56 protein-coding genes and 2 pseudogenes (1 of these 58 running past the window's edge) are annotated in these 56,797 nt (G+C 60.6%); 16 read left to right on the top strand and 42 right to left on the bottom strand.

All coding sequences use genetic code 11. The features are described from left to right. The 3 genes from JQ611_RS19575 to JQ611_RS19565 form a co-directional block, all read left to right on the top strand. Positions 1-1,012, top strand: the 3' portion of a protein-coding gene (locus JQ611_RS19575) for a CaiB/BaiF CoA-transferase family protein (RefSeq protein WP_212466320.1). Its footprint begins 215 nt before the window's first position; only the last 1,012 of its 1,227 coding nucleotides appear in the window; its start codon lies beyond the left edge, outside the window; it ends in the stop codon at positions 1,010-1,012. A gap of 83 nt (positions 1,013-1,095) precedes the next feature. Further along, positions 1,096-1,884, top strand: coding sequence for an enoyl-CoA hydratase (locus tag JQ611_RS19570; RefSeq protein WP_212466319.1), 789 nt, complete (start codon positions 1,096-1,098; stop codon positions 1,882-1,884). Positions 1,885-1,886: 2 nt separating this feature from the next. Further along, the gene (locus JQ611_RS19565) at positions 1,887-2,447 is read left to right on the top strand and encodes an NADPH-dependent FMN reductase (protein WP_212466337.1); all 561 of its coding nucleotides are present in this window, start codon (positions 1,887-1,889) and stop codon (positions 2,445-2,447) included. Positions 2,448-2,629: 182 nt separating this feature from the next. Here JQ611_RS19565 and JQ611_RS19560 read toward each other — a convergent pair whose 3' ends face one another. Together JQ611_RS19560 and JQ611_RS19555 are read right to left on the bottom strand one after the other, a co-directional pair. Further along, the gene (locus JQ611_RS19560; protein ID WP_212466318.1) at positions 2,630-3,079 is read right to left on the bottom strand and encodes a hypothetical protein; all 450 of its coding nucleotides are present in this window, start codon (positions 3,077-3,079) and stop codon (positions 2,630-2,632) included. Positions 3,080-3,139: 60 nt separating this feature from the next. After that, the gene (locus tag JQ611_RS19555) at positions 3,140-4,471 is read right to left on the bottom strand and encodes an NAD(P)/FAD-dependent oxidoreductase (protein WP_249133296.1); all 1,332 of its coding nucleotides are present in this window, start codon (positions 4,469-4,471) and stop codon (positions 3,140-3,142) included. Between the two features lie 1,031 nt (positions 4,472-5,502). On the opposite strand from JQ611_RS19555, the gene JQ611_RS19550 reads away from it, so the two are divergent. Next, the gene (locus JQ611_RS19550; RefSeq protein WP_212466317.1) at positions 5,503-5,676 is read left to right on the top strand and encodes a hypothetical protein; all 174 of its coding nucleotides are present in this window, start codon (positions 5,503-5,505) and stop codon (positions 5,674-5,676) included. A 55-nt stretch (positions 5,677-5,731) separates the two neighbouring features. Here JQ611_RS19550 and JQ611_RS19545 read toward each other — a convergent pair. The 10 genes and pseudogenes from JQ611_RS19545 to JQ611_RS19500 all read right to left on the bottom strand — a co-directional run bounded on the left by JQ611_RS19545 (position 5,732) and on the right by JQ611_RS19500 (position 17,633). Further along, positions 5,732-6,484 (bottom strand): annotated as a pseudogene (locus tag JQ611_RS19545) (IS5 family transposase). A 214-nt stretch (positions 6,485-6,698) separates the two neighbouring features. Beyond that, positions 6,699-7,529 (bottom strand): alpha/beta fold hydrolase, encoded by an 831-nt coding sequence (locus tag JQ611_RS19540; RefSeq protein WP_212466316.1) that lies wholly within the window; start codon positions 7,527-7,529, stop codon positions 6,699-6,701. Positions 7,530-8,067: 538 nt separating this feature from the next. After that, positions 8,068-10,917, bottom strand: a complete 2,850-nt coding sequence (locus tag JQ611_RS19535) for a winged helix-turn-helix domain-containing protein (RefSeq protein WP_212466315.1) — start codon at positions 10,915-10,917, stop codon at positions 8,068-8,070. 443 nt (positions 10,918-11,360) lie between these two features. Next, a complete protein-coding gene (locus JQ611_RS19530) occupies positions 11,361-11,906 on the bottom strand; it encodes a helix-turn-helix domain-containing protein (RefSeq protein ID WP_212466314.1) in 546 nt (181 codons plus the stop codon). Between the two features lie 180 nt (positions 11,907-12,086). Next, a complete protein-coding gene (locus JQ611_RS19525; RefSeq protein ID WP_212466313.1) occupies positions 12,087-12,290 on the bottom strand; it encodes a DUF1656 domain-containing protein in 204 nt (67 codons plus the stop codon). A 5-nt stretch (positions 12,291-12,295) separates the two neighbouring features. Next, positions 12,296-13,216: an HlyD family secretion protein gene (locus JQ611_RS19520; RefSeq protein WP_312012030.1), complete on the bottom strand. Its 921-nt coding sequence runs from the start codon at positions 13,214-13,216 to the stop codon at positions 12,296-12,298. Between the two features lie 23 nt (positions 13,217-13,239). Further along, on the bottom strand, positions 13,240-15,201 hold the full coding sequence (locus JQ611_RS19515) for an FUSC family protein (protein WP_212466311.1): 1,962 nt from the start codon (positions 15,199-15,201) through the stop codon (positions 13,240-13,242). Positions 15,202-15,238: 37 nt separating this feature from the next. Beyond that, complete coding sequence (locus JQ611_RS19510; protein ID WP_312012031.1) at positions 15,239-15,622, bottom strand: cytochrome d ubiquinol oxidase subunit II; 384 nt, start codon at positions 15,620-15,622, stop codon at positions 15,239-15,241. A gap of 257 nt (positions 15,623-15,879) precedes the next feature. Next, a complete protein-coding gene (locus JQ611_RS19505; RefSeq protein WP_212466309.1) occupies positions 15,880-16,683 on the bottom strand; it encodes an acetoacetate decarboxylase family protein in 804 nt (267 codons plus the stop codon). Positions 16,684-16,832: 149 nt separating this feature from the next. Then, a complete protein-coding gene (locus JQ611_RS19500) occupies positions 16,833-17,633 on the bottom strand; it encodes an acetoacetate decarboxylase family protein (protein ID WP_212466308.1) in 801 nt (266 codons plus the stop codon). A 290-nt stretch (positions 17,634-17,923) separates the two neighbouring features. On the opposite strand from JQ611_RS19500, the gene JQ611_RS19495 reads away from it, so the two are divergent. After that, a complete protein-coding gene (locus tag JQ611_RS19495) occupies positions 17,924-19,459 on the top strand; it encodes a sensor histidine kinase (RefSeq protein WP_212466307.1) in 1,536 nt (511 codons plus the stop codon). Here the strand turns inward: JQ611_RS19495 and JQ611_RS19490 are convergent. Next, the gene (locus JQ611_RS19490; protein WP_212466306.1) at positions 19,365-19,832 is read right to left on the bottom strand and encodes a helix-turn-helix domain-containing protein; all 468 of its coding nucleotides are present in this window, start codon (positions 19,830-19,832) and stop codon (positions 19,365-19,367) included. The two genes, JQ611_RS19495 and JQ611_RS19490, sit on opposite strands and share 95 nt — an antisense overlap. 285 nt (positions 19,833-20,117) lie before the next feature. Between JQ611_RS19490 and JQ611_RS19485 the strand changes: the two genes are divergently transcribed. From JQ611_RS19485 to wrbA, 4 genes are all read left to right on the top strand, one after another. Beyond that, complete coding sequence (locus JQ611_RS19485; RefSeq protein ID WP_212466335.1) at positions 20,118-20,747, top strand: response regulator transcription factor; 630 nt, start codon at positions 20,118-20,120, stop codon at positions 20,745-20,747. Continuing rightward, positions 20,741-21,187, top strand: coding sequence for a response regulator transcription factor (locus JQ611_RS19480; protein ID WP_249133295.1), 447 nt, complete (start codon positions 20,741-20,743; stop codon positions 21,185-21,187). The genes JQ611_RS19485 and JQ611_RS19480 overlap by 7 nt, the downstream gene beginning before the upstream one ends. 122 nt (positions 21,188-21,309) lie before the next feature. Further along, positions 21,310-21,672 carry a hypothetical protein gene (locus tag JQ611_RS19475; protein WP_249133294.1) on the top strand — a complete coding sequence of 121 codons (363 nt, stop codon included), beginning with the start codon at positions 21,310-21,312 and terminating at the stop codon, positions 21,670-21,672. A gap of 92 nt (positions 21,673-21,764) precedes the next feature. Next, on the top strand, positions 21,765-22,364 hold the full coding sequence (wrbA, locus tag JQ611_RS19470) for an NAD(P)H:quinone oxidoreductase (protein WP_212466304.1): 600 nt from the start codon (positions 21,765-21,767) through the stop codon (positions 22,362-22,364). Positions 22,365-22,932: 568 nt separating this feature from the next. Here the strand turns inward: wrbA and JQ611_RS19465 are convergent. The 10 genes and pseudogenes from JQ611_RS19465 to JQ611_RS19420 all read right to left on the bottom strand — a co-directional run. Further along, on the bottom strand, positions 22,933-23,580 hold the full coding sequence (locus JQ611_RS19465) for a glutathione S-transferase family protein (protein ID WP_212466303.1): 648 nt from the start codon (positions 23,578-23,580) through the stop codon (positions 22,933-22,935). Beyond that, the gene (locus JQ611_RS19460; RefSeq protein WP_212466302.1) at positions 23,580-24,323 is read right to left on the bottom strand and encodes an SDR family NAD(P)-dependent oxidoreductase; all 744 of its coding nucleotides are present in this window, start codon (positions 24,321-24,323) and stop codon (positions 23,580-23,582) included. The genes JQ611_RS19465 and JQ611_RS19460 overlap by 1 nt, the downstream gene beginning before the upstream one ends. A gap of 21 nt (positions 24,324-24,344) precedes the next feature. Beyond that, the gene (locus JQ611_RS19455) at positions 24,345-25,547 is read right to left on the bottom strand and encodes a CaiB/BaiF CoA-transferase family protein (protein ID WP_212466301.1); all 1,203 of its coding nucleotides are present in this window, start codon (positions 25,545-25,547) and stop codon (positions 24,345-24,347) included. 54 nt (positions 25,548-25,601) lie between these two features. Continuing rightward, positions 25,602-26,303: an ABC transporter ATP-binding protein gene (locus tag JQ611_RS19450; protein WP_212466300.1), complete on the bottom strand. Its 702-nt coding sequence runs from the start codon at positions 26,301-26,303 to the stop codon at positions 25,602-25,604. Further along, positions 26,296-27,042, bottom strand: coding sequence for an ABC transporter ATP-binding protein (locus JQ611_RS19445; protein WP_212466299.1), 747 nt, complete (start codon positions 27,040-27,042; stop codon positions 26,296-26,298). Before JQ611_RS19445 ends, JQ611_RS19450 begins: the two co-directional genes overlap by 8 nt. Continuing rightward, entirely contained in the window at positions 27,039-28,043 is a 1,005-nt protein-coding gene (locus tag JQ611_RS19440; RefSeq protein WP_212466298.1) for a branched-chain amino acid ABC transporter permease, read from the bottom strand. The genes JQ611_RS19445 and JQ611_RS19440 overlap by 4 nt, the downstream gene beginning before the upstream one ends. After that, positions 28,040-28,918, bottom strand: a complete 879-nt coding sequence (locus JQ611_RS19435; protein WP_212466297.1) for a branched-chain amino acid ABC transporter permease — start codon at positions 28,916-28,918, stop codon at positions 28,040-28,042. The genes JQ611_RS19440 and JQ611_RS19435 overlap by 4 nt, the downstream gene beginning before the upstream one ends. 55 nt (positions 28,919-28,973) lie before the next feature. After that, positions 28,974-30,185: an ABC transporter substrate-binding protein gene (locus tag JQ611_RS19430; protein WP_212466296.1), complete on the bottom strand. Its 1,212-nt coding sequence runs from the start codon at positions 30,183-30,185 to the stop codon at positions 28,974-28,976. A gap of 190 nt (positions 30,186-30,375) precedes the next feature. Then, entirely contained in the window at positions 30,376-31,245 is an 870-nt protein-coding gene (locus JQ611_RS19425) for an AraC family transcriptional regulator (RefSeq protein ID WP_212466295.1), read from the bottom strand. Between the two features lie 106 nt (positions 31,246-31,351). Next, positions 31,352-31,569: pseudogene (locus JQ611_RS19420) on the bottom strand (Ku protein); the annotation flags it as partial. A 674-nt stretch (positions 31,570-32,243) separates the two neighbouring features. Between JQ611_RS19420 and JQ611_RS19415 the strand changes: the two are divergent. Then, positions 32,244-32,444: a hypothetical protein gene (locus JQ611_RS19415; protein ID WP_212466294.1), complete on the top strand. Its 201-nt coding sequence runs from the start codon at positions 32,244-32,246 to the stop codon at positions 32,442-32,444. Between the two features lie 155 nt (positions 32,445-32,599). Here the strand turns inward: JQ611_RS19415 and JQ611_RS19410 are convergent, their stop codons facing one another. Both JQ611_RS19410 and JQ611_RS19405 read right to left on the bottom strand, forming a co-directional pair. Then, entirely contained in the window at positions 32,600-33,850 is a 1,251-nt protein-coding gene (locus JQ611_RS19410; RefSeq protein WP_212466293.1) for a site-specific integrase, read from the bottom strand. Positions 33,851-34,129: 279 nt separating this feature from the next. Continuing rightward, the gene (locus JQ611_RS19405; RefSeq protein WP_212466292.1) at positions 34,130-35,083 is read right to left on the bottom strand and encodes a hypothetical protein; all 954 of its coding nucleotides are present in this window, start codon (positions 35,081-35,083) and stop codon (positions 34,130-34,132) included. Between the two features lie 188 nt (positions 35,084-35,271). Here JQ611_RS19405 and JQ611_RS19400 point away from each other — a divergent pair, with 188 nt between their 5' ends. Continuing rightward, positions 35,272-36,318, top strand: a complete 1,047-nt coding sequence (locus tag JQ611_RS19400; RefSeq protein WP_212466291.1) for a low specificity L-threonine aldolase — start codon at positions 35,272-35,274, stop codon at positions 36,316-36,318. A 213-nt stretch (positions 36,319-36,531) separates the two neighbouring features. Here JQ611_RS19400 and JQ611_RS19395 read toward each other — a convergent pair whose 3' ends face one another. Further along, positions 36,532-37,338, bottom strand: a complete 807-nt coding sequence (locus tag JQ611_RS19395) for a response regulator (protein ID WP_192737177.1) — start codon at positions 37,336-37,338, stop codon at positions 36,532-36,534. A 283-nt stretch (positions 37,339-37,621) separates the two neighbouring features. Between JQ611_RS19395 and JQ611_RS19390 the strand changes: the two genes are divergently transcribed. Next, positions 37,622-37,825: a NepR family anti-sigma factor gene (locus tag JQ611_RS19390; RefSeq protein ID WP_212267284.1), complete on the top strand. Its 204-nt coding sequence runs from the start codon at positions 37,622-37,624 to the stop codon at positions 37,823-37,825. Then, positions 37,825-38,370 carry a sigma-70 family RNA polymerase sigma factor gene (locus JQ611_RS19385; RefSeq protein WP_211999750.1) on the top strand — a complete coding sequence of 182 codons (546 nt, stop codon included), beginning with the start codon at positions 37,825-37,827 and terminating at the stop codon, positions 38,368-38,370. Before JQ611_RS19390 ends, JQ611_RS19385 begins: the two co-directional genes overlap by 1 nt. Positions 38,371-38,750: 380 nt before the next feature. Here JQ611_RS19385 and JQ611_RS19380 read toward each other — a convergent pair whose 3' ends face one another. The 16 genes from JQ611_RS19380 to urtA form a co-directional block, all read right to left on the bottom strand. Then, positions 38,751-40,409 carry an HWE histidine kinase domain-containing protein gene (locus tag JQ611_RS19380; RefSeq protein WP_212267088.1) on the bottom strand — a complete coding sequence of 553 codons (1,659 nt, stop codon included), beginning with the start codon at positions 40,407-40,409 and terminating at the stop codon, positions 38,751-38,753. A 377-nt stretch (positions 40,410-40,786) separates the two neighbouring features. Beyond that, positions 40,787-41,425: an urease accessory protein UreG gene (ureG, locus tag JQ611_RS19375; RefSeq protein ID WP_212206340.1), complete on the bottom strand. Its 639-nt coding sequence runs from the start codon at positions 41,423-41,425 to the stop codon at positions 40,787-40,789. Positions 41,426-41,664: 239 nt separating this feature from the next. Continuing rightward, positions 41,665-42,393: an urease accessory protein UreF gene (locus JQ611_RS19370; protein WP_212267282.1), complete on the bottom strand. Its 729-nt coding sequence runs from the start codon at positions 42,391-42,393 to the stop codon at positions 41,665-41,667. Further along, entirely contained in the window at positions 42,374-42,958 is a 585-nt protein-coding gene (locus tag JQ611_RS19365) for an urease accessory protein UreE (RefSeq protein WP_212267085.1), read from the bottom strand. The genes JQ611_RS19370 and JQ611_RS19365 overlap by 20 nt, the downstream gene beginning before the upstream one ends. A 5-nt stretch (positions 42,959-42,963) precedes the next feature. After that, positions 42,964-43,263, bottom strand: coding sequence for a putative quinol monooxygenase (locus tag JQ611_RS19360; protein ID WP_212267081.1), 300 nt, complete (start codon positions 43,261-43,263; stop codon positions 42,964-42,966). 26 nt (positions 43,264-43,289) lie between these two features. After that, a complete protein-coding gene (locus JQ611_RS19355) occupies positions 43,290-43,589 on the bottom strand; it encodes a putative quinol monooxygenase (RefSeq protein ID WP_192737171.1) in 300 nt (99 codons plus the stop codon). A gap of 50 nt (positions 43,590-43,639) precedes the next feature. Continuing rightward, positions 43,640-45,352, bottom strand: a complete 1,713-nt coding sequence (gene ureC / locus JQ611_RS19350) for an urease subunit alpha (RefSeq protein ID WP_212466290.1) — start codon at positions 45,350-45,352, stop codon at positions 43,640-43,642. 13 nt (positions 45,353-45,365) lie between these two features. Continuing rightward, positions 45,366-46,493, bottom strand: coding sequence for a patatin-like phospholipase family protein (locus JQ611_RS19345; protein ID WP_212466289.1), 1,128 nt, complete (start codon positions 46,491-46,493; stop codon positions 45,366-45,368). Between the two features lie 11 nt (positions 46,494-46,504). Then, on the bottom strand, positions 46,505-46,810 hold the full coding sequence (locus tag JQ611_RS19340) for an urease subunit beta (RefSeq protein ID WP_212466288.1): 306 nt from the start codon (positions 46,808-46,810) through the stop codon (positions 46,505-46,507). A 130-nt stretch (positions 46,811-46,940) separates the two neighbouring features. After that, positions 46,941-47,243 (bottom strand): urease subunit gamma, encoded by a 303-nt coding sequence (locus tag JQ611_RS19335; RefSeq protein ID WP_192737167.1) that lies wholly within the window; start codon positions 47,241-47,243, stop codon positions 46,941-46,943. Between the two features lie 45 nt (positions 47,244-47,288). Beyond that, the gene (locus JQ611_RS19330) at positions 47,289-48,125 is read right to left on the bottom strand and encodes an urease accessory protein UreD (protein WP_212390159.1); all 837 of its coding nucleotides are present in this window, start codon (positions 48,123-48,125) and stop codon (positions 47,289-47,291) included. Between the two features lie 43 nt (positions 48,126-48,168). Continuing rightward, complete coding sequence (gene urtE / locus JQ611_RS19325; protein WP_192737165.1) at positions 48,169-48,864, bottom strand: urea ABC transporter ATP-binding subunit UrtE; 696 nt, start codon at positions 48,862-48,864, stop codon at positions 48,169-48,171. A gap of 4 nt (positions 48,865-48,868) precedes the next feature. Beyond that, positions 48,869-49,630: an urea ABC transporter ATP-binding protein UrtD gene (gene urtD / locus JQ611_RS19320; protein ID WP_192737164.1), complete on the bottom strand. Its 762-nt coding sequence runs from the start codon at positions 49,628-49,630 to the stop codon at positions 48,869-48,871. 4 nt (positions 49,631-49,634) lie between these two features. Then, on the bottom strand, positions 49,635-50,798 hold the full coding sequence (gene urtC, locus JQ611_RS19315; protein ID WP_212267069.1) for an urea ABC transporter permease subunit UrtC: 1,164 nt from the start codon (positions 50,796-50,798) through the stop codon (positions 49,635-49,637). After that, complete coding sequence (urtB, locus tag JQ611_RS19310) at positions 50,795-52,408, bottom strand: urea ABC transporter permease subunit UrtB (protein ID WP_212466287.1); 1,614 nt, start codon at positions 52,406-52,408, stop codon at positions 50,795-50,797. The genes urtC and urtB overlap by 4 nt, the downstream gene beginning before the upstream one ends. A gap of 166 nt (positions 52,409-52,574) precedes the next feature. Continuing rightward, entirely contained in the window at positions 52,575-53,894 is a 1,320-nt protein-coding gene (urtA, locus tag JQ611_RS19305) for an urea ABC transporter substrate-binding protein (RefSeq protein ID WP_212267066.1), read from the bottom strand. 573 nt (positions 53,895-54,467) lie between these two features. Between urtA and JQ611_RS19300 the strand changes: the two genes are divergently transcribed. The 3 genes from JQ611_RS19300 to JQ611_RS19290 all read left to right on the top strand — a co-directional run bounded on the left by JQ611_RS19300 (position 54,468) and on the right by JQ611_RS19290 (position 56,698). Beyond that, a complete protein-coding gene (locus tag JQ611_RS19300; RefSeq protein ID WP_212267063.1) occupies positions 54,468-55,910 on the top strand; it encodes a DEAD/DEAH box helicase in 1,443 nt (480 codons plus the stop codon). A gap of 23 nt (positions 55,911-55,933) precedes the next feature. After that, positions 55,934-56,218, top strand: coding sequence for a translation initiation factor IF-1 (gene infA / locus JQ611_RS19295; RefSeq protein ID WP_025588295.1), 285 nt, complete (start codon positions 55,934-55,936; stop codon positions 56,216-56,218). A gap of 267 nt (positions 56,219-56,485) precedes the next feature. Next, positions 56,486-56,698, top strand: coding sequence for a cold-shock protein (locus JQ611_RS19290; RefSeq protein ID WP_002714433.1), 213 nt, complete (start codon positions 56,486-56,488; stop codon positions 56,696-56,698). The last annotated feature ends 99 nt before the right edge of the window (positions 56,699-56,797 follow it).

The raw sequence follows: 56,797 nt of genomic DNA, 5'->3' as shown, positions 1-56,797 counted from the left end.
CGGCATCGCACTTGATCTGAAATCACCAAGCGCGCAGCAGGTTCTCGAAAAGCTCGTCAAATGGGCTGACGTGCTCATCGTCAATACCCCGCATCCCGCGCGCGCACGGTTGAAGCTCGAATATCAGGACGTGGTGCGGTGGAATCCGCGCCTGATCTACGCGGATATCTCAGGCTTCGGCGACAAGGGTCCGGATGCGAATCTCCCCGGTTTCGACATCACTTCGTACTGGGCGCGCAGCGGCTTGTTGTCGATGACGCGCGACGCCGGGGCCTCCCCAACCTGGCCGGTGGCCGGCAGCGGCGACAACGCCACCGCCGTCGGGCTCTATTCGGCGATCGTCACCGCGCTCTATCGTCGCGAGCGCACCGGCGAGGGAGCGCATGTCACGACCTCCCTGCTCGCCGAAGGCGTGTGGTCCGCCAGCGTCTCGATCCAGGCCGCACTTTGCGAGGCGAAGTTCTTTGGGCTGCATGATCGTATGCACCCCGCTAATGCGGCAATGAATGTGTATCGCGCAAAGGATGGCACCTGGTTCGTTCTGATCGTCACGCCCGACAAGCTGGCGGCCGTCGCGAAAGCCCTCGACCGCGCGGATCTCCTGACGGATCCACGGTTTGCGGACCCTGCGAAACTGATGGCGAACATGACGGAGCTTACAGCCATTTTCGACGAAATCTTCTGCTCGAAGCCGATGGCGCATTGGTACGAGGTCTTCAATGGCGTTCACGTGACATTCGGCGCAGTGCGTGAGCCGCAAGAGGTGATCAACGATCCCCAGCTCCGCGCTAACGACATCATCGTTCCGCTCGAAGGCGCCGGTGGCAAGCTAACGTCGACGATCAGCAGTCCGCTTCAGGTGCATGGCGTCGCCAAGGTGTCCGCGAAGCGGGCCCCAAAGATTGGAGAACACAATGAGGAAGTTCTCCGGCAGCTCGGATTCAGCGCGACCGAAATCGATGGTTTGCGTGCGAGCGGTACCGTTCCGAAGGCAAAGGAACCTGCGGTCTAGCCGACGAACTGTCGGAGGCAGCGGCAGCCGCCCCGGACGCTCGACTTGCAGTGAAATTCACCTAAGGGATCAGGAGTTCGACCATGGATGATATTGTTACCGAACACGCAGGAAGCATCCTGCGAGTCAAGTTTAACCGCCCGACAAAGCGGAATGCGATGACGTCAGCCATGTACGTGGCTCTCGCGGGTTTATTTAACGAGGCGGCGAAGAACGACAACACGCGTGTCGTCCTCTGGCATGGCGCGGGAGATTCGTTCTGCGCGGGCAACGATATCGAGGATTTTCTCAAGAATCCTCCCGGACCTGGAGAATCTCCGCAAGCCCGACTGATGGAAGCGCTGGTCAACTTCGACAAACCGATCGTCGTCGCGGTCCACGGCGCCGCGATCGGTGGCGGCACCACCATGCTGACGCACTGCGACTTCATCTACGCGGCCGAGAGCACAAAATTTCAGATGCCCTTCATCAATCTTGCTGTCGTGCCGGAATTCGGATCGAGTTGCTCCGTGCCGGCGCGGATCGGTCATGTCCATGCGGCGGATTTGATCTTGTTGGGAACTCCGATTGATGCAAGGCGCGCAGCTGAGTTGGGTTTGGTCACTGAAGTCGTTTCAGACAAGGATGTCCTGGCGAGAGCGACCGAAACGGCCCGGAAATTGGCAGCGAAGCCGGCCGCAGCGCTGCAGGCCAGCAAGCGGCTCATGAAGCAACCATTTCGCGAGCAGATCAAAGCGGCGATGAAGGCCGAGAACCAAGAGTTCAGTGCGCAGGTCCGCTCTGAAGACGCAAAGGAGGCGTTCTCGGCTTTCCTGGAAAAGCGCAAGCCTAATTTCACGAGGAACATCAAATCTCCAGCGAACGCAAAATGACCATGGATAAGCCGATGAATGTGTGTGTGTTGATTGGAAGCCTGCGGAAGGCGTCGCTCAACGGGATGCTGGCGAATGCGCTGATGTCGTTCGCGCCACCCTCGATGAAGCTCGAAATCGCTGAGATCGGGCAACTACCCTTTTTCAATCAGGATCTGGAGGCCGCAGCCACGCCCGCGCAATGGACCGCGTTCCGGCAGCGCGTCAAGACAGCTGGCGCGGTGCTGTTCGTCACGCCCGAATACAACCGCTCGGTGCCGGCCGCTCTCAAAAATGCGCTGGATGTCGGCTCCCGGCCGTATGGCGGCAGCGTCTGGGACCGCAAGCCTTGTGCGATTGTCAGCCGCTCACCGAGCGCGATCGGGGCTTTCGGCGCCAACCATCATCTGAGGCAGTCGCTCGTGTTTCTGAACGTGCCGACCATGCAGCAGCCCGAAGCCTATGTCGGCCATGCCGACAAGCTCTTCGATGAACATGGCAAGCTCGTCAACGACGGCACCCGAAAATTCCTGCAGGCGTTCATGCAGGCATTCGCGAACTGGGTCGAGCGAACTCGATCCTGAGGCCGGCGCAGGCGGGCGGCCGCAGTATCCAGCTAACGTCGTCCACCAAGCGGGGACGACCGCAGCGTCCAGCGAGGGGTAAAAGAGTCGCTGAATTGCAGAGCAAGTCGGCGTGATGGGCTTCACGAGGGTCTCTGGCGGCGGCTCCACCCTGACCGCAGATTGAAATCGCGATCCGAGGCTCAAAACTGTATCGGTCTCATCCGCTCGAATTCGTCGTGGCACGCGTCGCTGAAGCCTCGCAACAGATCGATCGAGCCATTGATGGCCATTTCGCGCAATTCGACGAAGCTCTTGTCCGGCTCCAGATAGGTGTCCAGGATTCTTCGGGCCACGTCTTCGGCGCAATGGACCACCGGCTTTGAAGACAGCGCCCGCATCGCGCTCAGCTTCGCGTAAAGACCGACGAGGCCGGGAATGTCGGCCTTATCGTGCTGGAGCGCGTCAATGTAGCACTTCGAAGCCTCCTCGATGAAATCCCTGTAAAGGATCTGCCGGCGGCTCTTCTCGTGAAGAATCCACTCGGTGCGGACCTGGCTTCGGTGGTTCAGCCAAGTTGCAATTCCGCTGGTCAAGCCGCCGACAGCTGCTCCAGTGAGGGCGGCGAGTGCGGAGATGATGGAGACGTCCACGGGTGCAGTCCCCAATCTTCTGCAAAATCTGCGAGTGATAATTGCCGAGCCTAACTACTACTATGACGCAGGCGGTCGCGGCCCTTCGGAAATCAGCCGTGAGCTCCGTTGCCCCGACAGATACGACCAGAACCATTGCGTCTGGACGCGGAACCGGTTCTGAAGCTGCGGCAACGCAAGCACGTGCAGCGCGGCCCATACCAGCCAAGTCACAAAGCCGCTACTGCGGAAATGGCCGGCCTCGAGGATGGCAAAATTCTTGCCGACCACCGCCATATTACCTTTGTTGCGGTATCGAAACGGTCGACCGTCCTTGCGTCCTCTGACACGGTTGGCAATGACCTGCCCGACAAATCGGCCCTGTTGAATGGCTGCCTGCGCCACTCCGGGCACGGGGTGTCCATCCTGAGTCATGGTGGTTGCGTCGCCCGCCACGAATACGTCGGGCGCCTCGGGAATGTCCATGAAAGCGCCAACGAACGCGCGCCCGGCACGGTCTGTCTTCGTTCCGAGCATTTTTACCACCGGCGAGGCGCTAACACCTGCTGTCCAAAGCACGGTGGCGCTGGGAATCCGGACGCCAGCCGCGATGACACCCTGGTCGTCAACCTTCTCAACCTTTACACCGGTCGAAACTTCAACGCCGAGCTTGGTTAGTCGCTTGGCCGCTTTTCGCGACAGCGACTCCGCAAATGTTGGAAGAACACGAGCGCCGCCGTCTAATAACACAATTCGGCTCTTGGCTGGGTCGATCTTGCGGAAATTATTGCGCAAGGTCACCGAGGCCAGTTGAGCGATCGAGGCGGCAAGCTCAACGCCGGTCGGGCCGGCACCCACCAACACGAAGGTCATTTGGCGAGCGCGTTCTTTCGGGTTATCGGTCGATTCAGCCAATTCAAACGCACTCAGGATCTTGGTTCGGATCGTTTCAGCGTCGCTGAGGCTCTTGAGGCCTGGCGCAAAGCGCGCGAACTCGTCATGACCGAAATAGCTCGGACGCATTCCGGCGGCGATCACCAGGAAGTCGTAGTCGAGTTTTCGACCGCCAATCCCCGGGCAAACAACCTCGACGGTACGAGTTCCAAGGTTGATGCCCCTAACCTCGGCCAGCAATACGCTGAGGTTCTTCTGTTTCGCCTCAAGCTGCCGGATCGGCGCCGCTATTTCGGATGGCGCCAAAACAGCGGTGGCGACCTGGTACAGCAGCGGCTGAAAGATATGGTGATTACGCCGGTCGATGAGCGTGATTTCGGCATCGGCTCGCTTCAGCGCACGCGCCGCTGCGATACCGGCGAATCCGCCGCCAACGATCATAACGCGTTTCTTGCGGGGAATCGCATTGGCTTCTGGCGGCTTTTCCGGCGGAAAGGATTTGGTCAGAACTGTGCTCAATTGTGCACCCAATGTTGTTGTACGCGCTCCCAGTCGTTCGTTTTTATCGCAACGTCCAAGCCACCTCTTGAACTGCGTTGCGATGCATAGAACGTCTTTGCCACGAGATTTGGTTCGATTGACCGGCTGCCAGGCCGGGAATGAAGAGCGAAGTTCGCAGGAGCGAGTTCAAACGCGCCATGCGCGGTCGAAAACTGCCGACACGACCTCTATGGTGAACATCGGCAGCACCATAAATGGAGCAACCAGATCGAAAGGATCCGCTTTGGCGCGCGACCGTACCATGCTGCCCGCCGCAGGATAACACTCGACGCCGCAATACCGGCTACGCGTGGACAAATCGTGCAGGTAGCTCCGCTGAAGCGGCTGCGAGCACGCTGCGCAACAGGACGGCATGCGCAGAGTCCTGTGGTTCACCAACACGAAATTCATGGCTGTCCTCAGGTCGTTTGCGCTACCGTTTCATCTTGCGATGCGTCCTCGGGCTCCTACGCTCCCGCTGCTGTCGGACGGATTCGTTCCCGCCAAGATGACCTGCCTGCATACGTCGCTGAGCTCCGCGTTCTTCTGTCTAAGGCACGCAGTGATCTGGTCCGCATCAGGGATGAACGCACTACATAAGCGAAGCGCGTCGGGTGTGCAGGCGCGTCGTGCCTCCGGAGTTCCTTGCGCGAATGCAGAAGCGGGCGAAGCCAACAATGATAGCAAAGCCACGCGTGCAAGAGCTTTTAAGCGACGTCGCATCGACTTGTCGTCCGTCATTCGAAAAACCTCCAAAGCGAAACCGGACCCATCAACGGGTACCTGATGATGTGCCCGGAGCCCCTGCCCGATCCTTGGTACCGCGGCGCGACCGACGCGTATTGAACGGCGTTGCGATCCATAGAACATCCTTGCCGCGTTTCATTCGGGGGCTGGCAGAAAGCGCTCGAACAGCAGGCGCGGCAGGATCAGTCCCAGTGTCATGGCCAAGATAACCAGAATGCCGTGGTCCCGTTCACGACGACGCTCGTCAGCAGGGCAGTCGGCGCGTGCGGTCCGATCGAAACCAACTCGACCAGGCCGCCTTCGTCGCCTGCATCCTCGTCAGCGTCATCGTCACGCCGGTTGCCAACCGTCTGCATCTTCCGTTCGCGGCGCTCGGTTTCTCTGCGGTCGTCTCGATGATGCCGGGTTTCGTTTTGTTCCACGCCGCGAGCGGGTGATTGCGAGGATTTGTACGTGATTGCGCCGAAGGCGAATCCCCGGTCCCGAGTCGCTCTAGGGCGTGGACTCATTAGCACGCAGCCAAATTCGGATTGATGCAAGCTTGATGAACGCCAGATAGTTTGCCGCGAGTTTGTCGTATCGGGTCGCGACACGCCGACATTGCTTGATCTTGTTGAAGAACCGTTCGACCAGATTGCGCGCGCGATACAGATACGGGCTGAAGCAGATCGGATCTTTACGGTTTCGTTTCGGCGGAATGTTTGCCCATGCTCCTTGCTGAACGGGCAAGCTCCCTAATCCAATCCGCATCGTATCCCCGATCTGCAAGCAGCATCGTTTGTGGAAGCAAGGCGCTGAGGAGAACCGAACACAGCCGATTGTCGTGCGCTTCACCGGGCGTGAGGGCGAGATGGGTCGGCAGGCCATTGATATCCACCACCGCGTGAATCTCGCTGGTCAGGCCCCCTCGTGAGCGACCCATCTCTTGGTGATTGTTGTCCGCGATGCAGGCTCCATGCTGGTCTACACGCACGACGGAGGTATCGATCATCTGCACCGCCGCGTCATGACCAGAGGCCAGCGCCTCCATTATCTGGTCCCAGATGCCAGCCCGGCGCCAGCGCACAAAGCGATTGTAGCAAGTCGTGTATGGCCCATAGTTCTCCGGCAGGTCGCGCCACGGTGCACCTGACCGCAGCACCCAAAAGATGCCATTGAGCAATTTACACGCCGAACGCCGCGCGTCTTGTTCGGCAGCATCGGCTTGATGGCGGTCCATTCAAAGTCGCTGAGTTCGTAGCGCATGATTCGAGGCTCCGGTTTCGGAGCTTGAATCACGTCCGTCGCGGAGCCACTAATACTCTGAATTGACTTCCGCTTTCAGCGGCTAGCGGACATGGCCGGACTTACTGCTGGCTCGGTCGCGAATGACCTGAGCTGAACTCGCGGCCCAGCCGCCTGTTCTTTGGCCGGTTTACGGGCGCAATCTCCCGGCTCGCACTCGAAAAAGAGAAGAGAATCAACCCACGGCGCGGAAAAACTCCAGGAGATCGGCGTTGATTGTGGCCGCTTCCGTGGTGGGCATGCCGTGCGGGAAGCCCTTGTAGGTCTTCAGTGTCCCTTTCTTCAGCAGCTTTGCCGATAGCGGCCCGGCGTCGGCATAGGGAACGACCTGGTCGTCGTCGCCATGCATCACCAGGACCGGCACGGCGATCTTCTTGAGGTCGTCCGTAAAGTCGGTCTGCGAGAACGCGACGATGCCATCGTAATGCGCCTTGGCGCCGCCCATCATACCCTGGCGCCACCAATTCTGGATGACGGCCTCCGAGACCTTGGCGCCGGGTCGGTTAAAGCCATAGAACGGACCCGCCGGAAGGTCGCGATAGAATTGCGTGCGATTGGTCGCGACCTGCGCCTGAAGTCCGTCAAAGACTTCCTTGGGTAGGCCACCGGGATTTGCTGGTGTCTTCACCATCAGCGGTGGCACCGCGCTGATGAGGACCGCCTTTGCCACGCGGCTCTCGCCGTGCCGCGCTAGATAGTGCACCACCTCGCCGCCGCCCGTGGAATGACCGACGTGGATGGCGTTATTCAGATCGAGATGTGCCGTCAGCGCCGCAAGGTCGTCGGCGTAATGATCCATGTCGTGGCCGTCAGCGACCTGGCTGGAGCGGCCATGGCCGCGGCGGTCATGGGCTATCACTCGATAGCCGTTATTGAGGAAGAACAGCATCTGCGTGTCCCAGTCATCGGCCGACAGCGGCCAGCCGTGGCTGAACACGATAGGCTGACCTTTGCCCCAGTCCTTGTAGAAAATCTCCGTGCCGTCCTTGGTCTTGATGAAACTCATGTTTCCGTCTCCGTCGGTTGTGCGAGGGAGCTTGGTCTTTGGTGTAATCGGCTCCGAGTTCGCTGGCATCATACCAAGAAGTCCGCCGCCGAGCGCCGCAGCGCCTACTAACAGGATTCTCCTGGTTGCCGGCGCACCGAAAGTGTGACGATCTGGGTCTGTCATCGACGTCTCTCACGTTTTCTGTGGTTTTGGCCAAAATGCGTGGCGGCCTCCAGGCATCGTTGCACTGGTCAGCATTCGGTTCTTGGACGGATATGATCGATTTTGAACGCTTTTGCGTGTCGTTAGCCGGCAGAAATCTCTTAACTGCGCTCACCTCGACCCTCGATCGTCTTATGTCGTCCTTCTACCAGATGGCCGACTCTCCCATCGGATTAGTGCGTCGATCCCAGCTGACTGAGCCGCTATCCGTGATCAATCTCGCCTATTGCTACATCGCGTCATTTCGCTGCGGTACGGAATTTGGTCGCTACCGGGGCATAGCGGACATTGGTCAAGCCCTGCACCGATCAAGCTCGATTTATGAGTACGCGCCCTAGCCAGCCGCCTTGACGTCGGATTGGAACCGGCCGAGGATTTGTCGCGCGCGATCTTGATCCGGTGAGATAATCCCATCTGGCGCCCGGCCAAGAGCCGCACTGATATGTCTGTATGCCTCCAGCATTCGCTTCTGTGACAACAACAGCTCGGCAAGGTCGACCGCCGACTTCAATTCAAACAAGGTGGCGGACTGACGTCCTGCCCACTCGATCGACGCCAGAAAACTCTTTTCTGCTTCTGGATAGTCTTCGGCCGACCTTGACGCCAGGATAAGACCTTTCACCCTGAACAGGGCGGGCACGTACAGGAATTTTCCCCCGCGCTTCTGGGCATCAAGGGCAGTCGCCACCAACGTCAGCGCCTCCTCGTGCTGGCCCAAGGCGGCAAGGCCCACGCCGAGATCGCAGACAAAATCCATGTTCAGCATTTCATGACGTTGAGCCTCAAGGTCCTCCAGCGTCCTCTTCAGCAACGGGACGCCATCGCGAATATTACCTTGAAGGAGAAGCCACCGGCCTCGCAACCCAGTCGCGACTGCACGATATGGCCTCAGGGAGTGAGCTGCGGAGAGGTCGGTCAATTGCGCGATGTACTGCTCTGACTTCTGCCAATCGTCCAGAGCCAGATGGACAGGGAGAACCAGGCTCAGGGATTGGCACAATGTCGCTGGATGGCCGGATTTTTCTCCTTCCTCTATCGCAAGCCTTGCGTAGTCCAATGATTGGTCGAGCAGCCCTCTGTACAACAGGGAACGCGCCATGCCGGCAAGCAAGAGGCTGGTGTGATAGAACAAATGGTGTCCCGCGCGCAAGCGCGAGCCGGAGGTCGACTGCCGCAGCCCGGCCTCGAAATGCTTCTGTGCAAGCAGATGATTTCCCGCCAAATGATTTGCGGCACCCAGCATCGATTCAGCAAGTGCAATGTCGTCGGGATCCAGCGTTTTCAAAGCGACTTTTTGGCTTCGCGCGGCGATATCGAGCGCACCGGGAATGTCGGTTGTCCAACGCGAATACATGAAGAGTCCGCTCAGAAGCCTGAGCTCGTAGGAAAGGTCCTGCTGCATGACCGCAAGGTCTAGCGCTCTTGAAAAAGCGGAGCGAACGCTCAGATTGCTGCCTTCAGTGTGCATCAAGGCAAGGGGCAGCGATGCGCAAATTTCCAACTCGCGACGGGAGTTTTTATGCTGATCTCCCAGTCGGGCCATTCCCTCTTCGGCCCAGGCCTGGCATTCGATCAATAGCGACAGCTCCAGGAACAGCTGCATTGAAGCCGCTGCAAGTCTGGTCGCGATCTCGTCGTTGCCGTTTGGTCCAAAACTCCATTCCAGCGCCGACCGAACATTGCTGAGCTGGCGCGAATAGGTGGCAACTCTTTCAACCCTTGGCAGGGCCGATAGCATCTCTTTTTGCGATTCGAGCTGTTGGGCGACGCATTCCGCGTGCCGCAGGGAGATTGCGTCGAATTCGTCATGCTCCTTCAACTTTTCGAGCGCATAGGCGCGCGTTGTGTCCAGCAATCGATATTGTGGCTGCCCATCGTCAAGCTGGGTACATATCAACGACTTTTCGACCAGACCTGCGATGGCGTCACAAACCTCCCCCTCGTGAGAGCCTTGTTCGCTCGCGACATGTCTTGCTCCCTCAAGGCTGAAATGTTCGACAAACCGGGCAATTCGTCTGAAGACAATCCTCTCCCCGCCCGACAACAGATCGTAGCTCCAATCCATGGTTGCCTTGAGCGTCTGATGTCTCGGGACCGCCGTTCGATGGCCGAGTTTCAGCAACTCCAGCCGGGATGCGAGCCGAGCGACCGTGCTCCGGAGCCCCAACGCGGCCACCGGACCGGCAGCCAATTCGATTGCGAGCGGCACGCCATCCAATCTTCGGCACATATCGGCGACAAAAGGCGCCTCGTCGTCGGTGAGAACGAAATTGCCGCCTCTTGCCGTCACGCGCTCAACAAAGAGCTGAACAGCGGGATAGCGCAGCACGGCAGCCGCCGTTTGCTCCGAACCCGCTGGCGGAGAAGCGAGCGGAGAGATGCGGCAGCAATGTTCGCCCTCTACCCTCAAGGATTCACGACTCGTGGCCAGGAGATGGACTTGTTCGGCCCCCTGAAAGAGCTGCTCGGCGATCGACGCGACGGCCTCGATCACATGCTCGCAATTATCTAGGATCACGAGCAGCTTTCTCGACCGAACGAGATCGACGAGCTCCAAGCCTGCTTCCTTCGATTTCAACCCGAGCCCCAAGGATGTCCCGATTGTGCGCGCGACATGATCCGGACCGGTGAGGCTTCCGAGGTCGACAAAGTAGACCGCTCCGCCGAGCTCTTCGGCAAGGGCATGACCTGCCGCGACAGCGATGGTCGTCTTGCCAATGCCACCGGGGCCAAGCAGGGTGACGAAGCGCTCCGCTCGCAGTTTGTCCATGACCTCCCTGAGCACCGGCTCCCGCCCGACCATCCTGCGCGGCCGCGCGGGAAGCGCACCCCGGTATCGCCGAGGGGCGGCGTCGGCCGCACCGTCACTGACCCCGGTGACAGTCCCGACGAACGAGTAGCCCCGTCCCTGAATGTTCGTGATATACCGGTTGCCGAATTTGCCGTCTCCGAGCGCCTTGCGGATGGCGGCCACGTGTACGCGCAGGCTGCCCTCCTCGACGGTCACATCGGGCCAGACATGATCAATGAGTTCTTTCTTGGTGATGACCTCACCGGGGCGCTCGGCAAGATAGATCAGAACCGCCAGCGCGCGGCTCCCGAGGGGCAGCACGATATCATCGCGTCGCAGCTCCCTCCGATCGCTCGAGAGCTCGAAAGGACCAAACCTCAGGGTATCAGCCATGGTCTAAGCTCAACACGACGAATGCGTCGTGCTACCGTGCGATATCAATCGTTCAACGTACCAATGAGCACTCGACATTGCCAGAGCGCCACCTCGAAAGCCGGCTGCCGGCCCGGCTCCCTGATGTAGCAACCCGGCTCCCGGCTTCGCTTCACTTATTTGTTATCTAGTCCCGACCATTTCGAGCATTCTTTGAGGTCAGGCGCGCAATTCCCCGGAGAGAATTGACCGTAAAATGGGCCAATCAGACCACGCGCCTTCTGGACTTCGCCCGCACCCGATCCAGATACCGCGAGTTCCAATCCAGACAATTCAAAAGGCAGTGTTGATTCCAGGCAAGTGACGAGGTTCATTGGCCTCGGCTAGGGCAACCATTGACCGATCGATAAGTGCCAACGCTTCTGCACGCCCGTCCTGCTGCGCCGAGCGCTGGCTCTATGACTTCATTGCTGTATCTCGTGTTCGCGTCGCCAACCGGCTGGACTTTGCCCAAAGGCTTGCCTGAATAGTCTGCACAGATGTGCCTGATCGGAAAATCCAACGCTCAGCGCGATTTCGCTCAACGAAGCTGAACCGGTTATCATCAGATGGCAAGCCTTCTCCAACCGCCTCTTGACCACGTAAGCGTGTGGCGGTTCTCCGAAGCTTAGCTTGAACGACCGCGAGAAGTGCGCCGGGGTTCGCCGCGCGACGGCGCTGAGGTCCTGAGTGTGAATGGTCCGGTGCAAGTTTTTGTCGATAAAGGTCCGCACCCGCGCGATCTGCCAGCCGGCCAGCCCCCCTGTCCTGAATCGCTTCGCGCCAGAAGAGCGTTCAATTTCCGACTGCAAGATAGTGGAGGCCGTGGCCAACGAGGCCTTCGCCGCCTCGCGGTCGTGCTCGAACTCGCGCCTGACCACTTCAAGAAGCTGTGCCAGGCTGCCCGCCAGATAGCCGAACTGAAGCGCGGCTGGCGGAGAATTCGATGCAGTGCTTTGAGACGCTTCCATGTCGATCCTTCGAAGAGCAGCCCGGCGCGGGAGAACATGGTGCAAACGGTCCCAGTTGGCTTGTTAAGTAGCGTTCTGAAGTATTAATTGCAGCGCAGCATGCGATAACATCGAGATATCAATGAGATGCGACGGTATTCGCTAGTCGAGGGCTGTTTTGGACGCCTTGCCGACTGGCACTCAGATCCAGAACGCTATAAGGCCGACCAGGATGCAGACGTAGAGGGCGGCCTCCGCAAGTGGCGGATTGGCGAATATCGACCTCAATCCGAGGCGGCCAACAACAAACCGGATTGCGATCAGGATGACCACGGCGAGGAGCAGGTACCTCACAAAGGGGTCAACCAGGACGCCCCCCAGATCAATGTCCCTTGGCGCACGCATCGGTTTCACCCAAGTCGACTTATTAGCCGGTCGAGGATTCCCCGATCGGGCTTCGGTGCCGGAGCTTGCCTCCCGCCAACAACCGAAACGCTGCAAGTCATTCCTGCGATGAGCGGCACATCTTGCGGGCCTTGGCCGATGCTGATCCGCACCGGAATGCGCTGCGCGAGACGAACCCAAGTGAATACCGGATCGACATTCGGCAGGCCCTGCGTGCTGCTTGCGGCGTTCGCGGCACTGATACCGCCCGTGATGCTTTCGATCCTGCCTTTGACCGGTGTTTGATAACCAAGCAGCGTCGCCTCGATTTCGTCTCCGACATGGATGTGAGCAAGCTTCGTTTCCTCGAAGTACGCGTCGATCCAATAGGAATTTTGGTCGATCACCGAGACGTTTGGCGTGCCGACCCGCGCAGAATCGCCGACCCGCATCAGGAGGTTTGTGACAAAGCCGTCGACAGGCGAACGGACCTCCGTCCTCTTGAGATTGATCTCGGCTTGTGCAAGCGAGGCTTTGGCGCTCGCAAGGGCGGCGACCGCGATCTTCTCGTTGCCGTCGAATACCTGTTTCTCCTCAATCGAGGTAGACAGCGTAGTAAGCGCCGCCCGCCGGGCGTTCTGCGCCTTCTTGACTTCGAGGTCGGCCTGACGGCTCAGGATGGTCGCTTTCGCGTTGTCCAGCGCCACCTCGAAATCAACTTTTTCGATGACGTAGAGTATATCCCCCTTGTGAACATGCTGGTTGTCGTAAGTTCGCACCTCAACAATCTGGCCGGAAATCTGCGGCGCTACATTTGCGACCTGCACACGAACCATACCGTCGCGCGTCCACGGCGACGTCACATAAACGAGCCAGCCATAACGCGCAGCAACAAGGGCTGCCACCACAAGCACGCCGGTCGCAAGGTATCGTAACAGCTTGACCACTGATCGCTTTCTTGTGACTGGCGCTACGCCCATCGCCCCTCTCCCCTGCTAACGAAGCTCCGGCCCGCGAAATGCCGGATCCTGCGCCTCTCGCGTTCCAGCACCAGGCTCGCGGACCACAAGTCCGTTACCGCGGCCAACAGCGTTTCCTGCGGCCCGCCCTTGCCTTCCTGCATGCGTCGAAGAATTGATCTGGCGCCGGCGTAAAGTCGTCGGCTATTCCCGGACTGAAGAGCCCGTTGCAACGGGCCAAGCATGGAGCAAATGGCCGGATCGTCTGAGCTCTGCTCCAGGTGAGCGTAGGCCGCAGCCGACGTGAGCGACAGGTCGTTGGTTGCGAGAAGGCCCTTAAGCACTTCCGGATGCGACCCATGTTTACCAGTGGCCGCGGCAACAAAGTCGGCAATCCTGGAGGCCAGGGCGATGCTCAGCGCCGACAGGCTGTATTTCCGGCCGGTCACCGACGCCGCCAACGTTTCCTTCGCGGCCCTGACAACGGCGCGTTGCTTGTCGAGATCCGATACCGGCCACACTAGTCGGGACGCCAGAAATACGACACCGAGGGCAAATGCCACGAACACGCATTGTGAAAAGAAGCTGAGCGCGTTGAACGATTGAGGGTTGGACGGCGACAGCAAGAACAGGAACATGACGTTCATCATCACTCCGATGCCGGCGATCTTCGGATTGGCGCTGAGCAGACAGCCAAAAAACATCATCGGCGCGATGGCGATCGCGAGCCGGATAAAGTCCTGTGAATCAGTGAGGAGGTAGAAGTGGACGACATCGGCGCTCACCGCGGCGAGCACGAAACTCGCCATGGCGGCCACCACGGCTTTCGAGGGATCTAGCATTGTAGTGCTCAAAGCACACACGATTGCAGTAATCGTCAAAGCCAATGCGGACGCTGGCCATCCTGCAAGCACGAGAAAAAGGGTGCCTGCCGAAAGCGCAATCCCGATACGAATTGCATTTTGCAGTGCGAAGAAGACCTCCTTGCGGTGTGGCAACCGCACATCACGAGCCGGCTCGCTCCCTTCGCGCAGGGACAATAGTCCGTTCTCAAGCTGAGTGATGGATTCCACGCAGCGATGAGCCTGCTGAATTTGCCCTATGGCTGCGACGGTCGCGTCAGGACGTGACAATTCTTCGTCGCGCAGCGTGGCGAGGAAAGCCAGCGCCTCCGAGCGATTGCCATCGAGCGCAGCAAGACATTGGTGTCTGATGGTTACGGCCAAGGGATCGCCACGGTCAAGCAAGTGCACCAATCGAACCTGTTGGACAATCTCGACCAGCGCCAGCATCGCGCTGCGCGCGCCACGGGCCCGCTGCCGGCCATCTGCCATGTCGTGAGCGACGATGTCCACCTCATCCCTCAAAGCGGCAATCTGTGCGAAGAGCATTCCTGCTCTTTTCACATCGTCCTTGGCTCCGCCCAACGCGTCGCGCGCGTAGCCGCGCACATCATGCCAGACCTGGGTTATCCGACGCTCCAGCCCAGGCCAAACCGGCGTCGATCCGAAGAGATCGTTGATGAGTGTCACGCAAAGGATACCTATCGTGATCGCGGCCACCCGATCGGTCATTGTTGCGAACACCTTTTGCGGCGCGTCGATATTGACGACCGTGATGATTCCGACGGTGTAGCCGGACAAGACGGCGGCATAAGCCCGAAAGCCGCGGAAATAGCTCGCGATGAATACACAAACGCACATCCAGAGAATGAACGCCGCGAGCAGGCCGACACGCTCGCCGGGGAAGAGACCAGCGATCACGATGGACATCGTGGCGCCGATGAACGTCGCGGCGATCCTGTTGGCGGCTTTCGCCAGCGCGGCCCCGCGGGTCGGCTGCGCCAGAATAGCGACGGTCACTGCGGCCGATGATGCTCCTCCAAGCTGCAGCCAGAACGCCACGTAGAGCGCGGTGACCGCTGCCAGCCATATGCGCAGCGCGTGTCCCCATATGTGAACCGGTATCACCATCTGCGATCTTTCGTGAGCGAACCGCCGCACAACGCGGTTATTCGTCGTGCACCTCGGCAACCTTTTCTCGAGAAAGTCGATAGACCGCCGTGGTGTAGACGAGTGTAAACGGGATGACGAAGAGGCCCACGCCCCAGAGCATGAAGGCTGGGCTGACGGGTGGCGATGCCGCCTGTTCGACGGCGCGCGCGAACGGAATCATGAATGGCCAAAACAAACAGGCCAGTGTGGCAAACGCAGCCATGACGATGAGAACCGAAGAACGAAAGGGAGCCAAGTCGTTCTGGTGCTTGGCGTCTTTCAGCAAGCCATACGCGGAGATGGCTCCGATCAGCGGGACGATCAGTAGATATGAACGGTTCATCAGATCGAGAGGCATGGCGAGAGCGGCCACGATTGCGCATCCGAGAAAGGCGAGCACTCCAACAGTCAGCTCAGGCAGCAAACGATACGCGCGCTTCCCGGGCCCTCGCGCTTGCACGGGAGCCGGCTTTCGCCAAGAAGGCTTGACGCCCGTCTTCTCGTGAGGTTCGACCAAATATTCGGACGCAATTCGCACTAACGTTCTCCTTCCTCCCCCCTCGCGGAGGGCCTCCTTGGGACGGGGGATCCTTGGAGGCCCTCCCGGCGTAGCGCGGGACTGCACGCTTCGCCGTAACGGCGGGAGTGTTGTTCGGACTATTTACGCGTGTGGTCCTCCAGGATCCTCAGATCCGTGACCGAGTAGGCGAGCGAATAGCGGAAACCGGATACGATGCGGCTTGGCGCGAGCGCGTGAAGCTCTTCGCCTTGCCCGTCCGGAATATTCAATTCGGCTTCCCCGACCCATGCGTCGGCGACAGTGAGGTTGTCGGTGATCGACATCGCCAGTTCGTTGACCGCCGGCTTGTCCTGATATCCGGCGGCAAGCCTCGGGAAGTATCGCAACAGGACCGTCGGGCGGCTGAGAAGGGACAAGCCGTTTCCGACAGGCTTCCGCAGGGTGATACAGGCTTCCGCCAGACGCTGGCCGTGCGCGGAAAGGCTCGCGCCGAATCGCCCACCGGGCACAATCGGTGCAGCGGCAGGGCTTGCCGCGGCAAATGTGCGCGTTTGAAAAATGCTACCCATTTTCTTGGGAAAGCCTTGGGTCCACCCTCGCGCCAGTGCGGCATCGTTGTCGACATAGATGTAAGGACACCACATCACGGCTGTGTCGCGATACATCGCGTCGAGCAGCACAAGCGCCTCGCGATATTGATAACGGGCCGGATCGAGAAATTCGTCGTCCTGCGCGGTGAACTGCCAATCCAGGAACATCATCACGGCATGGCCGTTCGACTTCGGATCGGGAGAGAGACCGCTCGGCAACGTCGCGGCCGTTGCCTCGGGATCGGTCCAGAACTCAACTCCGACAACGTCACTGGAGTAGTGCCAGGGCGGCGGTGGGGTTAGTGCCGCCTGACCGAATGGCGACTTCGGAACGGTAAAGCCCTTCAGCATTTCAACTCCAGCGTACTTCCCTCGTTTCGTCAGCAACTCTATCGAAGCCAGCCGCAATTGATTTCATCGGCTTGCGTCGGCTTGTCTATTCTTGCGGTCAGAAAAACTACTTTCCGTGCATTCTCTGTTTTTGGCCGGCAAAACGATCGCTAGACGGTCAGATCGGCCAACATCTCGCAATCGGAGATCGAACAGGAAAATGAGAACCGGAAGCCGCGACCGACCTTGATCGGCCCAAGCATGTCGAGTTCTTCGCCGTGAGCCTCGGGGAAGCTCAGCTCGGCTTCACCGACCCACAGGTTCGAGATCAGGAAATTGTCCATGATGCACCGGACGAGTTCATCTACGGCCGGTTTGTCCTGCATGCCCGCGCAAAGCCGCGGAAAATATCGACGCGAGACAATCGGACGATCAAGCAGGCCAACGAGATGATCGGCCCGCTCGCGCAATATCAGGCGAGCTTCTGCCAGCCGCTGTCCACGGGCAGATACACAACCGGCAAATCTGCTCTTGGTCGCGAGCGGTGCCGAAGCCGCGCTGGCGGCGGCAAAGGTGCGGGTCTGGTGCACGACGCCGCACTTCTTCGGGTAACCCGCGATCCAGCCTCTCATGATCGCCGCATCGTTGTCGGCGTAGGCGTACGGGCACCAGGCTATTCGAGACCCCTGCCACGTTGCATCGAGCAGAACGAAGAACTCGCGGGACTGAAATCGTGCTGGATCCAGATACTCATCGCAGTTCGCAGTGAACTGGCAATCGGCGAAGAGCGCGACAGAGCGCCCCCAGCACAGCGCATCAAGCTTAACGCCTCGGGGAAGTATGTCAGCGGACACATCCGGGTCGTTCCAGAACTCTACGGCCAGAACGTCACCTGCGTAATGCCATGGCGGCGGCGGTGTTAGCGCCGCTGTCCCCAGAGGTGACCGCGGCACCGCAAAGCCCTTGAGCATTTGAAGATCCTCCCCCGACAGCGTGGTCGAAACGCCGTGCGCCCTGCCCCGGAAGAGCTTAGGCGCAGCAGAGTCCCCGTCGCTTGTGAAACCATGCGTTAATTTGAAGATTCCTGCCCACACGATGTCGTTGCTCGTGGGAAGTAACTCAATTGCCGCACGAACGTGCAAGTCGGAGCGTGCAAGTACAAGCGGTCCCCCCGCGCGCCCGCTAGGTTGGATGCACAGCGGAGGCGGACTTCGAAGACAGCACCGCTCGACGGAGGCCGATGTCAGCGCGACAATCTCGAATGATGGGCCGGCCAACCGGTCTCCAGGTCGCCCTGATGCTCGCTGGGGTGGCGGTCATTTTTGCGATCGATACGTTCGCTCCGCTCGATATCGAAATCGCGGTGCTGTACGCCGTCGTGGTGATTGCATCGGCAGATTTCCTGGGCCGGCGCGGCATCCTGCTTGTCTGCGCCGTTTGCGTCCTGCAGACCCTTCTGAGCTACGGAATCGTTCACAGCGAATCGTTTGAAAGCGGGCCGGTGCTCCGCGCCTTGATCGGCCTCTGCGCGATTGGCATTGCGACCCTCGCCGCGCTCAGGAACCGGGCGGCGGCGGAAAGCCTGAGCGATCAGGCGGCGCTTCTCGATCTGACCCACGATGCGATCTTCGTGCGCGATAGAAACGATGTCATCACCTATTGGAATGCCGGGGCTGAGGAACTCTACGGCTGGCCACGAAAGGAGGCGCTGGGGCAGAAAGCCAGCGATCTACTGAAGACAAAGTATCCGCCGTCGGCCGGCCCCATGAAGCAGCTCGACGACTCCAGCCGTTGGCAAGGAGAACTCATTCACACGCGACGCGATGGCCTTGAAGTATGGGTCGTAAGCCGTTGGGCAGTGCAACGCGGCGAGCGCGGGCGTCCAATCGCCACGATGGAGATTAACAGCGGCATCACAGAGCAGAAGCAAGCGGAGGACGCACTGCATCACGCGCGTAGCCAGCTCGAGCACGTCACGCGCATCAGTACGCTGGGCGAGCTGACCGCGTCGATTGCTCACGAGGTCAACCAGCCGCTCGCGGCGATTGTGACAAATGGCGAAGCTAGTTTGCGATGGCTGCTACGAGACGAACCCAACATCGAAGAAGTTCGTCGGGCGGTCGAGCGGATGATCGCCAACGGTCGGCGCGCGAGCGACGTCATCACCCGTCTTCGTGCCCTGGCGCGGAAGGGCAATCCATCCCACACGGTGCTCACCTTGAACGATATCGTTGCTGACGTCATTCCGCTCGTCGAGCGCGAGATGCTTAACAATGATGTAGCACTCAGGCTTGATCTTCAGGCGCCCGCGCCGCTCGTCCTCGGCGACCGCGTGCAGCTTGCGCAGGTCGTCATCAATCTCGTCGTCAATGCTATACACGCGATGTCGCAGATCGGCGGTCGGAGACGACTGTTGTCGATCAGTTCCAAAGCGTCATTGGAGGATTCAAACTCCCAAATGGCCGTCCTGGAGATCGAGGACACGGGGACCGGAATTGATCCGAAGATAGCCAGCGATATCTTTACCGCCTTCCATACGACAAAGGCTGACGGAATGGGCATGGGACTATCGATCAGCCGCACCATCGTGGAGAGCCACGGCGGATCGATCTCTGCAACGCCCGGCGACCGTTGGGGAGCCTTGTTCACAATCCGTCTTCCTGTCCAGCAGCAAGTTGACGCGACGGTGCCGAACTCTCATGCTAGGGGCTCGACCAGCGGTAGTCCCGCGGCGACATTCCGACATGCTGACGAAAGCGTCGGGCAAAATGGCTTTGATCTGCAAAGCCCGCGGTGAGCGCAATTTCCGACAGAGGCATGTCGGTGCCCGAAAGCAACTGCTTGGTCCTCTCCACGCGCTGCCGTATCAGGTAGTCGTGAGGCGTGATACCCGTGGACTGCTTGAAGGACCGCACGAAGTAGCAGACCGACAGTTTTGCCAGTCCTGCCAGCAGCTCTACGCTGATCCGCTGGTCGATATTGTCCTCGATGTATTCGCGAATCCGCCGCAGCACCCTTGGAGGCAGTCCGCCTCGGGCAAAGCCCGCCGTCACCATCGCGCCGGACGGAAGCAGGTGCGGTACCGGTAAATCCGCCTCCGGTTGGAGACTGACCGGCCGAAAAGCCTCTTCGGTACCTTCGCTTTCCAGCTCGTTCATGATCCTCAACATCAGCAGCTCCTGGTTCGCTATGCCGCACTTACCCGGCGGTGACCACGCAACGCTAGGTCACATGCCTCATTGTGGGACCAAGGATGGCCGCCACCTCTCGTTACGCCAATCGTCGATGTGTCTCATCACCCTCACACCTTGGTGTGAGCGGCGGTCAGGCCTCCTCGCCAGCGGCTGACTGCTGTGGGAAAATGAGATGCCATCACCGATCATACCTTCGTGTGATGACATTGGCGGCTTTTGTCATGTTAGGGAGGAGCACGCTCACCACCGGTGGAATGCTGCATGCCCAACACGCCAGACGAATCTCCCGTTGTGCACATCGTCGATGACGATGCGGATCTGGGTGATGGGCTCAGTAGCGTGCTCCGCTCGGTGGGGTTGAACGCGAAAGTCTACCGTTCAACCCAGGATTTTCTCAGGGCTGACGATCTGGATGCTCCGGGATGCATCGTTCTCGACATCCGACTGCCTGGGACCAACGGCCTGGACTTTCAGGAGGAACTGGTCAGGCTCGGAGTACCCTTGCCGGTGATCTTGATGACGGGACACGGCGACATTCCGATGTCCGTGCGCGCCATGAAGGCCGGTGCGGTCGACTTTCTGCCAAAGCCGTTCCGCGACCAGGACATGATCGACGCGGTGACCGCCGCGATCAACCGCGACCGACTGCAACGCGCCAGTGAGCAGCAAGCGGTCGCCATCGTCGACCGTTACGCTACGCTGTCCCCACGCGAGCGCGAGGTGATGGCGCTGGTGACCGCGGGCAAGATGAACAAGCAGATCGCGGGTGAGCTTGGCTTGAGTGAGGTAACGGTCAAAATTCATCGCGGCGCTGGGATGCGAAAGATGGGAGCCCGTTCGCTGGCCGATCTGGTTCGCATGGCGGATACATTGAAGAACCGGACATGTTGAAAGCTATCATCCATGTGGATTCGTCACCCCAATGGAAAATTTCGGCGGCCGGCCCGCAAGGAGATCTGCGGATGGCTGTCAGGCACCTGATTTCGATCGTCGATGACGACGCTGCCATGCGCGAGGCTCTGGTCGGACTTGTTCGCTCGCTGGGCTACGACGTGCGCGACTTTGCATCGGCCGAGGATTTTCTCGCATCAAGCGACCTTGGAGATTTTTCCTGCGCCATCACCGACATCCAGATGCCCGGGATGAACGGCTTCGAGCTGAAACGTGCGCTCAGCACTGGCCATGGCTCACTGCCGGTGATCATGATCACCGCCCGCGCCGACCCCGGCACCGAGGAGAAAGCAATGTCCAGCGGGGCAACCTGCTTTCTCCGCAAGCCATTTGAAGCGGAAGCGTTGGTGAACTGCCTGCATCGAGCCCTCAGCAACTAGACCGTTTTGGAGTGTGGTTGAAGGTCAGGCAAATCGCGAACGATTGAAGCAGTTTTGAACAAGCCCTGACGTCATCCTTCACCATATATCCGTGGCAATGCTGACAACGCTTCGGAGATATGATGATGAAGAATTTCTTACTCTGTATGATCGCCGTGGTCTCGCTTGTTGCCGTGACCTCCGTCGCCCAAGCTCGCTCGAACTACGATGGTTCCTGGGACCTTCAATTCGTGACGCAGAGAGGCGCCTGCGATCCAATCTATAACTTCTCCGTCAATATAACCGACGGAATTGTCACCCATCCAAATCTGGTGAGGTTCAAAGGCTATGTGGCACGCACGGGCGCCGTTCGGGCTTCAGTGACCGTTCATGACAAGTACGCGTCCGGCTCAGGCCGGCTCTCGAGCAATACCGGCGGCGGCAAATGGAGCGGCTATTCGGGAAGTTCGCGTTGTTCAGGGTACTGGACCGCTCAGCGGAACTAGCCTTCCCTTGGATGGTCCACGACCTGACCAGCCCCGGCTGATCGCTCAACTCACGTCGACATAGCGTCAAACAACTCAATCGGAGCTTCACGGTGAGCAAAGTTCTCGTTCTCTACTACTCCTCGTATGGCCATATCGAGCAGATGGCCCAGGCAATCGCCGAAGGCGCGCGCAGCGCAGGCGCGCAGGTCGACATCAAGCGCGTTCCCGAAACAGTCCCTGAAGCAATCACCAAGAGCGCTCACTTCAAACTGGACCAGAAAGCGCCCGTCGCAGCGGTGGCGGAACTCGTCAACTACGACGCAATCATCGTCGGGACCGGCACGCGATTCGGACGCATTTCATCGCAAATGGCTGCCTTCCTCGATCAGGCAGGTGGACTGTGGGCGCGCGGCGCTCTCAATGGTAAGGTCGGTGCGGCTTTTGCGTCAACCGGGACTCAACACGGCGGCCAGGAAACGACTCTGTTCTCGGTCATCACTAACTTGCTGCACTTCGGCATGACCATCGTCGGGCTTCCATACAGCCACCAGGGCCAGATGACCTTGAGCGAAATCGTCGGCGGTGCCCCGTATGGAGCGACAACCATCGCTGGCGGCGATGGATCGCGCCAACCCACCGAGATCGAATTGGCCGGCGCGCGTCACCAGGGGGAACTGGTCGCCAAGACGGCGAACAAGCTTTTCGGGTGAGAGAGGCAATACGTCGTGCGCCGTCACCAATTTGGCGGCGGCACCGGCTCGAGCCTCGCGTGACCGCCACGCGAGGATGTCCCGGTCCTCACACCGAACCTACGACGTCTCAACCAGTCTTTGGCATGAGAGATTGAAGACCCGCCTTCTCCCATCGATCAACCGATGACTGTGTCACTTGCACTGGCAACGAGTAGGTGGCGAACGAAATAGCGACATCTCTCTTCAACGGGCAGCGGACTCGCGCCATTCCAAATGAAGCAACCAAGAAGACAATTGGACGAGGAATATCAGTTGGCTGGGACGCCTGCCGGCGAACATCGACACTGCGTCGTGAGGTTGCGCCCGTAAGCCGTCCAAGAAACAGGCGGCCCGGCCGCGAGTTCAGCCCTGGGGCACTTAGTTGACCTCGATAATTTCCCGAATGTCCGCTTTGCCAAAAGCGGACATCCGACTGGGGCTAACAAAGCTTCGCATTTTTTCCTTATCAGTAGCCCGCGGACTCCATTTCCTGCCTTTCCTTATCAGTTGGCAAATCGTTCTCTATCAATCGAATATCGGCCCTTCCCTAAATCTGTGCGAAATTTGCGGTTTCCCCGGCCCGATATCCCGCACGCGATGTGACACGCTCAAGATACGGAGCGGCGCTGTCGCAGATGCCAACGCCGTAGTCGATCGCCCATGTTAGGCAGGTCGCTAGCAATATGTCGGCCGTGGTGAATTGACTTCCCATGAGATATTCGCGGCCGTCGGATAGGGCAACATCGACATGACGGAGTTGCTCGCGAAAATACTCTCCCGCCTTCGTCACCACCTGCGGAGCTTCGCCATAGATATGCGCCAGCCCTTTGTTGGTGCCATGCCGCCTCATGACATAGAGACTGGTTGAATCCAGTTCGGTCACAATGAAGAAGCACCATTCCAACCACTTCGCATAAAGCTTCGGGCAATCTGGAACGAGACCGCCATCGGCTCTCCGGTGCTTGTTGGCGAGATATGCGACAATGGCTGCACTTTCCCCGATGGTCAGGTCGCCGTCCTGCAAAAGTGGAATCTTCTGGCGTGGATTCAGTGCTGTATATTCTACCGTCTTGGTCTCGCCTGATCGCGGAAGAATGGGCCGCGACGTGTACGGAAGACCGAGTTCATGAAGCGCCCAATGCGCGCGGATGGTCCGTGTGGTTCCAACCCCCCAAAGGATAAGGTTATCTGTCATTACCATGTCTCCGATGATGGGCGCAGATCTAGTTCATGAGTCCAGCCATCTCGAGGCTGCCCGTGAATGAACCAATAGATTTCTGCAATCGACGAGGTCTTCGTCATGCTGTCCGGCGGCAACGTCGATGCGTCGATGCCCTTGTCCACCATGAAGCGGCGATGAATCTCGGGGCTGTCGATCGGCCCATCCATGATCAGATGAGCGACGTGAATGTTCTTCGGGCCAAGTTCTCTCGCCATCGCCTGCGCGACGGCCCGCAGGCCGAATTTCGCCGCAGCGAAGGCAGCAAAGTTCTTGCCCCCGCGCATGCTGGCCGTGGCACCGGTGAACAGAATTGTGCCGCGACCGCGGTCGGCCATGTAACGCGTTGCTTCGCGGCCAACAAGAAACCCGGCATAACAGGCAAGCTGCCAGGCTCGGAAAAAAAGCTTCTCGGTTGTCTCCAATAGCGGCTTACCGACATTGGCTCCCGCGTTGAACAAGCAAACCTCGATAGGACCAACATCCTTCTCGACTTGCGCAAAAAGTTCCTGAACGCTTTTTTCATCCCTCGCGTCGGTACTGAAGGCCCGCACATAGCAACCAGCCGCGTTAAGCTCGTCCACCAGTGCTTGGGACTTTGTAGCCTCACGCCTTGCGATGCAGACCTTGTATCCGCCTTCAGCGAAGCGCCGCGCGACGGCAGCGCCGATGGCATCTCCTGCACCGACCAGCAGCGCAACTCCGTTTGACTTCGACATTCTCTTCTCCGGGACTAGTATCTAATTCGACGCTGCGCGCACGGCCTTATCAGCGATCATCCCTTCAATAGCGCTGTCGCTGTAGCCGAGGTCGCGCAGCACGGCGCGGGAGTGCTCGCCCACCCGCGGCGCTGGACCGCCAATCGCGACCTTGTTGACCTCGAAGATCGCCGCAGGCTTCGGCTGCCGCACCCGGCCCACCGTCGGCTGCTCGAACTCCTCGATCAGTCCGCGCGCCACCACCTGCTCGTTGGCGATGATCTCGCCGCGACGAAGGATGGGCGAACACGGCACATCGGCCGCGTCGAGCCGCTCCAACCATTCTGCGGTGGTACGCAGCGAGATATAGTCCTGCATCTTGTTGATGCGTGCAGTGGCGTTGACGAAGCGTGCGCCCGGTGTCGCGAAGCGTTCGTCCCTCGCAAGCTCTGGATCGCCCGACGCTTTGCAAAACCCCTGCCATTCGGAATCCGAAATCGTGCCGCAGGTGATGTAGCCATCCCGGGTCTTGAAGACGAGGTCCGGCCGATCGTTGGGGTCCATGGTGGTGGCTTCGGCGCCGACCACCGTGTATTGCATCATGCCTTCCGGCCACAGATACGAGATCATGGTGTCGAGCATCGCCACCTGGATGTAATCGCCCTGCCCGGTCTTCTCGCGGGCATAGAGCGCCGACGACACCGCCTGTGCGGTGAACACCGCCGTGGTCTTGTCGCACACGATGGTGCGGATCATTTGCGGGCGGTTGGTTACCGGCTGCGACTGGATATCGGCAAATCCCGAAAGAGCCTGAATAATCGGATCGTAAACGCGCTTTCTCACATAGGGACCGCTGTCGCCGACGCCACTGATCGAGACATAGATCAGGCGCGGATGACGCACACGCAGTTCGTCAGGCCCGAGCCCAAGCCGCTCTGTAGTGCCAGGGCGGAAATTCTGCACGAGCACGTCGCTCTGCGCGACTAGCTTGGCCATCACCTCGCGCCCTGCCTCGCTCTTCACATCGATGGAGAGCGATCGCTTGCCACGATTCGACGAGATGAACAGCGCCGAGAACTCACCGGCCTTGTCGATGATGGCGCGGCTGCGGCGGGTGATGTCGCCGCCGATCGGTTCGATCTTGAGCACGTCCGCACCCTGATCAGCCAGAAACATCGTTGCATACGGGCCCGACACAACACCGGTCAGATCCAGAACGCGCACTCCACTCAGGGGACCGGGCATTTTTCTCACCTTCTGTTTTTGACACTTCATTTTCCGTCTCCGCATCCTTGCGCGTCAAACGCTCAAGTATGCTCGCCGGATATCGTCGTTCGCGATCAGTGATTGCGTGTCGCCGGCGAACTGAACCCGCCCCTGACTGAGGACGTAGACGTAGTCAGCTAACTGCGTTGCGAGATGGTAGTTCTGCTCGACGACCAGAATGGGAGTTCCGGACGCCTTGACGTCTTTCAGCACGGCTTCCAGCCTTTCGATGACCACCGGTGCAAGACCCTCGCTGGGTTCGTCGAGAATCATTAGGTCCGGCCCGGCAACCAGCGCCCGCCCGATGGCCAGCATCTGCTGCTCGCCGCCCGACAGTTGCCCGCCGAGACTTCGACGCCGTTCCGCAAGACGGGGAAATATCTCGAACACATGCTCAATTGGCTTGCGCCGGGGGCGGCGCTTCGACGCACCATAGGCAATCGCGAGATGCTCCTCGACGGTCACGGTCGGAAAGATGCCGCGGTCCTCTGGCACGAAGGCAATGCCCGATTTCACGATCCGGTGCGTCGGCATCCGCGTGATGTCGGTCCCGTTGAAGATGACGCGGCCGCGCCGTGCCGGCGTCAGTCCCAGTATCGAGCGCAGTGTCGTCGTTTTGCCTGCTCCGTTTCGCCCGAGAACCGCGACGCATTGCGCGGGAGCGACAGAGAGATCGACGCCCTGCAGGATGTGGCTTTCGCCGTAATAGCTGTGAATGTGCTCGACCTTAAGCATGGTGCTGCCCCAGATACGCTTCGATCACTTCTGGATTGGACTGAATCTGGTCCTTGGTTCCTGTCGCCAGCACCTTGCCGTAATTCAGCACCGTTATGATGTCGCAGATCGAAAACACGACATCCATGTCGTGTTCGACGAGAAGGATGGTCAGATCGGATGAAAGGCCGTTGATCAGCCTGATTAGATTTGCGCGCTCATCCGGCGACGTTCCTGCTGCCGGTTCGTCCATCAGCAGAATTTTCGGCTCTGCGCATAGAGCGATGGCCACTTCGAGCTGGCGCTTCTGTCCGTAGGACAATTCATTCACATTCCGATGCAAGACCGTATCGAGGTTCATCTGCTCGGCCGCGATGCGCGCTTTGCGAACGACACCGGAAAACGACCGGCACGACCGGAACAGGGAACGCCGCGACACATGAAATGCCTGACACGCAATGCGTAGGTTCTCCAGAACCGTGACGCTTTCGAGCAGCATGTTCTTCTGGAACGATCGCGAGAGGCCGCCCCGGGTGACCAGGTCCGGACGACCCTGCTGCACCGGAACGCCTTGAATAAGGATTTCGCCACTGGTCGGGGGCTGCCATCCCGTGATGATGTTGAACAGTGTTGTCTTGCCGGCGCCGTTCGGTCCGATCACCGCATGGCGCTGGCCTGACGGCACCTTCAGGTCAAGATCGCTAATGACCTGGAGTCCGCCGAAGGCTTTGCGGAGATTTCGGATTTCGAGCGCGCTCATCGCCGCTTTCCAATCACCGCGCTGGCGGCGCCAAGGATACCGCCGCGGAAGAAGGCAACCACCAGCATAAAAAAGATGCCGAAAAACAGGTGGTACTCATCGGTGATCAGGCTCAACGCCTGTTTGACGACGACGAATACGGCCGCGCCGACGAACGGCCCAAGGATGACGTTGGCCCCGCCGATGATCACCATCAGCACACCCTCGCCGCTCATCTGCCAACTCATCGCATCGGGATTGACGAAGTAGGCGTACTGCGACTGCAGTATCCCGGCGACAGCACAAACGACGGCAGCCAGCGCGAACGATCCGATCTTGTAGTTCGCCACCGCGTAGCCCATCGACATCATGCGGCGCTCGTTTTCACGAATGCCGACGAGAATGCTGCCGAACGGCGAAGTAACGATCCGCCACAGCACCAGCAATGCGAGAACCGCAACGGCGAGGACGTAGTAGTAAAAGATGACAGGATTATCCGCGCTCACGCCAAGCCAGGACAGATCTGGGCGCGGAATTCCCGACATGCCGTCGGAGCCGTTGGTCCAGCGCAGCTTGATCGCGGCACCATAAAACATCTGTGAGAACGCCAGTGTGATCAGCAGAAACTCGACGCCGCGCGTCCGCGTGCATACGGCGCCGATCGCTGCCGCTATCATCGCAACAACCACCAACGTGACCGGCGCAGAAATCCAAAGCGGCCATCCCAGCAACGCCGTGCATATAGCGATGCCGTATCCACCCAAACCCAGAAACATCGCCTGACCCAGCGACACAAGGCCGGTATAACCCGTCAAAAGATTGATGCCGGACGCGAATACGCCCGCGATCATGACTTCAACTGCCAATGTGACGGCGTAGCCGGAAGCGAAGGACGGCAGTGCGCATATGCCGATAGCGAGAAGCGCGAACAAAACTGCGTATGCGCGGCGCGGAACCACAAGCGGCAAAAGCCCTGGCACGTCCAGCCCCTTAGTCTTTGTGCAAGTTACCTCTGTGCTCATGCGACCCTGCCTACCGCACCGAAAAGGCCCTGCGGACGAAAGATCATCACAACAATCAGTAACGTATAGATCGCAAAGAGTTCTGCTTCCGGAAGAAACGCCTGGGCAAACGTGTCCGTCATACCGACAATGAGCGACGCGTAGAACGATCCCCTCAGATTTCCGAGGCCGCCGACCACCACGACGACAAAGGTCGTGACGACAATTCCGATACCCATATTGGAGTAGATGCTCATGACCGGCGCGGAGATCACCCCTGCGAAACCAGCCAAGGCTGAGCCAAATCCGAACACCAGGGCAAACAGAACATTGATATTGATACCGAGCGCCGTGACCATCTCACGATTATCGACGCCTGCGCGCAGCGTGGCGCCGACCAGTGTGCGATCGATCACCAGCACAAGCGCGACAGCGATCGAGACGCCGACTGCGATAATGAACAAGCGATAGAGCGGATACTCTATTCCTAACAGGGCAACGCGACCTTTAAGAAAATCGGGCGTTGCTATGCTGTGGAATGCCGATCCGTAGATGTATTCGACCGCGCCTGCTGTTGCGAACAACAGGCCGAAGGTCAGCAAGGCAAGATCGAGATGGGTGGAACGGCCGCGTTGAGCCAGCGGCTGCAAGACGAAGAACTGCAACGCAAACCCAGCCACGAACGGCAGCAAGGGGCCTATGAGCAATGCGAGCCAGAATGAACCCGTTTTATTGGCTACTACCAATCCGAAGTAAGCGCCCATCGTAAAGAAGGCGCCGTGGGCAAGGTTGAGAATATTCATCAGCCCGAAGATCAGCGTTAGGCCGACCGCGAGCAGGAACACCAGCATGCTCAGTTGCACGCCATTGAGAATCTGAACCAGGAAAAGCTGCATGTTTCACGCAAGATCAAGAGAATGCGGGTCCGCGTGCGGCGAGACCCGCCATGGATCAGAACGATTTCGTGCAACCCGGCAGATCGCCCGCGCCTGGAAATTCATCCAGGGATTTACGTTGCGGCTTGCCGTCGATCCCCCTGACGATTTCGACAAGGTAGACCTTTTCTAGCAAAGCGCTGTTCTGCGCGTTGAAACGAATCTTTCCCCGCGGAGCATCGAACGTCAGCCCGCGCAACGTCGAGATAAATTTCGCGCGGTCTTCTGGCATCTGACCACGAAGTTTTTCCAGCGTCATCATAATCGCCTTGCCGTTATCGTAGCCAAGCGAAGCATTGACGTCCGGTTCATCCTTGAACATCTTCTTGTAGGCTTCGACGAACTTCTTGTTCGTTTCGTTCTGCAAGGCCGGGAAGTGAACTGTGATGTGCTTGGCGCCGATGACGAGGTCACCCAAAGCCGGCCAAAGGACTTCATCGTAGACCCATTGATCGCCGATCAGCGGTATCTTGTCTCTAAGCCCGAAGTCGGCATGCTGCTTGACAACCTGAACGGCTTCACTTCCGGCATAGAAAGAGTAAATGATCTGCGCGCCGGAATTGCTCGCCTGCGTCAGCGCCGCACCCCAGTCCTTCGTCTTCTGAAACGGCGTCCAGATTTCCTGGACCACCTTGCCGCCACTCTCTTCAAACCCCCGCTTGAAGGCACCGAGGAATGAATGTCCAGCCGAGTAGTCCGGCCCCATGATGACGGCAGTCTTGATACCCTTGCTGGCCCAGTATTTTCCGGAGTTGTACTGGAACCCGTTGGCGCTAAAGGACGTACGCGCGATATAGGGACTGCAGAACTTTCCGGTGATTTCGTCGGCGAACGTGAAACCGAACACTGTGGGTACCTTCCCGCGGTCGGCAATTTCGGATAACGCGATAGCGACATTCGAGCCCACTACGCCGGTCACCAGATCGACCTTGTCGAGTTGCACCAGTTTGTTGAATTTCTGCACGCCGACGCTGGGCGTGAGTTCATCGTCGGCGCGAATGATCTCGATCGGACGCCCGGCGATCTTGCCGCCGTATTCAGCGACGGCGACCTGAAGGCCGCGGTCGAAACCCTCAGCCGGCACCGCGTAGACACCCTTGTATGTCAGGAGAAGACCAACCTTGATCGGTCCCTTCTCCTGCGCGTATGTCGGCAGACTGGCCACTGCCGCGAGACATATCGCCGCAGCAAAACCAATGCGCGTGGATCCGTTGAAAGAAATTGCCATCCCGCTCTCCCAGATGCCGGGCGGTCACGTGCCGCCTCCGCAGCCATGCGGCTGCAATCCCGCGTGGATTTTTATGGGATGATGCTAGATCGGGATGATGGCCCTGACTTGCAGGATAGCGCCAAGCTTTCCGGAAAAGCGCCGTTTTGTCCAGGACAGGCCAGCCCGCCTTTTAGGAAAGGAAACTTGCTTATGACTGGCAACGCTGACGGAACGCGGATGGGGTTACGCCGGTAGCTTTCTTGAAACTCGTCGAGAAATGCTGGGCGTGACTGAACCCGGTGGTAAGCGCCACATTGACGATGCTGTCTTCCGTTTCGGATAGTCGCCGCTTCGCTTCTTCGATCCTAAGCGAAAGCACATAGTTGTATGGCGTCGCGCCCACGCTCTCCTGAAACGCACGCAGGAAATGCCGTTTGCTCAGCCCGGCGATCCCGGAAAGTTCTGCGAGACAGATCGGCGCGGTAAGGTTCTCGCGTATATATTCCTCAAGACGCCGGAGGCTTCGGCCCGGTAAACCGCCGCGAAATTCGATGGATGGCTGCCGGCTTTTTTCACTGATGCGAGAAATGTGAGCCAGCGCCTGAATCGACCATCCCTCCGCCATGAGGTTGAAAACATTGTCGGGCGAAGCCGCTTCACGGCAAAGTTCGGCGAGGCCACGGGTCAATCCATCGTGCTCGAAAGCAATTGTCGAGTTTGTGATCGCATGCTGAAGGCGTTCGCCCACGAAAGTTGGATTCAGGAACACCACGGTGTAGTCGAGGGTCGGTCCTACGTTCCACTCGCCTTCGATCTCGATTGCAGCGGGAAAGATCGCGAGCTTTGACTTTCCCGGAAACCGGCGCTCAACCGGACGCCCGTCAATCGTCGCTCTCAGACGTTCGGCCCCCTTGCCGAACCAGAACAACGACAACTCCGGCTGGCGAAAATGCCAATGCATGCGCCCGACCGTCTCCCTGCGAAGAACTTCGATCCGCATACTCGGCGTATCGGTAATAATGGACGACACGAGATCGCCGCCGACCTCCCGAACGTAGGTCTCACCGATGCTTCCCATCCCAAAACCCCGCTTAACCGCGAGTTCCGGAATAGAATGCACCAAATACGGAAAAGAAGCGAGGCGCTTTATTGGTGCGCCGCACCATAGGCCTCACTTGGGGGCACAGCGGCTCAAGCGCGATGATATGCTCGCGGTCGGTCAGACGACCCGCCCGATCGCGACCTTGTCCATCTCGCGAAGGGTCTCGCGGATCGCCGCGAAGGCGTCGTGCCCGACCTTGCCGTCGGGCCGCAGGTAATAGGGGCGGATTAGGTAGCGGGGATCGATCTCGTTGCGGTCGACGAACTCGTCGATCTCGATGGTCGTCGATTCCAGCGCGACTGGGGAGACTCGAGCCGGCGATCTGCCTACTCGAGGAACTCGAACGACAGTCCGAAGCCAACGGCGAAGCGCTTTGCGATCCTGAGATCCTGCGCTTGCGAGCAGAAATCGTGCGCCTCCCCGGCGGAAATCAGGCGCAAGCCAAGGCCCTCCTCAAGCAGGCTTTGCGGGTGGCCCTCCGTCAAGGGGCAGCGATCTGGGAGCTAAGATCAGCAACAAGCTTGGCGGCCCAATCTGTGCCAAGTTGAGGGAGAGCAACGAGACTTCCGAGGTTCGAGCAGCACGTCAAGTGTTCTCAACACTTCCGTGAGGCCCTGCGAATCATACTTGCTAATGAGGAAAGCATCTCGTTTCGCAGAAGGCTTGTCGCGACAACCGTTGAGCCAATCGTGAAGCGTCGGACTATTCAAGGCTTAGCGGGCTGCCGTGCACCGCTGCAGTGCTCGATCGGTCAATGACTGTTTTACGCCCCAGACGCCGTCACTCGATATCGGAATAGCGTCGTTGACGCCGTGGCCTTATCTGAACGCGCTCCGTCGAATACCCGAACCTGGTCGCCAGGCGCCTCGCGCAACTTCCTGTCCCGTCACGGCGGCCTCCAGCAGCCGCGCCGGCTCGAGGCACCCAGATGAACATGCCGTTCGATCGGGAGACGATTCGACGCCGATTCCCCTTTGACCGGCGTCTCAATGATGGCAATTTGGGTCACCATGGTGCTCCACCGTCATTTTCCGGTGGTTCAAGAAACGCCTGATTTAGAAGGACTTTTCCGCTATCGCAAATCGGTGGCGGAGAGGGAGGGATTCGCACCCCCGTTACAGCCGAACGCTCAGTATCTCGTCGCTTTGATCGTGTGGTTTCAGCAGGTAAAATGACAACTTGTGGCTGGGTAAATCGCGAGCTTTCTGCTTACCATTCGCTTACTTTCGTCAAAAGAAAGTAAGCAGAGCCCGCGTGGAGACCAGCTATTGAAAATTATGGCGCGCCCGAAGAGATTCGAACTCCTGACCCCAGCTTCGTAGTCTGGAAGTTAGCCCGCTTGGACCCTTTGTTCGCCAGCAGGGAGCGACACGATGCTGGACATTCCTCCTCCGACATACGCGCTCCATGCTTCCATTAGTTTGCGTCGCTTCTCTAACGCCGTCTTCCGGCGATAGGCTTGCTCCACTTCATCACCGACTTTGTGCGCCAATGCAGCCTCCGCGACTTCACGCGGGAAGCTCGTTTCGTCACCAACCCAATCCCGGAAGCTGGACCGACAGCCGTGTGTGGTCATATTGGGGTAAATGTCTTGTAGCGTGTGAAGGATCGCGTTCATGCCAAGCGGCTTGCTCCCATCCTTGCGCCATTGCCCGGAGAACACGTAAGCGCCGGGCTTCGCGTCCTTCGGCATACATGCCCTCAGGATCGCGACGGCGCGGCCGGAGAGTGGCACTTCGTGGTCCCGCTCCGCTTTCATGCGCTCCTTGGGTATTGTCCATAGACGTTCTCTCAGATCGACTTCGCGGATGGTCATGAAGCGGGCTTCGCCAGTGCGGACGGCGGTGAGAATCACGAACTCCCCAGCAAGGTTCACGTCCGTGTCGGCTGTGGTGTGCTTCGTACGGAGCTTTTTGACGATGCTCGGCACTTCTTCATAAGGCGCGGCCGCATGGTGGCGCTTCGTTTTGGGTTGCTTGGGGAGTAGCTCCTTCAGATGGCCGCGCCACCGGGCGGGATTTTCACCGGTTCGCAGTCCCTTTGCTTTGGCAGCGTCCAGCACCCGCTCAATTCGACCGCGCAACTCACGGGCGGTACGCGCCTTGGTGAGCCACAATGGTTTCAAGACGCCCAACACATCGTCAGTGACGATGTCTTTGCAGCGCTTCCGACGCATCGGGACGCAATGCCCTTCTAGGTCTCGCTTCCAATCGTTATGCTGGTTCCGACCTTTGAAGCCGGGCTTGATAGCCTCTAGGAGCGCGTCCCCGAAGCCCCCAAATGTGTCGTCTACCGTCGCCCGGTCGGCCTCCTTCCGCTGCTCTTTCGGGTCCACGCCCCTCCGGAGCCCCGCCCGAAGCTCGCCAGCACGCTCTCGGGCGTCTTCCAGGCTTACCCCATTCAGCCCGGCCGAGCCCAGGCCAAGGTCGCGCTGCTTGCCTGTACCGCGTTCACGCCACCGAAATACCCACGACCGCGAACCACTTTCCCGAACCACCAGATAGAGCCCGCCACCGTCGCCGTAGCGGCCCGCTTTGAGCTTGGCGCTCTTCACAGTGAGCGCGGTCAACCGCTTAGCCATTCCAACCTCCATGAAATAGGGAGGGATTTTGCCGGTCCTGTTTGTACCGGTCGCGCCCTTTGGTCCCTACTTTCGTCCCTACTTTCGCGCCGGTTGGTGAGAAAGCAAGGCGGAGCGCGGCGGAGCTTCAATCAGAGTTAACCCCTAAAATTGGGCATAAATCAACGGTTGGCGGAGTTTGGCGGTGCATGGCGGAGTCTTACGTGACTGCGGTGATGCCGGTCGCGCCCCGCTTTTTTTGAAAATTCAGGAACATCGGCGCGAGCCGAGCCACCCACGTCAATAAAGCTGCACAGGGAGCGGGGTGCCGTCCTTGCCGACCACGAGGCCCCAGGTCTCGCCGGCAGCGAACTCGAACTCCCGGTTGTGCGCCGTGCCGCTCGCGAGCTTGAGGCTGACCTTGTATTTGCCGGGCGGCAGATTGACTTCCTGACCATTGGGCGATTTGCGTCCGCTATGGGCATCGTCAGTCAAACTTTCTCCGGCGCCAGCGGCCAAATTGATGGTCTGCTGGTTGACGGTGATGACGGCCGCTTCCTTCGCGCCGTTGCCAAGCCGCAGCCGCATTTGCCCTGGCATCGGCAGGATGTCGCCATCCGCGTCCGCAGGCTTGCTCTGCGACAAATCGGCGATCGTCCTGTCGCCCTGGCGGGTGAGCCGAAGCTGCGCCGGTCCATCCTTGGTGACGAATGCGATCGTGGCCTTGTCTCGCTCGATGATCGCGCCTTCATTTTCCGTCCAGCCGCGCTTGGCGAGTGCCTCGCGATAGAAGCGGAGTGTGCCTGCGAGATCGAGCGGCGTTTCGACGTGAACCGCGTCAATGAACCGTGAACTCTTGCCCGTCGTGACAACCCAGGGCTTGGGCCGCGGCAAGCCGGAGACTAGATCGTCGCTCGCGGCCTCTGCGGGCTTGGCGTCCGAGCTGACGCTGCAGAGCAGCCGCCTGCCGATGGCATTCTGCGGACAGTCAGCAATGGCCCATGCCGTCTTGTCGGTATAGCTCCCCTGGAATTTGGGCGGCGTGTTCGACGGGATTGCCGGAGTCCCCTGAGTGGTGGTCCGCGATGACCAATGAAGGGCGCACGGGACGACCAGCGGTGAATAGCCGGTCGCGCAATAATCATAGGGATCCAGCACTTTCGCGAGCGCCACCGTCAGCACGCCTACCGTGGAAGCGGCCGCCGCAACCAGCAGGCCGCTGACCAGCAAAAAAACTTTCGTTCGACGCTTCATTGGATGGATTTCCGGTGTTGAGAGGGCTGGGCCCAAGTGCCCGTCCTGAGCTTAGTGGCGCCAGCCGTGCAAAGCGTTCATCGCCTGCGAGTCGTTGTTTTCTCTGGCGATTTTCGGAGGGCAAACCTCGCGCCTGTTGCGGCCTCATGCTAGCGATGGCGCCCATGACATCAGGAAAGCGACCCGCCATGCCCCCCAATCCCCAGCAGTTTGCGAGCGACAATTATGCCGGCATTTGCCCGGAGGCGTGGGCGGCGATGGCGGAGGCCAATCAGGGGCACGCGACCGCCTATGGCGACGATCCCTGGACCCAGCGCGCGTCGGACGCGTTCCGGGAGTTGTTCGAAAAGCCGGACGCCGAAGTGTTTTTTGCCTTCAACGGCACCGCCGCCAATTCGCTGGCGCTGGCGTCGCTGTGCCAGTCCTATCACAGCGTGATCTGCTCCTCGTCGGCGCATGTGGAGACCGACGAATGCGGCGCGCCGGAATTCTTTTCCAACGGCTCAAAACTTCTGATCGCGGCGAGCGAGGACGGCAAGCTGACGCCGGAGCAGGTGCGCTCTCTGGCCACCGGCCGATCCGACATCCATTTCCCGAAACCGCGCGTGGTCACGATCACGCAGCCGACCGAGACCGGCCAGGTGTATTCGCTGGGTGAAATCCACGCGCTGGCGGCGACCTGCCGGGAAATCGGCCTGCGCCTTCATATGGACGGCGCGCGGTTTGCCAATGCCTGCGCGTCGCTGAACTGTTCGCCGGCGGAGATGACCTGGAAGGCCGGCGTCGATCTGCTGTGTTTCGGCGGCACCAAGAACGGCATGGCGGTCGGCGAAGCGATCCTGTTTTTCGATCCGCGTCTGGCCGAGGATTTTGACTATCGCTGCAAGCAGGCGGGGCAGCTTGCCTCTAAGATGCGCTTCCTCGCGGCCCCCTGGGTCGGGCTGCTGCAGGACGGCGCGTGGCTGCGCAATGCGCAGCATGCCAACGCCGGCGCCGCGCGGCTCGCCGCCGCGGTGGCCGACTTGCCGGATTTCAATTTGATGTTTCCCGTGGAGGCCAACGCGGTCTTCCTGCGCGCCTCCGCCGACCGGCTGGAAGCGCTGCGCCAGCGCGGCTGGCAGTTTTATACGTTCATCGGCGGCGGCGCGCGTTTCATGTTCGCCTGGGACGCCGATCCGGCACGGGTCGATGCGCTGGAGCGCGATATCAGGGAGGTGAGCGGGGCGCGTCGTTGAGGCGCGCGGCTCACAATTATTGTCGTCCCGGCGAAGGCCGGGACCCATAACCACCGGCGACAATTGTCTCGCGCGCTAGTCGTTATCTTTCTTTCTCGGGCCGCGGCGTATGGGTCCCGGCCTTCGCCGGGACGACGAAAGAAAGCCGGGACGACGCAAAGAAAAACGGCGCGCGAAGCGCGCCGTTTTCGATTCAAGCGATAGCTTTGCTACCTAACCCGTCGCCGCTCGTGGCGCGCGGTTGCGGGAGTTGCGCTGGAAGAACAGCGCCTGGCTCGCCACCGCCGAAACCATCGCGGGCTGGAACGGTTTTGAGATCAGGAACGCCGGCTCGGGGCGCTCGCCGGTGAGGAAGCGCTCGGGATAGGCGGTGATGAACACCACGGGGACCTCGAACACCTTCAACAGCTCGTTGACCGCATCGAGGCCGGAAGAGCCGTCGGCGAGCTGGATGTCGGCGAGGATCAGGCCCGGCTTCTTGTTCTTGGCCAGCGCGACCGCATCGGCATGGGTGCGCGCGACGCCGATGACGTTGTGGCCGAGATTCTTCACCAGGCTCTCGAGGTCCATCGCGATGAAGGTCTCGTCCTCGATGATGAGCACGTCGGTGGCGATTTCCGCCGCCATCTCGCGGCCGGCGGCGTCGGCAAGCTTACGGGTCTCGGCGATGTCGGTGCCGAGAATGTAACCCACTTCCTCTTCGGAAAAGCCCTCCAGCGACAGCAGCAGGAACGCCTGGCGCGGCAACGGCGTGATGTTCGAGAGCCGGCGCTCCGACGGCAGAGCCAGCGTCGCAACATCAGGGTTCTCGTTGACCGAGACTGAATTCCAGATCTGTGTGAACAGCCGGAACAGTCCGGCGCGCGGACCGTGCTTTTCGTCGAGCAGCGAGCCATCCTGCAGCAAGGCCTCCAGCATGGCCCCGACATAAGCGTCACCTGACGACTGGTTTCCGGTCAGCGCGCGGGCGTAGCGCCGCAACAGCGGCAAATGTTCAGCAACGAGCTGTGATCGGGACATCCCCACTCCATCCTTGTCTGAGGCCCTGTGCGGGCCACATCTGGGTCGAACCTGAACGCCTGGTCCGGCGTAACCTATCCTGAAACGGGGCGACCCGGTTCCCCTGTCATCCCCGAATACGCCTGAGGGGCAAAAAAGTTCCTTCAAACAGTTCCCTAATTTCGGAACTTTTCTGAACCCATCGCATTAGGTTTGACCAAGAGCGCGGGCGGCCAAGGCCTAATTTCGAGGAAAAGTCTTGAAATACAAGGTACTTAACACTCGGGGAAGCGTGGATGACATCATGAAAGAAGTAAAGAAGCAGGGCGGTCTCAATGCCGAGATCCAGTCTAGAATCGGCCACCAGCTGCGCGCCATGTATGACGACGTGGTGCGCCAAGGGGTACCAGACCGCTTTGCGGAGCTGATCCGGAAGCTCGACGGGCCCGAGGCGGCGACCGCCGCTCAGGGCGGCGGCGAACCTGACAAAAACAATGGAGGTAGCTAATGCCTCTCACAGATTCACTTCGCGACGACATCCTGGCGTCGGTACCGTCCTTGCGCGCGTTCGCCATCTCGCTCAGCGGTAATGGCGACCGTGCGGACGATCTGGTGCAGGAAACGTTGCTGCGCGCGATCGCCAACATCGATTCGTTCCAGCCCGGATCGAACCTGCCGGCATGGCTGTTCACGATCCTGCGCAACCTGTTCCGCTCCGACTATCGCAAGCGGCGGCGCGAGGTCGAGGACGCCGAGGGCAATTACGCCAAAACCCTGAAAACCCAGCCGGCGCAGAACGCGCATCTGGAGTTCGAGGAGTTTCGCGTCGCGCTCGACAAACTGCCGCAAGACCAGCGCGAAGCGTTGATCCTGGTCGGCGCCTCCGGCTTCTCCTATGAGGACGCGGCGGCCATCTGCGGCTGCGCTGTCGGCACCATCAAGAGCCGCGTCAACCGCGCGCGCTCGAAGCTTTCCGCCCTGCTCTATGTCGACGGCGCCGAGGATTTCGGCCCCGACAACACGGTGCGCGCGGTGATCGGCGGCAACAGCTGACATGCATCGGTTCGCATGACGCAAAAGGCGGCCCGACCGGGCCGCCTTTTTTGTTGTCGGGAAGTTCCGGGTTTCCAGTCTAATTCAGGCCGCCGAAGGCGTAGATCAGCACGAGAATCGGCAGAGGTATGCCGAGCACCCATAACAGAAGATAGCGTCCCATGGATGGTCTCCGTCCGTCATCTGATTGATACGGATAAATGCGTGGGGGACGGGAGTGGTTCCGGATGACGGGTTGGAACGAGACAACATTCACCGTCATTGCGAGGAGCGCAGCGACGAAGCAATCCACTCTTGCTTTTCCGCGGCGAGATGGATTGCTTCGCTTCGCTCGCAATGACGGGGAGAATTCTTGCGTACACGAACGCAAAAGGGAGCGCTTACTTCACCGGCCGCACCGGGGCGGAGAGCTGTTCGGTGCGGTCGCGTTCGGTCATGTCGACGACAGTGACCATGGGCGCGGTCAGCTCATAGACGTAGCTGACATCGGTGAAGAAGCGCTTGGCGGTGCCGCCGAGCGCTTCCGGCGCCACGCGGTCGAGCAGGATCAGGCCGAAATCACTGTCCTCGCGCCGGGTCGCCGCTGACGTGTTGAACTCCTCCCAGCGGAAATGGAAAACCGTATCCGGCTCCTCGCCCGATATTTCCCAGTTCGCGACGATATGCGGATGCTTGCCGACCAGCGACAGGCCCTCGTCGGAATGCGACGCCAGTTCGAAGAACAACAGCGACAGCGATTGCGCGGCGCGCGCGCTCACCGCGATGTCCGGGCCGTTGACCGCGATGCGATCGGCATGCGGTATCGCGCGCGCCTCGAACAGCCCCTTCAGCTTGACGCCCTGCCACTGGCTCTCGCTCAGCAGCGTGACCACGTTCGACATCGCATGGATGCGCCCGATCAAAAGTTCGCGCGAGACGTCGATGTCGGAGCCGTGGCGCAGCGTTCGCGTCACGATCGACTGGATCACCGCGAGGATGTTCTTGACCCGGTGGTTGAGCTCGTCGATCACGGCCGTCAGCCGCCGCTCGAAGCCGATCCGCACCTGGATCTCGCGGCTGAGCCGCAAATTGTTGTAGGCGACATAGCCGAACAGGCCGCACACGATGCCGGTCAGCGCCAGCCCGATCGCCGCCACGATCACCGCCGTCTGCTGCGCCCGCACGGCCACGTTGGTCTTGGCGTAATAGCCGAGCGACCAGTCGCGGCCGCCGAAGGTCACGGTGCGAACCATCGACGGCGCCGGGCCCTCCGGCCTGACCGGCTGCAATGTGACCGCACCCTGGTCGTTGGCGACGAATTCGTCATTGGCGTCACTCGGGTCCTTCAGCACCACCGCAAACAGCGACCGGTCGTCATTGGTCAGCATCAGCGTCGCCAGTTCGTAGGAAAACGTGACGAAGCCTGCGGCCTCGCTGGAGCCTTCCTGATAGACCGGCGCGGCGAGCACGATTCCGACCGGACCATCCTTGCGCAACAGCGGGATCGGGTCCGACGCCACCGGCTTGCCGCCCTCCATCACCTGCGTCAGTACCGGCCCGATGATCGAGTGGCGGTCATAAGCGCGGCCCGGAAAGCTCAGCGTATCCGCGCTGCGCGGCTCGAGGTCCATCAGCACGTTGATCGGCTTGTCGATCGCCTTCATATCCAGCGGCCGGTCGTCGAAATCGCGAATCGTCGGATCGGTGAACCCCGAGCTCTTCAGCACCGCACGTGCCGCTTCCAGCTCGTCCGGCTTGAGCCGCGCGATCCAGTTGGCGACCACGAAATCGGTCTTGAAGGCGTAGATCGATGCGCGCAGCGGCTGCAGCATGTTGGCCTTGAGCACCGACGGCGCGCGAAACAGGCCGGAGGCGACGCGCGCCAGCAGCTCGCGTTCGGTCAGCCGGTCCTGCACCAGGCTGGCGTGGACGTCGATGGCGCGCGCCAGCGCGATGCCGTCAAGGGTCACTTCCTGTTCATGGACGCGATAGGCCGCAAGACCGGAGAGCAGACCTCCAATCAGCGCGATGAAGCCGATAATGAAACCCAGCCGGACCACTCGCTTACTCGGGAATGAAGTGTTGGCGTAAACGTGAAGGAAGCATTCGAGGTCTGCCGGGGCGGCAACAAATAGAAACCGGACGACGGCCGATCGCGGGCGAATATGAATGAGCGATCATCAGCACGCAACTAACTGGTTGGCAGCGGGCAACACGTGGCCGCCGTTAACGCTGATTTCGCGGGGCCAGAAGATGCTAATGAAGTCGGACCAATTTGGTTCCAGGCATCCCAGCAATATCCAAGAAGCGACATCCCGCCACCGTCGCGCCCCGTGATGGCGGATTTAAGAAGGCGCGCCGACGCAGGGCCGTGGGCCGCGGCCGTTAACCAAATCCGGCGGCGTTAACCCGCCTCTAACCTGCCACTACCCTGCCTCTAACCTGCCTTGGCCTTCGGCGCCGGGCGCAGGCCGCCCTTGGTCTCGATGAAGCCGATGATGCGCTCGAGCCCCTCGCTCTTCTTCAGATTGGTCATCACGAAGGGGCGCTCACCCCGCATCCTTTTTGCATCGGTATCCATCTTTTCCAGGGACGCGCCGACATGCGGCGCGAGGTCGATCTTGTTGATGACCAGCAGGTCCGAGCGGGTGATGCCCGGCCCGCCCTTGGACGGGATCTTGTCGCCGGCGGCGACGTCGATGACGTAAATCGTGAGATCGGCGAGCTCGGGCGAGAACGTGGCGGCCAGATTGTCGCCGCCCGACTCGATCAGCACCAGATCGAGATTGGGGAATTTGGCGCGCATGTCGGCCACGGCCGCGAGATTCATCGAGGCGTCCTCGCGGATCGCGGTGTGCGGGCAGCCGCCGGTCTCGACGCCGGCGATGCGGTCCGCCGTCAGCGAGCCCGAGCGCACCAGGAACTCGGCGTCCCATTTGGTGTAGATGTCGTTGGTGATCGCGGCGATGTCGTAACGCTCGCGCATCGATTTGCAGAGCAGGTCCATCAGCGCGGTCTTGCCGGAGCCGACGGGACCGCCGACGCCGACACGCAGCGGGCCGTGAGATTTGGACATTTAAAAAATTCCCTCAATTGTCGTCCCGGCCAAGCGAAGCGCGAGCCGGGACCCATAACCACCGAATTCAGTTGTTGTATCAAGCTGGAGCTCCAGCCCGGCATAACCGCGAACATTTGTGGTTATGGGTCCCCGCCTACCGCCTTCGCTAAAGCTTCGGCGAGCCTCATACCACAACCCCGGCGAAGCCTTGGCGGAGACGGGTCGCGGGGACGACGGATGCGAAGAGCGGTCGTACATCATGACCGGAACAGCCTCGTATACTGCGTCTCATGCCGGAGGCTGGCGAGATCGGCGCGAAACGTCGCGCTGCCGAGATCGTCGAGCGAGGCCTGCAGCGCGCGCGACGCGGTCGCGACCACCACCGGCTCCAGCGCGGCCAGGATGCGCTGGCTGTCGGTCTGCCCCAATGGTACCAGCCGCGCGCCTGCGGAAATCCAGTTCGAGACCACCGCATGCAGGAACGCATGCATCGCCGGCGCCAGGGGAATCTTGTGCGCGGCGCTGACGAGACCGACCGCGACGGGATAGATGGTGACGCCGCCGCAGGCTGAAACCAGCCCGTCGAGGCCGTCGCAGGTCCAGGCCGAGCGCGCGATGTCGATGAAGGCGCGGCCCTGGGTCGAGGTTTCGAGCTGGCGCTCGCGCGATGGCACGAAGGCCGCGGCAAGCTCCGCGATCTCGCGCAGCGCGGCTTTGTCGTTTGCAGTCGCCGCCCGGTGCGCCTGCGCCAGAAACACGCCGTCGCAAAAGCCCGAGCCGTCGGCCAGCATCGCCGTCAGCCACTCGCGCAACGAGGCGGCATCGGTGATGTCGCCGGCCTCCACCGCCCATTCGATGCCGCTGGAATAGGAGAACGCGCCGACGGGAAAGGCCGGCGACAGCCACGTCATCAGCCGGTACAGCGCCGCTCCCTCGTCTGCTGTCATCCCGTCAGCCGGGACGGGCTCACTTGTGGTCATGAGCATGGGAATGATCGTGGTGGTGGTGATCGTGGTCGCAATGCTCATCATGATGATGGTGGTGGTCGTGATCGTGTGAGTGACCGTGCGAGGAATGGTCGTGGCCGGCATGCCCATGCGCGGCTTCCGGCGCAAGCGCGTGGCCCGCATAGGCGCCGCCTTCGGGATCGAACGGCGCCTCGATCTCGATGATGCGCGCGCCCAAGCCCTTCACCATCGCCTCGATCACATGATCCCGGCGAATGCGAAGGCCCTTCGGCATGATCTGGGTCGGCAGATGGCGGTTGCCGAGATGCCAGGCGACGCGAACCAGATGCAGCGGATCGGCGCCGCGGATCTCGATCAGCGGCTCGGGGGCGGCGACCACCTCGATCAGGCGACCGTCTTCCAGCACCAGCGCGTCACCGCCGCGAAGCGCGATCGCGTGTTCCAGGTCGAGCAGGAATTCGAGCCCGCGGGTGCCCGTCATCGCCATCCGCCGCCGGTGCCGATCGTCGAAATCGAGCACCACGGTATCGGCGGCGGCTTCCGTCCAGCGATGCTGGCCCTGAACGCGTGTTGCCCTAATCATTGGAGTCAGAACTTCTCCACCTTGCCGTCGCTGATGATCTCGATCACCGTCGGCGCCGTCTTCATCTGCGACGAATATTCCCGCCACACCTTCATATGCGGCGCACGGCCATGCGCGTTGAGGTCGTCGCGGGTCTCCCAGCGCTCCACCACCACATAAAGATTGGGATCGTTGACGCTGACATTGCCGTCATAGGAAATGCAGCCCTTCTCCTTTAGCGTCTCGGCGGTGCAGGCCTTGTGCCCCTTGATGAAGTCGTCCTTGTTTTCCGGCTTCATCGGCGTGGTGGCGATGACGTAGATCATGGATTTCTCTCCCTCGTTTTTCTTGATTAGCGGGTTTCGACTTTTTCGGGGGTGATGTACTCGATCTTCGGCGGCGCGCTCATGCATTTGACCGCGACGCGGCCGAAGGTTTTCATGTGCTCGGCGGTCCGGTGCGGCCCCAGCGCCTCCATGTTCTCCCACTGCTCCACGAACACCATCTTGGAATGGTCGGTGACGCTTTCATGCAGATCATAGGCGATGTTGCCCGGCTCCTTGCGGGTTTCCATGATGCAGGCGGTGGCCGCCGCAATGAAATCGGCGCGTGTTTCAGGCTTGATGGTCAGCGTGGCAACGACGTAAATCACGTGAATTCTCCCGGACTTTTTGTTCTGGCTTTGATCGCCCGGGCGAAAGCCTAGTACATGAAATAGCGCTGCGCCATGGGCAGTACCTCGGCCGGCGCGCAGGTCAGAAGCTCGCCGTCTGCGCGTACCTCATAGGTCTCGGAATCGACCTCGATCTTGGGGGTGGCGCCGTTGTGGATCATGCTCTTCTTGGAGATACCATCCCGGGTATTCTTGACCGGATAGAGTTTTTTGGCGATGCCGAGCTTGCGCGCAAGCCCGCTTGTAATTGCTGCCTTGGACGTGAACACGACGGATGAGGCGGTCAGCGCCTTGCCGTAGGCCGCGAACATCGGCCGGTAATGCACGGGCTGCGGCGTTGGAATCGACGCATTGGGATCGCCCATCGGAGCTGCCACGATCGAGCCGCCCTTGATGATGCAATCCGGCTTGACGCCGAAGAACGCCGGCGACCACAGCACCAGATCCGCCATCTTGCCCTTCTCCACCGAGCCGATCACCTTCGACACGCCATGGGCGATCGCGGGATTGATGGTGTATTTGGCGATGTAGCGCTTGACGCGGAAATTATCGTTGTTGCCCTTGTCCTCGGGCAGCGAGCCGCGCTGCTTCTTCATCTTGTCGGCGGTCTGCCAGGTGCGGATGATGACTTCACCGAGCCGGCCCATGGCCTGCGAGTCCGACGACATCATCGAGAGCGCGCCGAGATCGTGCAGAATGTCTTCGGCCGCGATGGTTTCTTTCCGGATGCGGCTTTCGGCGAACGCGAGATCTTCCGCGATCGACGGGTCGAGATGGTGGCACACCATCAGCATGTCGAGATGCTCGTCGATGGTGTTGCGCGTGAACGGCCGCGTCGGATTGGTCGAGGATGGCAGCACGTTCTTCAGGCCGGCAATTTTTATGATGTCCGGCGCGTGGCCGCCGCCGGCGCCTTCGGTGTGGAAGGCGTGGATGGTGCGGCCCTTGAAGGCCTTCACCGTGTCTTCGACAAAGCCGGACTCGTTCAGCGTGTCGGAATGCAGCATCACCTGGACGTCGTAATCGTCGGCCACCGACAGGCAGTTGTCGATCGCGGCAGGCGTGGTGCCCCAATCCTCGTGCAGCTTGAGCGCACAGGCGCCGCCCTTGATCATCTCCACCAGCGCCGCCGGGCGCGCCGCGTTGCCCTTGCCGGATATGCCGAGATTGACCGGGAAGGCGTCGAACGACTGGATCATCCGCCCCATGTGCCACGGGCCGGGCGTGCAGGTGGTGGCAAAGGTGCCGTGCGACGGGCCGGTGCCGCCGCCCAGCATCGAGGTGACGCCGCTCATCAGCGCATGTTCGATCTGCTGCGGGCAGATGAAATGGATGTGGCTGTCAAAACCGCCTGCGGTGAGGATCTTGCCTTCGCCCGCGATGATGTCGGTGCCGGGCCCGATCACGATGGTGACCCCCGGTTGGATGTCGGGATTGCCGGCCTTGCCGATTGCCGCGATCATGCCCTCCTTGATCGCGACGTCGGCTTTGACGATGCCCCAGTGATCGACGATCAGCGCGTTGGTGATCACGGTATCCGCCGCGCCCTGCCGGTTGGTGACCTGCGACTGGCCCATGCCGTCACGGATCACCTTGCCGCCGCCGAACTTCACCTCCTCGCCGTAGACGGTGAAATCCTTTTCCACCTCGATGATGAGATCGGTATCGGCCAGCCGCACCCGGTCACCGGTGGTGGGCCCGAACATGTCGGCATAGACGGAACGTCGCATCTTGATCGACATGAAGAACTCCTGGTCAGTGGGAAGCCGGCAGCAAGCCGTGTGCTTCGAACAATTTTTGCAGCTTCAGTTGGGCAAGTTTGTATCCGATATCATGACGGCGCTTGATGCCTGCGGCAGAAAAATCGCGGAAGGATCCGGACTCTTCGGACGAAAGCGGCAAGCCGGCTTCCGCCATGAGTGCGGGGTCCGTCAGATCGATGTCGGTGATCTCGTCGAGCACCTTGAAGCGTCCCGCATCAAGAACCCGGTCCTTGAGCTTGTGATCGAGCTGTCCTTCGGGGACCGCGGCCGCCAGATCGTCGATAATCCGCAGCAGCATGTTTATGGTGCGCGCGTTCACGCCATCCTGCCGAAGCCGATTGCCGTAGCGCAGCTCGGCCAGCCGATCATTGACCTCGATCATGTTTGTCGGCGCCGCGCGGTTCTTCCGAAACAGATTCATCACGATCAGGATACGATCGACGTCGGCCGATCCGGAAAACGCATGGATGGCGTCGCCGAGCGGCGTGTTATCGACAACACCGCCGTCCCAGAAACTCGCATCGTTGACCGCGGTTGCTGGAAATCCCGGCGGCAGACTGCCGCTCGCCAGTACATGGCTCGGACCGATCTCGGTCTTTGCTTCCGTCTTGTGTGGATGATTGCGGAAGCGGATCAGTTCGCCGGAGGATAAATTGACCGCGGTGACTACAAAGGCGGTCGGACTGCTGTTCAGCGAATCGAAATCCACGTGCTTCTTCAGCGTTCCGAGCATCGGATTGGTGTCGTAGAAGTTGGTCCAGTTGAAGAAATTCCAGATATCCCGGCGAGGTGAATAAAAGCCGGGTACACCGAACAATGCCAGATTGCGGCCTGCGGCAGCCCACCAATGTTTTGGTGTCTCCAGCGCCAGCTCCGACCACAGCGAACGCAGGCGCTTGCGCGCGTCGGCCCGGTCTTTGGCGCCGACCACGCAAGCCGCATTGATCGCACCAATCGATACTCCGGTTACCGCTACCAACCGCAAGGTCCTGCCTCGAACTTCGATGGCATCCATCAATTCGAGTAGCGCTATCATCGCGCCGAACTCGTAAGCTCCGAGCGCGCCGCCGCCCTGGAGTACGACTCCAATTTCGACCGTGTCCTTTGCAACCTGTCCCATGGCAGCCTTGCTTAGAGCTTCCCCTGCACTTCGCCACGAAAGCCATAAACAACACGCTTGCCGGCGAGCGCGACGAGTTGCACGTCGCGGGTCTGGCCGGGCTCGAAACGGACCGCGGTACCGGCTGCGATGTCGAGGCGCATGCCACGGGCTTTCTTGCGGTCGAATTTCAGCGCCGGGTTGGTCTCTAAGAAATGGTAGTGCGAGCCGACCTGGATCGGACGGTCACCGGTATTGGCGACCGTCAGCGTCACGGTCTTGCGGCCGGCATTGAGTTCGATTTCGCCGTCCTGGATGAAGCGTTCACCGGGGATCATCTTTGGCACCTCGTAACATTTTGCTGCGTCATGGCCGGGCTTGACCCGGCCATCCACGTCTTACTTTTGCTTCAAGAAAGACGTGGATGCCCGGCACAAGGCCGGGCATGACGGATATGGAGAACGCTTGTCATCGGATCGGCTCATGCACGGTGACGAGTTTGGTGCCGTCCGGAAACGTCGCCTCGACCTGGATGTCGTGGATCATCTCGGGAATCCCGTCCATGCACTGCGCCCGCGTAATCACCTGCGCCCCGGCCTGCATCAGGTCGGCCACCGTGCGGCCGTCACGCGCGCCCTCGACGATGAAATCGGAAATGATCGCGATCGCTTCGGGGTGGTTGAGCTTGACGCCGCGCTCCAGCCTGCGGCGCGCAACCATCGCGGCCATCGAGATCAGGAGCTTGTCTTTTTCGCGGGGGGAGAGATTCATGCGGGCACTCGAGTAATTGGATCGATCTTAGTTGAGCCAGAGACGTTAGTTGAGCCAGAGTCTTGGCAGCGGCACGCCGGAGGCGCGGCCGAGCACGGTCATCATGTCGGCGCGCAGCCGCGCTGCATCTTGGGCACAGAAGCGCGCCATTGCAAATCCATTCCATGCGGAGATTCCGACCTCGCCGCCGAACGCGTCTGATGCTTCGCGGATCCGCTCCACCACGGCTTCGTCGCCGGGCACGATCAGCGCGGTGCCGATCGCGACGCCGCCTTTGGCGATGGCAGGTTGCGCGAGCTTTGCGCCGATATCGCCGTCGAGCCGGATGGTTTCGGCAAACACCAGCCGGCCACCACGGCGCAGCCGCCAGCGATCGATGAATTCGCCGTGCAGCATCCGCTCGCCCATCGCCGCGCGGCCGAACACCACGATTTCGCACAGCAAAAGTGAGGCGTCATCAGCCAGGTCGATATCGATGCGCCGTGAGATCCGCGCGCGGTCGAACAGGATGGTCTCCTGCGGCAGCCAGGAAAGGTGCGCGCCCGCCTCGGCCTTGAGCGCAATGTCGAGCGCTGCTGCCGGCCCGGGAGCGCGATAGACCTTCTCGGCCGCCGCCGTTGTCAGAGTCAGCCGCGCGCCCTCACCGGCCACAATGTCGATGTCGAAACGGTCGCCGCCGGCGATGCCGCCCGCCGTGTTGACGAACACGCCGGACAGACCGTCGTCCTCGGGTGAGGGAAACCTGACGCGGAGCGAGCCGGATTCATGCAAGACGCCGCGGCGGGTGACGCCATCCTGCAGCCGCACGTCGAACTTCACCGCGCCCCGGGCCCGGTTGTCAGCGAAAGTCGATGAAGCTGCGCCCGTCGTTTCGGTCCGCATCCGTTCCCCAAAACCGGCCGCCGCGCCTCAATCCGCTTTAAAGTTACAGCGCCATCTGGCGGCTGATCTCGGCGGGATCCATCGCACTCCGGTCGCACGCATATTTCACCGCGCCCCGGTCCATGACGGCGAAATTGTCGCCGAGCTCGCAGGCAAAGTCGAGATATTGTTCGACCAGCACGATCGCCATGGTGCCAAGGCTGCGCAGATAGGAGATGGCGCGGCCGATATCCTTGATGATCGAGGGCTGGATCCCCTCGGTCGGCTCGTCGAGCAGCAGCAGTTTCGGCCGCATCACCAGCGCCCGGCCGATCGCGAGCTGCTGCTGCTGGCCGCCGGAGAGGTCGCCGCCGCGCCGGCCGAGCATCGAGTTCAGCACCGGAAACAGCGAGAACACGTCGTCGGGAATATTGCGGTCGTCACGCTTCAGCGGGCCAAAGCCGGTCTTGAGATTTTCCTCCACCGTCAGCAGCGGAAAAATCTCGCGGCCCTGCGGCACGAAGCCGATGCCTTTTCGGGCCCGTTCATACGGCTTGAGGCCGGTGATATCGTCGCCATTCAGCGTGATCGAACCCGAGGCAATCGGGTATTGGCCGACCATGGCGCGCAGCAGCGAGGTCTTGCCGACGCCGTTGCGGCCGAGCACACAGGTTACCTTGCCGGGCTCGGCCTTGATCGAGACGCCGCGCAGCGCCTGCGCCGCGCCGTAATAGAGGCTGATATTATCGACGTTCAGCATTGGATCACCGCCCCAGATACACTTCGACCACGCGGTCATTGGTTGAAACCTGGTCGATCGATCCTTCGGCCAGCACGGTGCCTTCGTGGAGGCAAGTCACCTTGACGCCGAGTTCGCGCACGAAGGTCATGTCGTGCTCGACCACCATGATGGTCTTGTCCTTGTTGATTTCCTTGAGCAGCTCGGCGGTCTGATGGGTCTCGACGTCGGTCATGCCGGCAACGGGTTCGTCGACCAGCAGCAGTTTCGGATCCTGCGCCAGCAGCATGCCGATCTCGAGCCATTGTTTCTGGCCGTGCGACAGGCTTCCGGCGAGCTTGGTCCGCGAATCCTTCAAGCGGATGGTTTCCAGTACGCGCTCGATGCGCTCGGCGTCGGGCTTGCTGCCGCGCCAGAACAGCGTGCCCTTGACGCTGTGATCGACATTGAGCGCCAGCAGCAGATTGTCCTCGATGGTCTGGCTCTCGAACACCGTCGGCTTCTGGAATTTGCGGCCGATGCCGAGTTCGGCAATGCGGGTTTCATCGAGGCGCGTCAGGTCGGTGACACCGTCGAACAGCACCACCCCCTCGTCCGGCTTGGTCTTGCCGGTGATGATGTCCATCATCGTGGTCTTGCCGGCGCCGTTGGGGCCGATGATGGCGCGCATCTCGCCCGGCTCCAGAGTCAGCGACAGATTGTTGATGGCGTGGAAGCCGTCGAACGAGACGTGCACGCCGTCGAGATAGAGCAGCGCGGACGTCGTCCTTGTACCGATGACGTTCATGCGCTCACTCCGCCGGGTTCGGTTCGTTGACGCCGTCTTCGCGCGCCGCACTTTCGGCCATCAGCCGTTTCGCGCTCCACGGCTCATACCAGGCGTTGAAGGTGCCGATGATGCCCTTCGGCAGCAGCAGCGTCACCAGGATGAACAGCGCGCCCAGCATGAACAGCCAATACGGCGCCAGGGGACCCGAGGTGAACACGGTCTTGGCGTAATTGACCACGATGGCGCCGAGCGCAGCCCCGATCAGCGTGCCGCGGCCGCCGACCGCCACCCAGATCACCGCCTCGATCGAATTGCCCGGCGCGAACTCGCCGGGATTGATGATGCCGACCTGCGGCACATAGAGCGCACCGGCGACGCCGGCCATGCAGGCCGACAGCGTGAACACGAACAGCTTGTAGGATTCGACGCGGTAGCCCAGAAATCGCGTGCGCGACTCGGCGTCGCGGATCGCGATCAGCACCTTGCCGAGTTTCGACGTCACCACCGCGCGGCAGATCAGGAAGGCAATGATCAGCGCCAGGCAGCTCAGAATGAACAAGGCGGCGCGGGTGCCGTCGGCCTGGACGTTGAAGCCCAGAATGTCCTTGAAGTCGGTCAGGCCGTTATTGCCCCCAAAACCGAAATCGTTGCGGAAGAACGCCAGCAGCAGCGCGTAGGTCATCGCCTGCGTGATGATCGACAGATAAACGCCGGTGACGCGGGAGCGGAACGCCAGCCAGCCGAAGCAGAAGGCGAGCAGGCCCGGTACGACCAAGACCATCAGCGCCGCGAACCAGAACATGTCGAAGCCGTACCAGTACCAGGGCAGCGACGGATAGTTCAGGAACACCATGAAGTCGGGCAGGACCGGATTGCCGTAAACGCCGCGGCTGCCGATCTGTCGCATCAGGTACATGCCCATCGCGTAACCGCCGAGCGCGAAGAACGCGCCATGGCCGAGCGAGAGAATGCCGCAATAGCCCCAGATCAGATCGATCGAGAGCGCCAGAATGGCATAGCAGACATATTTGCCGAACAGCGCCACCAGATAGGTCGGCACCTGGAACATCGAACCTGATGGCAGCAGCAGGTTCGACAGCGGGATCAGCACGCCGAGACCGGCGACGATCAACAGGAAGACGGTTGCGCTGCGATCCAGCGAGCGGGTGAGGACATGCGGCGTCATGCTTCGATCGCCCGTCCCTTGAGCGCGAACAGGCCGCGCGGCCGCTTCTGGATGAACAGGATGATCAGCACCAGAATCGCGATCTTGCCGAGCACGGCGCCCGCCACCGGCTCCAGGAACTTGTTGGCGATTCCGAGCGTGAAGGCGCCGACCAGCGTGCCCCAAAGATTGCCGACGCCGCCGAACACCACCACCATGAAGCTGTCGATGATGTAGCTCTGGCCGAGGTTGGGGCTGACATTGTCGATCTGCGACAGCGCCACGCCGGCGATCCCGGCGATGCCGGAGCCGAGGCCGAAGGTAAGCGCGTCGACGCGCGAGGTGGCGATGCCCATCGACGCCGCCATCCGGCGGTTCTGCGTCACCGCGCGCATCTCGAGCCCGAGCGCCGTGTAGCGCAGCATCGCGAGCAGGATCGCGAACACCGCCAGCGTGAAGCAGAGGATCCAGAGCCGGTTATAGGTGATGGTGATCTGGCCGAGTTCGAACGCGCCGCTCATCCAGCTGGGATTGCCGACTTCGCGGTTGGTGGGGCCGAACGCGGTTCGCACCGCCTGTTGCAGCACCAGCGAGAGGCCCCAGGTCGCGAGCAGGGTTTCCAGCGGGCGGCCGTAGAGGAAGCGGATGATGCTGCGTTCGATCACCACGCCGAGTGCGCCGGCAACAAGGAAGGCCAGCGGGACCGCCATCAGCAGCGAATAATCGAACAATCCGGGATAGCGGGTGCGGATGACCTCCTGCACCACGAAGGTGGTATAGGCGCCGATCATCACCATTTCGCCATGGGCCATGTTGATGACGCCCATCACGCCGAAGGTGATCGCAAGCCCGATCGCGGCGAGCAGCAGCACCGAGCCCAGCGACAGGCCGTACCAGGCGTTCTGCACCATCGACCACAGCGCAAGATTGCTCTGGATCGCGGAGATGGCGCTGCTAGCAGCCTGCGCCACCAGCGGCGGCGCGTCGCTGCCAAGGCCCGTCAACAGCGCGAGGGCTTCCTGATCGCCGCGCGCCTTGATGATGGCGATGGACTCCAGCTTCTCGGCGTCGGTGGCATCCGCCTTGTAGAGCAGGATGGCGGCGCGGGCCTCGGCAAAAGCCGATTTCGCAGCCTTGTTGGTCTCTTTCGCCAGCGCGCCGTCGATGACCGGAAGCGCGGCCTCGTCATGGCTCTTGAACACCGATTGCGCCGCCGCGATCCGCTTGGCGGGATCGGGGGACAACAGGGTCAGGCTGCCAAGGGCGGCCTCCACGGTGCGGCGCAGGCGGTTGTTGAGGCGAACGGCGGACGCGCCGGCAGGCAGGCTGGCCACCGCAGCCCCGGTCGCGGCATCGATGATCTTGCCGTCGGCCTGCGTGACGAAAACTTTCTTGGATTCCGGATCGGCGGACAGCCGGCCATCCTGGAGGGCACTGATGATCGGAAAGGCCAGCGCGTTGCCTGACGAAGCGATCAGGCCAATCGCCTCGTCGGTGTCGGAGAATTCGTCATTGGCGAATTTGGCGACCGCGTCCTCGAACGGACCCGCCAGCGCCGGCACAGCGAAGGCAGCAATCAGGAAGACGGAAAGAACAAGCGCGCGAAGGCGGTCAAAGACATTGGCAGGCACTGTACGACCCCGGCGGAAGTAAAAGGAAGGCGGCGACATCGCCGCCTTCCGGTCTTCTCTTGGAAGTTTCTTCTTGCAGTCAGACAATCATGATCCGGTTGGATCAGATCGGGATCATGATCCTGTCGGATCACATCGGGACATAATCCTTCGGATTAGTCCGGGATCAGGAGCCCTGACCGCCGCACTTGTTGGTCTTGGTGTTGTAGTTGCCGCACTTCTTGCCAACCCAGTCGCCGATCAGGTCCTTGGAGCCGTCGAGCTCCTTCGACCATGCATCGCCGGCCACCAGGCCCGGGGTCTTCCACACCACGTCGAACTGGCCGTTGGCTTTGATTTCGCCAATGAACACCGGCTTGGTGATGTGATGGTTCGGAAGCATCTTCGAGGTGCCGCCGGTCAGGTTCTTGGCTTCGATACCGGGCAGCGCGTCGATCACCTTGTCGGCGTCGGTCGACTTCACCTTCTCGACCGCCTTGACCCACATTTCGAAACCGATGACGTGCGCTTCCATCGGATCGTTGGTCACGCGCTTCGGATTCTTGGTGTAGGCCTGCCAGGCCTTGATGAACTTCTCGTTGCCCGGATCCTTGATCGACTGGAAGTAGTTCCAGGCGGCCAGATGGCCGAGCAGCGGCTTGGTGTCGATGCCGGCGAGTTCTTCTTCACCGACCGAGAACGCGACAACCGGAATGTCGGTCGCCTTGATGCCCTGGTTGCCGAGTTCCTTGTAGAAGGGAACGTTGGCGTCGCCGTTGATGGTGGAGACAACAGCGGTCTTCTTGCCGGCCGAGCCGAACTTCTTGATGTCGGCCACGATCGTCTGCCAGTCACTGTGACCGAACGGCGTGTAGTTGATCATGATGTCTTCCTGCTTGACGCCCTTCGACTTCAAGTAGGCTTCGAGGATCTTGTTGGTGGTGCGCGGATAGACGTAGTCGGTGCCGGCCAGCACCCAGCGCTTCACCTTCTCGTCCTTCATCAGGTAGTCGACCGCGGGGATCGCCTGCTGGTTCGGCGCCGCACCGGTGTAGAACACGTTGCGCTCGCTCTCTTCACCCTCGTACTGCACGGGGTAGAACAGGATCGAGTTCAGTTCCTTGAACACCGGGAGCACGGATTTGCGCGACACCGAGGTCCAGCAGCCGAATACGACGGAGACCTTGTTCTTGGTGATCAGCTCGCGGGCCTTTTCCGCAAACAGCGGCCAGTTCGACGCCGGATCGACCACGACCGCCTCGAGCTTCTTGCCGAGTATGCCGCCCTTCTTGTTCTGCTCGTCGATCAGAAAGAGGACGGTATCCTTCAGCGTGGTTTCGCTGATGGCCATGGTGCCGGAAAGTGAATGCAGCACGCCGACCTTAATGGTGTCGTCGGCCGCTTTGGCATTGGTGAACGCAGCGAGGCCCAAAACCAGACCAGCGGTCGCCGCCAGCCAGCGGCGGCGGCTCAGCGTCGCTATATCGTGGGTAAGTTGTGCAAGCATGAAATGTCATCTCCCTGACGCAGGCGTGAAACGCTGCGAAACGGCCCCAACGGCCGCCTGCGTTAACGGAATCGCAAGAACCATGCCACGGTCTGAGCACAGGGTAAGTCTATAGAACTGCAGTAGAATCTTCCGGTTGCGGAGAAAACGGCAAGAAATCTGCCTATTTTTTGGACCCAATAAATGTATTCTTTTGCGGCAAACAGTCTATATTTTAGGCAAAATAGGCCATTTGTCTAATTTTACGGCACGAAAATTTGGCGATGCAGGGGCCAACGAGTGTGCGCCTGGCCCGGTGGGACGAGCGAATTTCCGGCTGTTTCTTAACCGCGCCAAGCATATCCGGCGATTTACCTTGAAAGCGCCGCGTTCATGTTCCATATGAGCCCCGTGACCTAGAGAATCATCAGGTCCTTGCGAGCCGCGTGTTCTGATCCCGTTCAACGGTTTCTGGCTTGCCCCTTCAGCCTAGCAAAACCGACGCCCCAAACACGCGGGTGTCTCAGACACCCCCTCGCGCGCTCCTGGCTGTATCGGCCGGGCGTCTGCCTTTTTAATGGAAAGAACCCTCTTTTGACCTCCTTTCAGGATTTCGGCCTTGCCGATCCCATTTCGCGTGCCCTCAAGGAAGAAAATTACCTCACCCCCACACCCATCCAGGCCCAGACCGTCCCCCTCGCAATGACCGGCCGTGACGTCGTCGGCATCGCCCAGACCGGCACCGGCAAGACCGCGGCCTTTGCGCTGCCGATCCTGCACCGCATTCTGGAGAACCGCGTCCGGGTGCAGCCCAAGAGCTGCCGCGTGCTGGTGCTCTCGCCGACCCGCGAATTGTCGGGACAGATCCTCGACAGCTTCAACGCCTATGGCCGCCACATCCGCCTGACCTCGACGCTGGCGATCGGCGGCGTGCCGATGGGCCGTCAGGTCCGCTCCCTCATGCAGGGCGTCGAAGTCCTGGTCGCCACCCCCGGCCGCCTGCTCGATCTCGTGCAGAGCAACGGCCTCAAGCTGGGCCAGGTCGAGTTCCTGGTGCTCGACGAAGCCGACCGCATGCTCGACATGGGCTTCATCAACGACATCCGCAAAATCGTCGGCAAACTGCCGATCAAGCGGCAGACGCTGTTCTTCTCGGCCACCATGCCCAAGGACATCGCCGAGCTCGCCGAAGCGATGCTGCGCGATCCCGCCCGCGTGGCGGTGACGCCGGTGGCCTCCACCGTGGAACGCATCACCCAGCGCATCATCCAGGTCGATTTCGCCGCCAAAGCGGGGATCCTGGCCCAGCTCCTGAAGCAGGAGCCGGTCGACCGCGCGCTGATCTTCACCCGCACCAAGCATGGCGCCGACAAGGTGGTAAAGGGCCTCGCCAAGGTCGGCATCCGGGCCGACGCCATCCACGGCAACAAGTCGCAGAACAACCGCGAGCGGGCGCTGGCAGCGTTCCGCTCCGGCGAGATCCGCACCCTGGTCGCCACCGACATTGCCGCCCGCGGCATCGACGTCGACGGCATCAGCCATGTGTTCAATTTCGACCTGCCCAACGTGCCGGAAACCTATGTCCACCGCATCGGCCGCACCGCGCGCGCCGGCGCCGAAGGCGTTGCGATCTCGCTGATCGCAGGCGCCGAGGAAATGGGTTATCTGCGCGACATCGAGCGGCTGATCCGCGTGGCGCTGCCCCGCGAAGACCGCCGCACGCCCGGCACGCGCGATACCGCGCCTGCGCCGTCCCAGAAGCCGTCCCAGAACCGGGGCGCACGCTCCGCACCACGTGGCCACGCCGCCAACGGCCATAGCCATGGCGGCCGTTCCCATGAGCAATCGCCGGGCTCAAAAGGCCCTCGCCGTCCCCGCCGCGGAGGTGGTAATAATGCCGCGTCGCAGCCGACCCGGCATGAGTCGCCGCGTCCGGCGCAGGGTGGCAACAGCGAAGGCATTCAAGGCGTCGCCTTCTTGCATCGCGAGAGCCGCCCGAATACCCAACCCAACCGTACCCATCGGCCGCAGCGCTAGCCTCGATCGATCTGGAGACAAATATGGCTAAAGAAGAGCTGATCCAGTTCGAAGGACTGGTGACCGAAATCCTCCCCGACGCGCGCTACCGCGTGCAGCTCGACGCAGGACACGAAATTGTTGCCTACACCGCCGGTAAAATGAAGAAGAACCGGATCAAGACGCTGGCAGGCGATCGGGTCACGATCGAAATGTCGCCCTATGATCTGGAGAAGGGCCGGCTGATTTTCCGTCACAAGGATGAGCGTCCCTCGACCGGTGCCCCGCGTGGTGCACCGCCGCGTGGCGGCCAGTTCCGCCGCCGGTAACGGGCTTCCCACGACCGATTGCCATCGTGCCCGACAGCTGATGTCGGTGCGCGATGGACCGGGCATGCCCTGTTCAAAAAATCGTGCACCTCAGGATTGTTTTGGACCCCTTGATCGAATAATATTGAGCATCGATTTTCGGCCGGACGACATTAGCTATCCACCGGTACAGCCGGTTTAGACGCTGACGACCCTTCCAAAAATTCGATCTCACCAGCCCATCGAGAGGTGGGCTACGACTAGTATATCTGAGAAGGGACTACCCCCGTGAGCATGGGAACCGTGAAGTGGTTTAACGCAACCAAGGGCTATGGCTTCATCCAGCCGGATGACGGCGGCAATGACGTGTTCGTGCACATCAGCGCTGTCGAACGTGCCGGTCTTGGTACGCTGCGTGAAGGCCAGAAGATCAGCTACGAAATCGTGGCCGATCGTCGCTCTGGCAAATCTTCGGCCGACAATCTGCGCGCCGCTGGATGAGTGATTTTTCAGGACGCCCGGCGCGCCCTTGAAAATTGCTTCGAAATAACGAAAGGCCGCGCCCATGGCGCGGCCTTTTTTTATGCGTGGCAGAGGCGC

Source organism: Bradyrhizobium sp. AUGA SZCCT0182 (genome assembly GCF_018130185.1).
Classification (GTDB): domain Bacteria; phylum Pseudomonadota; class Alphaproteobacteria; order Rhizobiales; family Xanthobacteraceae; genus Bradyrhizobium.
This window is presented reverse-complemented; position numbering and strand designations above follow the sequence as displayed.

Excerpts from the sequence above, each read along its gene's own strand:
- JQ611_RS19570 (WP_212466319.1), top strand. The coding sequence starts at position 1,096 with ATGGATGATATTGTTACCGAACACGCAGGAAGCATCCTGCGAGTCAAG.
- JQ611_RS19565 (WP_212466337.1), top strand. The coding sequence starts at position 1,887 with ATGGATAAGCCGATGAATGTGTGTGTGTTGATTGGAAGCCTGCGGAAG.
- JQ611_RS19540 (WP_212466316.1), bottom strand. The coding sequence starts at position 7,529 with ATGAGTTTCATCAAGACCAAGGACGGCACGGAGATTTTCTACAAGGAC.
- JQ611_RS19535 (WP_212466315.1), bottom strand. The coding sequence starts at position 10,917 with ATGGCTGATACCCTGAGGTTTGGTCCTTTCGAGCTCTCGAGCGATCGG.
- JQ611_RS19530 (WP_212466314.1), bottom strand. The coding sequence starts at position 11,906 with ATGGAAGCGTCTCAAAGCACTGCATCGAATTCTCCGCCAGCCGCGCTT.
- JQ611_RS19525 (WP_212466313.1), bottom strand. The coding sequence starts at position 12,290 with ATGCGTGCGCCAAGGGACATTGATCTGGGGGGCGTCCTGGTTGACCCC.
- JQ611_RS19515 (WP_212466311.1), bottom strand. The coding sequence starts at position 15,201 with ATGGTGATACCGGTTCACATATGGGGACACGCGCTGCGCATATGGCTG.
- JQ611_RS19505 (WP_212466309.1), bottom strand. The coding sequence starts at position 16,683 with ATGCTGAAGGGCTTTACCGTTCCGAAGTCGCCATTCGGTCAGGCGGCA.
- JQ611_RS19500 (WP_212466308.1), bottom strand. The coding sequence starts at position 17,633 with ATGCTCAAGGGCTTTGCGGTGCCGCGGTCACCTCTGGGGACAGCGGCG.
- JQ611_RS19495 (WP_212466307.1), top strand. The coding sequence starts at position 17,924 with ATGATGGGCCGGCCAACCGGTCTCCAGGTCGCCCTGATGCTCGCTGGG.
- JQ611_RS19490 (WP_212466306.1), bottom strand. The coding sequence starts at position 19,832 with ATGTTGAGGATCATGAACGAGCTGGAAAGCGAAGGTACCGAAGAGGCT.
- JQ611_RS19485 (WP_212466335.1), top strand. The coding sequence starts at position 20,118 with ATGCCCAACACGCCAGACGAATCTCCCGTTGTGCACATCGTCGATGAC.
- JQ611_RS19480 (WP_249133295.1), top strand. The coding sequence starts at position 20,741 with ATGTTGAAAGCTATCATCCATGTGGATTCGTCACCCCAATGGAAAATT.
- JQ611_RS19475 (WP_249133294.1), top strand. The coding sequence starts at position 21,310 with ATGATGAAGAATTTCTTACTCTGTATGATCGCCGTGGTCTCGCTTGTT.
- JQ611_RS19465 (WP_212466303.1), bottom strand. The coding sequence starts at position 23,580 with ATGACAGATAACCTTATCCTTTGGGGGGTTGGAACCACACGGACCATC.
- JQ611_RS19460 (WP_212466302.1), bottom strand. The coding sequence starts at position 24,323 with ATGTCGAAGTCAAACGGAGTTGCGCTGCTGGTCGGTGCAGGAGATGCC.
- JQ611_RS19455 (WP_212466301.1), bottom strand. The coding sequence starts at position 25,547 with ATGCCCGGTCCCCTGAGTGGAGTGCGCGTTCTGGATCTGACCGGTGTT.
- JQ611_RS19450 (WP_212466300.1), bottom strand. The coding sequence starts at position 26,303 with ATGCTTAAGGTCGAGCACATTCACAGCTATTACGGCGAAAGCCACATC.
- JQ611_RS19445 (WP_212466299.1), bottom strand. The coding sequence starts at position 27,042 with ATGAGCGCGCTCGAAATCCGAAATCTCCGCAAAGCCTTCGGCGGACTC.
- JQ611_RS19440 (WP_212466298.1), bottom strand. The coding sequence starts at position 28,043 with ATGAGCACAGAGGTAACTTGCACAAAGACTAAGGGGCTGGACGTGCCA.
- JQ611_RS19435 (WP_212466297.1), bottom strand. The coding sequence starts at position 28,918 with ATGCAGCTTTTCCTGGTTCAGATTCTCAATGGCGTGCAACTGAGCATG.
- JQ611_RS19430 (WP_212466296.1), bottom strand. The coding sequence starts at position 30,185 with ATGGCAATTTCTTTCAACGGATCCACGCGCATTGGTTTTGCTGCGGCG.
- JQ611_RS19425 (WP_212466295.1), bottom strand. The coding sequence starts at position 31,245 with ATGGGAAGCATCGGTGAGACCTACGTTCGGGAGGTCGGCGGCGATCTC.
- JQ611_RS19410 (WP_212466293.1), bottom strand. The coding sequence starts at position 33,850 with ATGGCTAAGCGGTTGACCGCGCTCACTGTGAAGAGCGCCAAGCTCAAA.
- JQ611_RS19405 (WP_212466292.1), bottom strand. The coding sequence starts at position 35,083 with ATGAAGCGTCGAACGAAAGTTTTTTTGCTGGTCAGCGGCCTGCTGGTT.
- JQ611_RS19400 (WP_212466291.1), top strand. The coding sequence starts at position 35,272 with ATGCCCCCCAATCCCCAGCAGTTTGCGAGCGACAATTATGCCGGCATT.
- JQ611_RS19395 (WP_192737177.1), bottom strand. The coding sequence starts at position 37,338 with ATGTCCCGATCACAGCTCGTTGCTGAACATTTGCCGCTGTTGCGGCGC.
- JQ611_RS19390 (WP_212267284.1), top strand. The coding sequence starts at position 37,622 with ATGAAAGAAGTAAAGAAGCAGGGCGGTCTCAATGCCGAGATCCAGTCT.
- JQ611_RS19385 (WP_211999750.1), top strand. The coding sequence starts at position 37,825 with ATGCCTCTCACAGATTCACTTCGCGACGACATCCTGGCGTCGGTACCG.
- ureG (WP_212206340.1), bottom strand. The coding sequence starts at position 41,425 with ATGTCCAAATCTCACGGCCCGCTGCGTGTCGGCGTCGGCGGTCCCGTC.
- JQ611_RS19370 (WP_212267282.1), bottom strand. The coding sequence starts at position 42,393 with ATGCTCATGACCACAAGTGAGCCCGTCCCGGCTGACGGGATGACAGCA.
- JQ611_RS19365 (WP_212267085.1), bottom strand. The coding sequence starts at position 42,958 with ATGATTAGGGCAACACGCGTTCAGGGCCAGCATCGCTGGACGGAAGCC.
- JQ611_RS19360 (WP_212267081.1), bottom strand. The coding sequence starts at position 43,263 with ATGATCTACGTCATCGCCACCACGCCGATGAAGCCGGAAAACAAGGAC.
- ureC (WP_212466290.1), bottom strand. The coding sequence starts at position 45,352 with ATGTCGATCAAGATGCGACGTTCCGTCTATGCCGACATGTTCGGGCCC.
- JQ611_RS19345 (WP_212466289.1), bottom strand. The coding sequence starts at position 46,493 with ATGGGACAGGTTGCAAAGGACACGGTCGAAATTGGAGTCGTACTCCAG.
- JQ611_RS19340 (WP_212466288.1), bottom strand. The coding sequence starts at position 46,810 with ATGATCCCCGGTGAACGCTTCATCCAGGACGGCGAAATCGAACTCAAT.
- JQ611_RS19335 (WP_192737167.1), bottom strand. The coding sequence starts at position 47,243 with ATGAATCTCTCCCCCCGCGAAAAAGACAAGCTCCTGATCTCGATGGCC.
- JQ611_RS19330 (WP_212390159.1), bottom strand. The coding sequence starts at position 48,125 with ATGCGGACCGAAACGACGGGCGCAGCTTCATCGACTTTCGCTGACAAC.
- urtE (WP_192737165.1), bottom strand. The coding sequence starts at position 48,864 with ATGCTGAACGTCGATAATATCAGCCTCTATTACGGCGCGGCGCAGGCG.
- urtD (WP_192737164.1), bottom strand. The coding sequence starts at position 49,630 with ATGAACGTCATCGGTACAAGGACGACGTCCGCGCTGCTCTATCTCGAC.
- urtC (WP_212267069.1), bottom strand. The coding sequence starts at position 50,798 with ATGACGCCGCATGTCCTCACCCGCTCGCTGGATCGCAGCGCAACCGTC.
- urtA (WP_212267066.1), bottom strand. The coding sequence starts at position 53,894 with ATGCTTGCACAACTTACCCACGATATAGCGACGCTGAGCCGCCGCCGC.
- infA (WP_025588295.1), top strand. The coding sequence starts at position 55,934 with ATGGCTAAAGAAGAGCTGATCCAGTTCGAAGGACTGGTGACCGAAATC.